This window comes from Pseudomonas onubensis (genome assembly GCF_965653655.1).
Lineage (GTDB): Bacteria > Pseudomonadota > Gammaproteobacteria > Pseudomonadales > Pseudomonadaceae > Aquipseudomonas.
Map to the genome: position 1 here is coordinate 1 of NZ_CBFHAZ010000024.1, position 56,839 is coordinate 56,839.

At 60.3% G+C, this 56,839-nt stretch carries 50 protein-coding genes and 1 tRNA gene (1 of these 51 cut by a window edge); 36 read left to right on the forward strand and 15 right to left on the reverse strand.

The features are described 5' to 3' along the window. Window positions 1–269 precede the first annotated feature (269 nt). Together ACTD9P_RS10720 and ACTD9P_RS10725 are read right to left on the reverse strand one after the other, a co-directional pair. Complete coding sequence (locus ACTD9P_RS10720) at window positions 270–1,076, reverse strand: hypothetical protein (protein WP_438867698.1); 807 nt, start codon at window positions 1,074–1,076, stop codon at window positions 270–272. Window positions 1,077–1,175: 99 nt separating this feature from the next. Next, window positions 1,176–2,138 carry an alpha/beta hydrolase gene (locus tag ACTD9P_RS10725; RefSeq protein ID WP_438867699.1) on the reverse strand — a complete coding sequence of 321 codons (963 nt, stop codon included), beginning with the start codon at window positions 2,136–2,138 and terminating at the stop codon, window positions 1,176–1,178. Between the two features lie 143 nt (window positions 2,139–2,281). On the opposite strand from ACTD9P_RS10725, the gene aroC reads away from it, so the two are divergent. From aroC to ACTD9P_RS10745, 4 genes are all read left to right on the forward strand, one after another. After that, window positions 2,282–3,373 carry a chorismate synthase gene (gene aroC, locus ACTD9P_RS10730; protein WP_438867700.1) on the forward strand — a complete coding sequence of 364 codons (1,092 nt, stop codon included), beginning with the start codon at window positions 2,282–2,284 and terminating at the stop codon, window positions 3,371–3,373. A 163-nt stretch (window positions 3,374–3,536) separates the two neighbouring features. Next, on the forward strand, window positions 3,537–4,700 hold the full coding sequence (locus ACTD9P_RS10735) for an MFS transporter (RefSeq protein WP_438867748.1): 1,164 nt from the start codon (window positions 3,537–3,539) through the stop codon (window positions 4,698–4,700). Continuing rightward, window positions 4,697–5,227: an acireductone dioxygenase gene (locus ACTD9P_RS10740; protein WP_438867701.1), complete on the forward strand. Its 531-nt coding sequence runs from the start codon at window positions 4,697–4,699 to the stop codon at window positions 5,225–5,227. Before ACTD9P_RS10735 ends, ACTD9P_RS10740 begins: the two co-directional genes overlap by 4 nt. Window positions 5,228–5,435: 208 nt before the next feature. Next, the gene (locus tag ACTD9P_RS10745) at window positions 5,436–5,705 is read left to right on the forward strand and encodes a response regulator transcription factor (protein ID WP_438867702.1); all 270 of its coding nucleotides are present in this window, start codon (window positions 5,436–5,438) and stop codon (window positions 5,703–5,705) included. Window positions 5,706–5,767: 62 nt separating this feature from the next. On the opposite strand, the gene ACTD9P_RS10750 is transcribed toward ACTD9P_RS10745, so the two are convergent. Beyond that, window positions 5,768–6,046 carry a DUF3509 domain-containing protein gene (locus ACTD9P_RS10750; protein ID WP_016970113.1) on the reverse strand — a complete coding sequence of 93 codons (279 nt, stop codon included), beginning with the start codon at window positions 6,044–6,046 and terminating at the stop codon, window positions 5,768–5,770. A gap of 393 nt (window positions 6,047–6,439) precedes the next feature. Between ACTD9P_RS10750 and ACTD9P_RS10755 the strand changes: the two genes are divergently transcribed. The 5 genes from ACTD9P_RS10755 (at window position 6,440) to ACTD9P_RS10775 (ending at window position 12,215) form a co-directional block, all read left to right on the forward strand. Continuing rightward, a complete protein-coding gene (locus ACTD9P_RS10755; protein WP_438867703.1) occupies window positions 6,440–8,266 on the forward strand; it encodes a long-chain-acyl-CoA synthetase in 1,827 nt (608 codons plus the stop codon). Between the two features lie 100 nt (window positions 8,267–8,366). Continuing rightward, on the forward strand, window positions 8,367–8,882 hold the full coding sequence (locus tag ACTD9P_RS10760; protein WP_236373881.1) for an ankyrin repeat domain-containing protein: 516 nt from the start codon (window positions 8,367–8,369) through the stop codon (window positions 8,880–8,882). A 41-nt stretch (window positions 8,883–8,923) separates the two neighbouring features. Continuing rightward, on the forward strand, window positions 8,924–9,454 hold the full coding sequence (locus tag ACTD9P_RS10765; RefSeq protein ID WP_438867704.1) for a hypothetical protein: 531 nt from the start codon (window positions 8,924–8,926) through the stop codon (window positions 9,452–9,454). Window positions 9,455–9,521: 67 nt separating this feature from the next. Further along, entirely contained in the window at window positions 9,522–9,713 is a 192-nt protein-coding gene (locus tag ACTD9P_RS10770; RefSeq protein ID WP_003172956.1) for a PLDc N-terminal domain-containing protein, read from the forward strand. A gap of 414 nt (window positions 9,714–10,127) precedes the next feature. Continuing rightward, a complete protein-coding gene (locus ACTD9P_RS10775; RefSeq protein ID WP_056861129.1) occupies window positions 10,128–12,215 on the forward strand; it encodes an LTA synthase family protein in 2,088 nt (695 codons plus the stop codon). Between the two features lie 53 nt (window positions 12,216–12,268). Here ACTD9P_RS10775 and ACTD9P_RS10780 read toward each other — a convergent pair whose 3' ends face one another. Then, complete coding sequence (locus tag ACTD9P_RS10780) at window positions 12,269–12,421, reverse strand: DUF3309 family protein (protein ID WP_015885095.1); 153 nt, start codon at window positions 12,419–12,421, stop codon at window positions 12,269–12,271. Window positions 12,422–12,749: 328 nt separating this feature from the next. Between ACTD9P_RS10780 and ACTD9P_RS10785 the strand changes: the two genes are divergently transcribed. After that, complete coding sequence (locus ACTD9P_RS10785; protein ID WP_065911448.1) at window positions 12,750–13,565, forward strand: SDR family oxidoreductase; 816 nt, start codon at window positions 12,750–12,752, stop codon at window positions 13,563–13,565. 262 nt (window positions 13,566–13,827) lie between these two features. After that, on the forward strand, window positions 13,828–14,025 hold the full coding sequence (csrA, locus tag ACTD9P_RS10790) for a carbon storage regulator CsrA (protein ID WP_138814558.1): 198 nt from the start codon (window positions 13,828–13,830) through the stop codon (window positions 14,023–14,025). A gap of 7 nt (window positions 14,026–14,032) precedes the next feature. Here the strand turns inward: csrA and ACTD9P_RS10795 are convergent, their stop codons facing one another. The 5 genes from ACTD9P_RS10795 to mnmC form a co-directional block, all read right to left on the reverse strand. Then, window positions 14,033–14,260, reverse strand: a complete 228-nt coding sequence (locus ACTD9P_RS10795; RefSeq protein WP_056861132.1) for a YheU family protein — start codon at window positions 14,258–14,260, stop codon at window positions 14,033–14,035. A gap of 90 nt (window positions 14,261–14,350) precedes the next feature. After that, entirely contained in the window at window positions 14,351–15,535 is a 1,185-nt protein-coding gene (locus ACTD9P_RS10800) for an osmoprotectant NAGGN system M42 family peptidase (RefSeq protein ID WP_094953533.1), read from the reverse strand. A 165-nt stretch (window positions 15,536–15,700) separates the two neighbouring features. Then, window positions 15,701–17,446 carry an N-acetylglutaminylglutamine synthetase gene (gene ngg, locus ACTD9P_RS10805; protein ID WP_438867705.1) on the reverse strand — a complete coding sequence of 582 codons (1,746 nt, stop codon included), beginning with the start codon at window positions 17,444–17,446 and terminating at the stop codon, window positions 15,701–15,703. 3 nt (window positions 17,447–17,449) lie between these two features. Beyond that, window positions 17,450–19,222, reverse strand: coding sequence for an N-acetylglutaminylglutamine amidotransferase (locus ACTD9P_RS10810; protein WP_438867706.1), 1,773 nt, complete (start codon window positions 19,220–19,222; stop codon window positions 17,450–17,452). A gap of 164 nt (window positions 19,223–19,386) precedes the next feature. Next, window positions 19,387–21,375 carry a bifunctional tRNA (5-methylaminomethyl-2-thiouridine)(34)-methyltransferase MnmC2/FAD-dependent 5-carboxymethylaminomethyl-2-thiouridine(34) oxidoreductase MnmC1 gene (gene mnmC / locus ACTD9P_RS10815; RefSeq protein WP_438867707.1) on the reverse strand — a complete coding sequence of 663 codons (1,989 nt, stop codon included), beginning with the start codon at window positions 21,373–21,375 and terminating at the stop codon, window positions 19,387–19,389. 156 nt (window positions 21,376–21,531) lie between these two features. On the opposite strand from mnmC, the gene pap reads away from it, so the two are divergent. The 13 genes from pap (at window position 21,532) to ACTD9P_RS10880 (ending at window position 34,750) form a co-directional block, all read left to right on the forward strand. Then, entirely contained in the window at window positions 21,532–23,046 is a 1,515-nt protein-coding gene (pap, locus tag ACTD9P_RS10820) for a polyphosphate:AMP phosphotransferase (protein WP_438867708.1), read from the forward strand. A 283-nt stretch (window positions 23,047–23,329) separates the two neighbouring features. Next, window positions 23,330–24,514: a thiolase family protein gene (locus ACTD9P_RS10825; protein ID WP_438867710.1), complete on the forward strand. Its 1,185-nt coding sequence runs from the start codon at window positions 23,330–23,332 to the stop codon at window positions 24,512–24,514. Window positions 24,515–25,012: 498 nt separating this feature from the next. Further along, window positions 25,013–25,522, forward strand: a complete 510-nt coding sequence (locus ACTD9P_RS10830; RefSeq protein ID WP_438867749.1) for a fimbrial protein — start codon at window positions 25,013–25,015, stop codon at window positions 25,520–25,522. A 50-nt stretch (window positions 25,523–25,572) separates the two neighbouring features. Further along, window positions 25,573–26,133, forward strand: coding sequence for a fimbrial protein (locus tag ACTD9P_RS10835; protein WP_438867711.1), 561 nt, complete (start codon window positions 25,573–25,575; stop codon window positions 26,131–26,133). Window positions 26,134–26,153: 20 nt separating this feature from the next. Then, on the forward strand, window positions 26,154–28,757 hold the full coding sequence (locus tag ACTD9P_RS10840) for an outer membrane usher protein (protein WP_438867712.1): 2,604 nt from the start codon (window positions 26,154–26,156) through the stop codon (window positions 28,755–28,757). Continuing rightward, window positions 28,754–29,521, forward strand: coding sequence for a fimbria/pilus periplasmic chaperone (locus tag ACTD9P_RS10845; protein WP_438867713.1), 768 nt, complete (start codon window positions 28,754–28,756; stop codon window positions 29,519–29,521). Before ACTD9P_RS10840 ends, ACTD9P_RS10845 begins: the two co-directional genes overlap by 4 nt. A gap of 21 nt (window positions 29,522–29,542) precedes the next feature. After that, on the forward strand, window positions 29,543–30,127 hold the full coding sequence (locus ACTD9P_RS10850; protein WP_438867714.1) for a fimbrial protein: 585 nt from the start codon (window positions 29,543–29,545) through the stop codon (window positions 30,125–30,127). A gap of 10 nt (window positions 30,128–30,137) precedes the next feature. Next, a complete protein-coding gene (locus ACTD9P_RS10855; protein ID WP_438867715.1) occupies window positions 30,138–30,620 on the forward strand; it encodes a fimbrial protein in 483 nt (160 codons plus the stop codon). 28 nt (window positions 30,621–30,648) lie between these two features. Then, window positions 30,649–31,128, forward strand: a complete 480-nt coding sequence (locus ACTD9P_RS10860; RefSeq protein WP_438867716.1) for a fimbrial protein — start codon at window positions 30,649–30,651, stop codon at window positions 31,126–31,128. Between the two features lie 11 nt (window positions 31,129–31,139). After that, entirely contained in the window at window positions 31,140–31,676 is a 537-nt protein-coding gene (locus ACTD9P_RS10865; RefSeq protein ID WP_438867717.1) for a fimbrial protein, read from the forward strand. 37 nt (window positions 31,677–31,713) lie between these two features. Then, a complete protein-coding gene (locus tag ACTD9P_RS10870) occupies window positions 31,714–32,673 on the forward strand; it encodes a fimbrial protein (protein WP_438867718.1) in 960 nt (319 codons plus the stop codon). Window positions 32,674–32,756: 83 nt separating this feature from the next. Continuing rightward, on the forward strand, window positions 32,757–33,713 hold the full coding sequence (locus tag ACTD9P_RS10875; RefSeq protein WP_438867720.1) for a fimbrial protein: 957 nt from the start codon (window positions 32,757–32,759) through the stop codon (window positions 33,711–33,713). An 80-nt stretch (window positions 33,714–33,793) separates the two neighbouring features. Next, window positions 33,794–34,750, forward strand: a complete 957-nt coding sequence (locus ACTD9P_RS10880) for a DMT family transporter (RefSeq protein WP_438867721.1) — start codon at window positions 33,794–33,796, stop codon at window positions 34,748–34,750. Window positions 34,751–35,114: 364 nt separating this feature from the next. On the opposite strand, the gene ACTD9P_RS10885 is transcribed toward ACTD9P_RS10880, so the two are convergent. Continuing rightward, a complete protein-coding gene (locus ACTD9P_RS10885) occupies window positions 35,115–36,503 on the reverse strand; it encodes a class II fumarate hydratase (protein ID WP_438867722.1) in 1,389 nt (462 codons plus the stop codon). Window positions 36,504–36,695: 192 nt separating this feature from the next. On the opposite strand from ACTD9P_RS10885, the gene ACTD9P_RS10890 reads away from it, so the two are divergent. From ACTD9P_RS10890 to ACTD9P_RS10920, 7 genes are all read left to right on the forward strand, one after another. Continuing rightward, on the forward strand, window positions 36,696–37,214 hold the full coding sequence (locus tag ACTD9P_RS10890; RefSeq protein WP_003175221.1) for a DUF2059 domain-containing protein: 519 nt from the start codon (window positions 36,696–36,698) through the stop codon (window positions 37,212–37,214). 6 nt (window positions 37,215–37,220) lie between these two features. Next, window positions 37,221–37,514 (forward strand): BolA family protein, encoded by a 294-nt coding sequence (locus tag ACTD9P_RS10895; RefSeq protein ID WP_200431301.1) that lies wholly within the window; start codon window positions 37,221–37,223, stop codon window positions 37,512–37,514. A 275-nt stretch (window positions 37,515–37,789) separates the two neighbouring features. Then, complete coding sequence (gene trhO, locus ACTD9P_RS10900; RefSeq protein ID WP_219268642.1) at window positions 37,790–38,731, forward strand: oxygen-dependent tRNA uridine(34) hydroxylase TrhO; 942 nt, start codon at window positions 37,790–37,792, stop codon at window positions 38,729–38,731. Between the two features lie 36 nt (window positions 38,732–38,767). Beyond that, window positions 38,768–39,373, forward strand: coding sequence for a DsbA family protein (locus tag ACTD9P_RS10905; RefSeq protein ID WP_177034541.1), 606 nt, complete (start codon window positions 38,768–38,770; stop codon window positions 39,371–39,373). Next, window positions 39,363–41,165, forward strand: a complete 1,803-nt coding sequence (locus ACTD9P_RS10910) for an ABC transporter ATP-binding protein (RefSeq protein WP_438867723.1) — start codon at window positions 39,363–39,365, stop codon at window positions 41,163–41,165. The genes ACTD9P_RS10905 and ACTD9P_RS10910 overlap by 11 nt, the downstream gene beginning before the upstream one ends. Window positions 41,166–41,230: 65 nt before the next feature. Further along, window positions 41,231–43,705, forward strand: a complete 2,475-nt coding sequence (locus tag ACTD9P_RS10915; protein ID WP_438867724.1) for an EAL domain-containing protein — start codon at window positions 41,231–41,233, stop codon at window positions 43,703–43,705. A gap of 78 nt (window positions 43,706–43,783) precedes the next feature. After that, window positions 43,784–44,557, forward strand: a complete 774-nt coding sequence (locus tag ACTD9P_RS10920; protein ID WP_438867750.1) for an iron-containing redox enzyme family protein — start codon at window positions 43,784–43,786, stop codon at window positions 44,555–44,557. 21 nt (window positions 44,558–44,578) lie between these two features. Here ACTD9P_RS10920 and ACTD9P_RS10925 read toward each other — a convergent pair whose 3' ends face one another. Both ACTD9P_RS10925 and lldD read right to left on the reverse strand, forming a co-directional pair. Then, window positions 44,579–45,505, reverse strand: coding sequence for a GGDEF domain-containing protein (locus tag ACTD9P_RS10925; protein ID WP_438867726.1), 927 nt, complete (start codon window positions 45,503–45,505; stop codon window positions 44,579–44,581). A 282-nt stretch (window positions 45,506–45,787) separates the two neighbouring features. After that, window positions 45,788–46,930, reverse strand: a complete 1,143-nt coding sequence (lldD, locus tag ACTD9P_RS10930) for an FMN-dependent L-lactate dehydrogenase LldD (protein WP_438867727.1) — start codon at window positions 46,928–46,930, stop codon at window positions 45,788–45,790. Between the two features lie 101 nt (window positions 46,931–47,031). Here lldD and ACTD9P_RS10935 point away from each other — a divergent pair, with 101 nt between their 5' ends. Both ACTD9P_RS10935 and ACTD9P_RS10940 read left to right on the forward strand, forming a co-directional pair. Beyond that, window positions 47,032–47,916: a LysR family transcriptional regulator gene (locus ACTD9P_RS10935; protein ID WP_438867728.1), complete on the forward strand. Its 885-nt coding sequence runs from the start codon at window positions 47,032–47,034 to the stop codon at window positions 47,914–47,916. 86 nt (window positions 47,917–48,002) lie between these two features. Further along, window positions 48,003–48,078: transfer RNA gene (locus ACTD9P_RS10940), tRNA-Asn, on the forward strand. Window positions 48,079–48,267: 189 nt separating this feature from the next. On the opposite strand, the gene ACTD9P_RS10945 is transcribed toward ACTD9P_RS10940, so the two are convergent. Then, window positions 48,268–49,500 carry a hypothetical protein gene (locus ACTD9P_RS10945; RefSeq protein WP_438867729.1) on the reverse strand — a complete coding sequence of 411 codons (1,233 nt, stop codon included), beginning with the start codon at window positions 49,498–49,500 and terminating at the stop codon, window positions 48,268–48,270. A 306-nt stretch (window positions 49,501–49,806) separates the two neighbouring features. Between ACTD9P_RS10945 and ACTD9P_RS10950 the strand changes: the two genes are divergently transcribed. The 3 genes from ACTD9P_RS10950 to ACTD9P_RS10960 all read left to right on the forward strand — a co-directional run bounded on the left by ACTD9P_RS10950 (window position 49,807) and on the right by ACTD9P_RS10960 (window position 54,206). Next, complete coding sequence (locus ACTD9P_RS10950) at window positions 49,807–50,313, forward strand: sigma-70 family RNA polymerase sigma factor (RefSeq protein ID WP_438867730.1); 507 nt, start codon at window positions 49,807–49,809, stop codon at window positions 50,311–50,313. Continuing rightward, window positions 50,310–51,275, forward strand: a complete 966-nt coding sequence (locus ACTD9P_RS10955; protein WP_438867731.1) for a FecR domain-containing protein — start codon at window positions 50,310–50,312, stop codon at window positions 51,273–51,275. The genes ACTD9P_RS10950 and ACTD9P_RS10955 overlap by 4 nt, the downstream gene beginning before the upstream one ends. A 96-nt stretch (window positions 51,276–51,371) precedes the next feature. Then, window positions 51,372–54,206, forward strand: a complete 2,835-nt coding sequence (locus ACTD9P_RS10960) for a TonB-dependent receptor (protein WP_438867732.1) — start codon at window positions 51,372–51,374, stop codon at window positions 54,204–54,206. Between the two features lie 89 nt (window positions 54,207–54,295). On the opposite strand, the gene ACTD9P_RS10965 is transcribed toward ACTD9P_RS10960, so the two are convergent. Further along, window positions 54,296–55,576: a cation:dicarboxylate symporter family transporter gene (locus tag ACTD9P_RS10965; protein ID WP_438867733.1), complete on the reverse strand. Its 1,281-nt coding sequence runs from the start codon at window positions 55,574–55,576 to the stop codon at window positions 54,296–54,298. A gap of 94 nt (window positions 55,577–55,670) precedes the next feature. Beyond that, window positions 55,671–56,839, reverse strand: partial view of a pyridoxal phosphate-dependent aminotransferase gene (locus ACTD9P_RS10970; RefSeq protein WP_438867734.1) — the 3' portion only. The gene runs 40 nt beyond the window's last position; 1,169 of the gene's 1,209 nt are visible here — the last part of the coding sequence; its start codon lies beyond the right edge, outside the window; its stop codon occupies window positions 55,671–55,673.

A 56,839-nucleotide genomic window follows, 5' to 3' on the forward strand; every position in this document is an offset into this window, starting at 1 on the left:
GGCTTGCTCGCGAATGCGGTGTGTCAGAGACAGATAAATTGACTGACCCACCGCATTCGCGAGCAAGCCCGCTCCCACAGTTGACCGCATGCAGTTTTGAATATGAGGTCGGCTGCGGATTTGCATGCACTGAAGAGCTGCTTTTCTGTGGGAGCTGGCTCGCCTGCGATGCAGACACCTCGGTACATCAGGCACACCGAGTTGATGCTATCGCAGCGGTGCGACGATTCGACAAGCCAGCTCCCACAGGTTGGTTGCATTCCAACCTTTCAGCGATGTGTGGCTATCCAGATCAACAACCCCGCCTGAAACACCGTAAACGCAACCAGGCACGTAATGGTAAAGCGCAGCCCGCTGTCTTCGCGCTTGAACTTGGTGACCTTTTCTTCTTCCTTGCGCAGCTTCACTTCCTGCTCGGCCAGGTTGTGCTCGGCCTGTTGCAGCATTTGCGCCGCCTCGAGGATTTCTACGTACTGCACCTTCTCGGCGTTCCAGCTGTCCAGCACTTCGCTGACTTTGCCGGGTTGCACGTTGCCTTTGAGGTGCTGCACATCGGCGTAGGCCACATCAAAACCCTGGATGCGCAGGAAATGATCGCGACGCAGGCGCGTGGCTTCGTTGAGTGCATCCTTGTTGGCAAGGTCCACGCCGTCGACGCGATAATGTGACCACTTCTTTTTCGCCCACGCGGCGCCCTGTGCAACCAGAAAGCGCCCCAGTCCACGGTTGGCCGGTTCGATCTCCAGGCTGTTGCCCGGGCCAAAGTGCACACGGTGCGTCTCGTGGTCTACCCAGATATCCAGGTGGTTCTGCTCGCGGCGCACGCGTTGGCCGGGCAACTGGATCACCATGCGCAACAGGCTGTGTTTTTTGTCATGGCGCTCGGTATAGCCGAACTGCACAAACCGCAGCGGCCGTGCGCCGGTGGCTCGATCAGTCGCCAGCGGCGCCAGGCGCAGCATTTTGAAATGTTCGGCCTGAACGTCCGCCCATGGCAGCGCCGCCGCCTCGACGGCCTCGGGTTTTTCAGCCGGGGTGTCGGCGGTAGAGTCGGGTGTTGCTTCGGTGTCAGTCATGCGGCGCGATCCTGTCCAAGCCCTGCAAGTCGACAGTCTTTTTACTGTCGACTCTGGGCTTATCGGCCGTTTTATTCAGGACTGGAGGCAAATAGTCGCTTAACGGGGTTGAAGTCCGTCGATAAAGCGCACGATACGTTGGCCCAACTCGGCGGCGAGCGGCAGTTTGGGGTCGTTGTACGACGCCAGCTGTTCCTTCACATCCTTGGGCACGATGCGCATCACGTGGTTCATGCCTTGAATCACCGTCAGCTGTGCGTCCGGCTTGGCCGCTTGCAACTGTTGGGCATCCTTCACGCCCACCTGGATATCGTTGGTGCCCTGGATAATCAACGCCGGCATCGTCAGTTTGGCGAAGGCGGCCGATGGGTCGGCGCGAAACAGGCTGATCAGGTACGGCTGCACGCTGGGGCGGAAAATGCCCTCCAACGGGCGTGGTACGTCGGCATCTACCTGGCCGGCCTTGAGGTGGTCGAGGATTTCATTACTGCGCAACAACAGGGCAGGCGGCAAGTGATCGGCCAGTTGCTGGCGGATCACCCGGTCCACCGGCCGCGCGCTGCCAGACAGGGAAATAACCCCGGCCGGATCGAGTTGCGGCGCGGCGAGGGCGGCGACCAGCGCGCCTTCGCTATGGCCCAGCACAATCAACTGGCCCATGCGGCTGTCGGCCTTGAGCAGCTTGCCCCAGGCCACGGCATCGGCCACATAGGCATCCAGGCTGAGGTTGCGTTCGTCGGGGGTGGCGGCCAGGCTCGCGGCCACGCCGCGCTTGTCGTAGCGCACGCTGGCGATGTTATTGCGCGCCAGCACCCAGGCCAGGCGCTTGAGGCTGTCGTTGCGCGCGCCGTCGGCGCTGTTGCCGTTGCGGTCGGTGGGGCCGGAGCCGGCGATGATCAGCACCACGGGCACAGGTTTGTCGGATTTTGGCAGCAGAAGCGAACCAAACAACTCGCCGCTGCCGGTGTCAAGGCTGATCGGCCGTTGCAGCACAACAGGGGAGGCGGCGAAGCCAAGGCTGGAAAACAGGGTAAGGGTCAAAAGCAAAACTCGCAGCATCATTGCGCCATCATCAGGAAGGTGCCGGTTGGACCAACGTCTACCGGTAAGGTTTCGAGGATGAACTAGTCGGTTAGCCTGCGTATACTGGCCGCCTTAAGTTATTACGGTTGAGTTGATTCAACTGATTTCACGGAGCGCCCTGCATGTCCGGCAATACCTTCGGCAAGCTGTTCACTGTCACCACCGCGGGCGAAAGCCATGGCCCGGCGTTGGTCGCCATTGTCGACGGCTGCCCGCCAGGCCTCGAGTTGTCTCTGGAAGACCTGCAGCGTGACCTCGACCGCCGCAAGCCCGGCACCAGCCGCCACACCACCCAGCGCCAGGAGCCCGACGAAGTCGAGATCCTCTCCGGCGTGTTTGAAGGCCGTACCACCGGCTGCGCCATCGGCCTGTTGATCCGCAACACCGACCAGAAGTCCAAGGACTACTCGGCGATCAAGGACCTGTTCCGCCCGGCCCACGCCGACTACACCTACCACCACAAATTCGGCGAGCGCGACTACCGTGGCGGTGGCCGCAGTTCGGCGCGCGAAACCGCCATGCGCGTGGCCGCCGGCGCCATTGCCAAGAAATACCTGGCCACCCAGGGCATCGTGATCCGTGGCTACATGAGCCAGTTGGGCCCGATTGAAATCCCGTTCAAGACCTGGGACAGCGTTGACGACAACGCTTTCTTCAGCCCCGACCCGGACAAGGTGCCGGAACTGGAAGCCTATATGGACCAGTTGCGCCGCGACCAGGATTCGGTCGGTGCCAGGATCACCGTGGTCGCCGAAGGCGTCAAACCGGGCCTGGGCGAGCCGATCTTCGACCGCCTCGACGCCGAACTGGCCCACGCGCTGATGAGCATCAATGCGGTCAAGGGCGTTGAAATCGGCGCCGGTTTTGCCTGTGTCGCCCAGCGTGGTACCGAGCATCGCGATGAAATGACCCCGCAAGGTTTCCTCAGCAACAACGCGGGCGGCATCCTCGGTGGTATTTCCTCCGGCCAGCCGATTGTTGCGCACCTGGCGCTCAAGGCCACGTCGAGCATCACCACGCCGGGCCGTTCGATCGATGTGCACGGCAACCCGGTGGACGTGATCACCAAGGGCCGTCACGACCCGTGTGTGGGCATCCGCGCCACGCCGATTGCCGAGGCGATGATGGCCATCGTGTTGATGGACCACCTGCTGCGCAACCGTGGGCAAAATGCCGATGTGCAGGTGAGTACGCCGGTGTTGGGCCAGCTGTGACGGCTTGTGGCGAGGGAGCTTGCTCCCGCTGGGCTGCGCAGCAGCCCCTAAGCCTACGATCCGGTATCAGCTGGAAAAATGCGGCGCTTCTATTGGGGCCGTTTCGCAGCCCGGCGGCACGGCGCGACGATTCGACAAGCTCGCTCGCCACAAGCCACTTATGCTGACGGGAGCGCTCCCATACTGGCGCCTCTCCAGCTTCTACCTCTTCTACTTCGCCCTGCTCGGGGCGACGGCGCCGTTCCTGGCGCTGTACTTCGACCATCTGGGGTTTTCCAGCGCGCGCATCGGCGAACTGGTGGCCATCCCCATGCTGATGCGCTGCGTGGCGCCCAACCTGTGGGGCTGGCTCGGCGACTACACCGGCCGGCGCCTGGCCATCGTGCGTTTTGGCGCGGTGTGTACCCTGGCGAGTTTCTCGCTGATATTTATCAGCAAGACCTACGCCTGGCTGGCCCTGGTCATGGCGTTGCATGCGTTCTTCTGGCACGCGGTGCTGCCGCAGTTTGAAGTGATCACCCTGGCGCACTTGCAAAAGCAAACGGCGCGCTATAGCCAGATCCGCCTGTGGGGCTCCATCGGTTTTATCCTCACCGTGGTGATAATGGGTCGCCTGTTCGACGGGCTGAGCCTGGACATTTACCCGGTGGTGGTCGTGGTGATCATGGCCGGCATTATTGGCGCCAGCCTGTGGGTGCCGAACGCGCAGCCCGCCGTGCAGGGCAACCGCCTGGCCGGTGACGGTTTCCTCAAACAATTGCGCAGCCCCGGCGTACTGGCGTTTTATGCCTGCGTGGCCCTGATGCAAATGAGCCATGGCCCGTATTACACCTTCTTGACTCTGCACCTTGAACATTTGGGTTATAGCCGTGGCGTGATCGGCATGCTGTGGGCACTGGGCGTGGTCGCGGAGGTGCTGATGTTCCTGGCCATGAGCCGCATCCTCACGCGTTTTTCGGTGCGACGGGTGCTGCTGGCCAGTTTTGTATTGGCGGCTATCCGCTGGCTGCTGTTGGGCTCATTTGCCGAAATTTTCTGGGTATTGCTGCTGGCGCAGGTGCTGCACGCCGCTACGTTTGCCAGCTTTCACGCGGCCGCCATCGCCTTTGTGCAACGCAGCTTCGGCGCCAAACAACAAGGCCAGGGCCAGGCGCTGTATGCGGCGCTGGCCGGCACCGGCGGCGCGTTGGGCGCCCTTTACGCCGGCTACAGCTGGAACCTGTTGGGCCCGACCCTGACCTTCAGCATCGCCAGCGTCGCCGCCCTGGCCGCCGCCATTATCATGGGCCTTCGATTGCAAGAGCCGAATAAAGGAACCGAGCAATGAGTTATGTCGCTGTTTATGCCGTCGCCACTGGGGATACCCCGAACAAGGTCCTGACCCACTTTGACGACATCGTCTCGACGTTGGCCGAACACGGTGTGCGCTTCGCGCGCTGGCAGCCGGCGCCGATTGAGAAGGGCGCCAGCGATGCCGACATGATCGCCGCGTACCAGCCGCAGATTGATGCCCTCGGCTACGCTGCCGTGGACGTGCTCAGGGCGGCGGGCGATCCGGCACAGAACGCTGAACTGCGCGCGCAATACCTCAATGAGCGCCGCTACAGCGAAGACGCCGTGCGTTTCTTCGTGGCGGGCCAGGGCCTGTTCAACCTGCACGTGGGCGACTATGTCTACGCCGTGCGTTGTGAGAAAAATGACCTGCTGGTGATTCCAGCCGGCATGCGGCACTGGTTCGATATAGGCGAAAACCCGCACTTCGTCACCTTGCGTTTGTTCAACACCGCTAAAGGCTCTGAGCCTCAACTCACAGGCGACACTATTGCCGATGATTTTCCCGGTCTGGACGACTAAGCACAGATAGCTAAATGTGCCACCCAGGCAAGTTGGAAGTTGTTGTGGGAATAAGCCTAATTATTTGTAGGGCGTAGCTGTTTCTACTGTGCCCTATGCTTTCAATCCATTCGTTATGTAACTCTCTGCGGACTCGATGTTTATATCACCTGTCAATAGCAGGAATCCGAAAGGTGGTATGGCATTCACTACTAAAGGAGAGAGCACAATGAGTGGCCCAGAGCAGTCGTGTCGCACGCCGGTGGACGCGCCGATGACCGTTAGAAGACGTCTGAGCCTGGGCGGCAAGCCCCTCACCCCCACAGAACTGGAAATTTTGCGCTGGGCCTCGGAAGGCAAGACCGTCTGGGAAATCAGCCAGATTCGGGCGACCTCTGAAGCCACCGTCAAATTTCATCTGCGCAATATCTACGGCAAGCTGGAAGTCACCAACCGCGTACAGGCGATGAATGCGGCCAGCCGACAAGGTTTGTGCTGAAGACACACAAAAAAGGGCCGCGACGCCTGTAAGCGTCGCGGCCCTTTTTGGTTATCGGTTGCTTATGCCGAGTGGTAGGTCGGCAAGGCAAAGCGATTCTGGCTTTGCAGCATCGAAATCTGTGGCAGTTCACTGGCTTGTTCGGCCAGGTCGCGGCGGATAGCGCTGATCACCCAAGTCAGTTGGTCAGCGGTGTGCAGCTGTTGATACGAGATCGAGCGCTTGACCTGTTTGCCTTCGCTGTTGCGCAGGGTCAGCAGGATACCGCCGTCGGGACGTGGCTGAGTGGTGACGTCGTATTGGGAGAATACAGAAGCGAATTTATCTTGGATCAGGCTCATGTCTATCAGCTCCGTTGGCTCAAGTGGGCAAGCATGGAGAGATAGGTGCAGTGATTGTGCCAGTATTGGATATCTTAAAAAGTCTTTATAAATCAATAAGTTAAAATTTTTCTAAATTTTCGGCTTCGTGCAATTTGCATGAATGGCCATCGTGCATCCTGCATTTTGCGTTATCCGCGCCGACCGTTTCAGGCCCGCCTTAAGCATAAGGACTGCCTCGACCGGGCAAAATTCCCTTTCTGTGGTGGCTGGCTCGGGATACAAAACTTTTCAAATCCCGCATGTACAGCCAAAGAATGGCAGGCGTATTTTCCTGCAAGGCATTCGGCATCTGCCTACAGGGCTGCCGCTATCCCTGGATCATACGAAGAATAAGAAAAAGGACGTTCCGCCATGAGCCATCAGCAAGACGACATGATCACGTGGGGCAAGCTCTTACGTAAGGTGCCTACGATTGTTCGAGCCCTGCCACGCGTCGTGCGCGGCATGCGCGCCGCGAATGTCACTGACCCCGCGCAGCCTTGCGGCCTCGGTTGGCACTTTGAACAGGCTGCGTTGCGCAACCCCGACGGCGCGGCGCTGTTGTACGGCGACAGCGTGCTCAGCTACCGCGAAGCCAACCAGCGCGCCAATCGTATGGCTCATTACCTTCAGGCGCAGGGCATCGGCAAGGGTGATGTGGTCGCGCTGTTTATTGAAAATCGCCCGGAACTGCTCCTCAGCGTACTGGCCGTGGCCAAGCTGGGTGGTATCTGCGCCATGCTCAACACTGCGCAAACCCAGGCGGCGCTGGTGCATAGCCTGAACCTGGTGAACCCGGTGGCGATCGTGGTGGGCGGGGAATTGGAATCCGCCTATGCGGCCGTGCGTGATCAAGTGTCGATTGCGGCCGAACGCAACTGGTTTGTGGCTGATCAGTCTTCAAACCTGGTGCCGCAGGGCTACACCGACCTGATGGCCGTCAGCGCCGACAGCCTGCTGGACAACCCTGCCAGCAGCGGGCAGATCTTCTTCAACGACCCGTGTTTTTATATCTACACCTCCGGCACTACCGGTTTGCCCAAGGCCGGCATCATGAAACACGGGCGCTGGACCAAGACGGCGGTGAGTTTCGGCAGCATCGCCCTGGACATGGGGCCGCAAGACGTCCTGTATTGCACCTTGCCGCTGTACCACGCTACCGGCCTGTGCGTGTGCTGGGGCTCGGCGATTGTCGGCGCGTCGGGCTTCGCCATCCGGCGCAAATTCAGCGCCAGCCAGTTCTGGGACGATGCGCGCAAATTCAACGCAACCACTTTGGGGTATGTCGGTGAGTTGTGCCGCTACCTGCTGGACCAGCCGCCCAGCGCACAGGATCGCGATAACCAGGTCACCAAGATGGTCGGCAACGGCCTGCGCCCCGGTGTCTGGGCGCAATTCAAGCAGCGTTATGGCGTCGAGCACATCTGCGAGCTGTATGCGGCCAGCGACGGCAATATCGGTTTTACCAATGTGCTGAATTTCGACAACACCATCGGCTTTTGCCTGCAGCACTGGGCGCTGGTGGAGTACTCACACGAAACCGGCGAGCCGTTGCGTGGCAGCGACGGTTACCTGCGCAAGGTGCAAACCGGCGGGCAGGGCTTGCTGCTGGCCAGGATCGATGAAAAGTCACCGTTCGACGGCTACACCGACCCGGAAAAGAACCGCAAAGTGGTGCTCACGGACGTGTTCGAGAAGGGCGACCGCTACTTCAATACCGGCGACTTGTTGCGCAGCATTGGTTTTGGCCATGCGCAATTTGTCGATCGCCTGGGCGACACCTACCGCTGGAAGGGCGAAAACGTCTCCACCACCGAAGTCGAAAACGTGTTGCTGCAGCACCCGCAGATCGCCGAAGTAGTGGCCTATGGCGTCGAGATCGAAAACACCAATGGCCGCGCAGGCATGGTGGCCATCACCCCAAGCGAATCCTTGGCGGCCCTGGACATGCGCGAGCTGTTGCAGTTTGCCCACGGCCAGTTGCCGCACTATGCGGTGCCGCTGTTTTTGCGCATCAAGGTCAAGATGGAAACCACTGGCACCTTCAAATACCAGAAGGTCAAGCTCAAGGAGGAAGCCTTCGACCCGGACAAGGCCGGTAACGACCCGGTGTACGCGTGGCTGCCGGGCTCCGACAGTTATGTGCCGGTCACCGGGCAATTACTGGCGCAGATCCAGGCCGGGCAATTCCGTTATTGATTCTGCCTATGAATGCTTTTGACAAAAAAGCCATGACAGCAGGGAACTCCCTCGCGACACTGGGCGCCTTATACACATTCCCAGACAAGGAGCGCCCTGCATGTCAGACCAGCCTAAACAAATGACCGACGATGAAGCCGCCGAATTCGCCGAACAGGTTTTCGACGTGGCCCGCAAAGGCGATGCGGCGATGCTGGCTGCGCTGCTGGCCAAAGGCTTGCCGGCCAATTTTCGTAATCACAACGGCGACACTTTACTGATGCTAGCGGCCTACCATGGTCATGCCGAAGCGGTAAAAGTGTTGCTGGAATTCAAGGCCGACCCACTGATTGCCAACGACAAGAACCAGCTGCCAATCGCCGGTGCCGCGTTTAAAGGCAACCTGCCGGTGGTGAAGGCGTTGATCGAAGGCGGCGCGCCAGTGGATGCAACTTCCCCGGACGGGCGCACAGCGCTGATGCTGGCCGCGATGTTCAACCGCGTTGAAATGGTCGACTACTTGCTCGCTCAAGGCGCCAATCCCAAGGCCACCGATGCCCAGGGCGCGACTGCGCTGGCGGCGGCGCATACCATGGGCGCGGCGGATACGGCGGCGCAGTTGCAGAAACTGGTGTAGGCTACGCGCCCTCAAAAACCAGCCCGCCACAGGACCTTCCCATGCAAACCGCCCTCGTCGAACTTATCAGCAAAATCAGCGCCGGCGTCATGGGCGAGGACGAGGTGGCGCGCATCGCCACAGAAGCCGCCCAAGCCTACGCGGACCCGGCGGCGTTTCTGGCCGCGAACCCGGACATTAACTACGACGACACTTTCCCTATCCCACTGGGTGAGTGGGTAGTGGTGGGTAGCCTGCCGGACACGGTGTTGTTCCAGGCCGACACGTATGGCGATCTGTTCGCGCAGATCGTCGCTTCGTTCGGCCCGGGCGTGGCGTTCAACCTCAAGCCCAAGCAATTGGCCAAGACCGAAGACCTCACCGCGCTGAACCGCATCCAGATCCAGATGAGCGCGTTGAGCCCCGAAGACGGTGGTTACGTGCTGCTCAACTTCAGCCAATTGCTCGATGACGAGATCCAGGCCGTGCTCGTGTATGGCAATGACCTGCCGCGCGTGCTTGAACTGTGCGCGCAGGTCGGGATCAAGGCCGAGCCGTCCCTGGAAGCGTTGAAAGTCGCCGTGCACGTCTGAAATAAAACGGAACCCCTGCAAACGCTGACTATCCTACAAGTGCATGCCCTCACTTAGGAGCGACACCATGGGTTCCACTTTCAACGGTCTTATCGGCCTGATCATCCTGGCGCTGGATATCTGGGCGATCATCAACGTGTTCAAAAGTGGCGCCAGCACCGGCGCCAAAGTGCTGTGGATCCTGTTGATCCTTTTGCTGCCGGTATTGGGCTTGATCATCTGGGCAATTGCCGGGCCGCGCGGTAACGTGCGGATCTGATCGTTCACCCACTCCATCTAGAGTGGGCACAGTCAATGTGGGAGCGGGCTTGCTCGCGAATACGGTGTATCAGTTTCAGATGTTTTGACTGACACGCCGCATTCGCGAGCAAGCCCGCTCCCACATTTAGTTTCTGGTGCATTCACAGGTTTTGTGTGTCGAAACTATTCGCTGCACACAATTTTCACATCTTTTCCAAGACAATTCGGCGGTTTTACGGCTCTGCCAAGGCTCTAACTCAAGGGCCATTAACGGCAGGTCCTGGGCGCCCATTCAGTAATTAATAGCGTTGCTGCCGTTGATCGGGCACCATTTGCGCCACCGCGTTAACCGCCTACCCCAGCCAGCCTGGGCGAGGGTCGGACGCCACTGCATTATTTCGAAACTTAAACTTCCAATGGGTCCTAGAACGACATGGCAAACCCGGACGCCCTGAGTCAGCAGCGAGCTTCTAATCGCTTGCTGCAACCGACCGTCAAATCCCATCTGGCATACACGCTGCTTTGCGCGCTGGTCATGATGGTGATGTTCTCCCTGCTGCGCCTGGCGCTGCTGGTCTACAACCGCGAGATGATCCTCGACACGCCGGCCTCGACCTTCCTCGAAGCCTTCGTCAATGGCACGCGCTTCGACATCCGCTTTGTGATGTACGCGCTGGTCCCGCTGCTGCTGGCATTGTTCAGCGTACGGGCCATGGCGGCGCGTGGGTTCTTCCGTTTTTGGCTGACCGTAGTGTCCAGCATTGCCCTGTTCCTGGGCCTGATGGAAATGGACTTCTACCGCGAATTCCACCAACGCCTCAACGGCCTGGTGTTTCAGTATGTGAAGGAAGACCCGAAAACCGTAATGAGCATGCTCTGGTACGGTTTCCCGGTGGTGCGCTACCTGCTGTCCTGGGCCGTGGGCACTTTGATTCTGAGCATCGCCTTCAAGGGCGCAGACCGCGCGACGCGCCCACGTGGCCCGTTCAGCGGCGGCACCGTCGGCACTCGCCAGGTGGCTCCGTGGTACAGCCGCATTGCGGTGTTCGTGGTGTGCCTGCTGATCGCTGTAGTCGCCATCCGTGGCACCCTGCGCCAAGGCCCACCGCTGCGTTGGGGTGACGTCTACACCACCGAATCGAACTTCGCCAACCAGTTAGGCTTGAACGGCACACTGTCGCTGATCGCGGCGGCCAAGTCGCGCTTCTCCGAAGAACGCTCGAACATCTGGAAAGCCACCCTGGACCAGCCGCTGGCCACCCAGACCGTGCGTGACATGCTGGTGTTGCCGCAAGAGAAACTGGTGGATACCGACACCGCCGCCGTGCGCCGTGACTACACGCCACCGGCCGAGAAAACCCTGCCGATCAAGAACGTCGTAGTGATCCTGATGGAAAGCTTCGCCGGTCACTCGGTCGGCGCACTGGGCCGCCCAGGCAACATCACGCCGTACTTCGACAAGCTGTCCAAGGAAGGCCTGCTGTTCGACCGTTTCTTCTCCAACGGCACCCACACCCACCAGGGCATGTTCGCCACCATGGCGTGCTTCCCGAACCTGCCGGGCTTCGAATACCTGATGCAAACCCCGGAAGGCAGCCACAAGCTGTCGGGCCTGCCGCAGTTGCTCAGCGCGCGCAAGTTTGACGACGTGTATGTCTACAACGGCGATTTCGCCTGGGACAACCAGTCGGGCTTCTTCAGCAACCAGGGCATGACCAACTTCATCGGGCGCAACGACTTCGTTAACCCGGTGTTCTCCGACCCGACGTGGGGCGTGTCCGACCAGGACATGTTCAACCGTGGCCTGGAAGAGTTGAAGGCCCGCGAAGGCGGCAAGCCGTTCTACGCACTGTTGCAAACCCTGTCCAACCACACGCCGTATGCGTTGCCGACGCCATTGCCAGTTGAAAAAGTCACCGACCGTGGCAGCCTCAACGAGCATTTGACGGCCATGCGTTACTCCGACTGGGCCTTGGGCCAGTTCTTTGAAAAAGCCCGTAAAGAGCCGTACTTCAAGGAAACCCTGTTCGTGATCGTGGGTGACCACGGTTTTGGTAACGAGCAACAGATCACCGAGATGGACCTGGGCCGCTTCAACGTGCCGATGCTGATGATTGCACCGGGCATGCAGGAGAAGTTCGGCGAGCGTGACCACACGGTGGGCACCCAGATCGACATCGTGCCGACCATCATGGGCCGCCTGGGTGGCGACACCTTGCACCAATGCTGGGGCCGCGACCTGTTGAACCTGCCGGAAGGCGACAAGGGGTTTGGCGTGATCAAGCCGTCGGGCAGCGACCAGACCGTCGCCCTGGTCACTGCTGACCGCATCCTGGTGCTGCCTAAAGAGATGCCACCAAAACTGTGGGAGTACGAGCTGGGCGCTAACCCGACCGGTAAGGTCATTCCTGAATCGCCGGACGAAGCCGCGCTGAAACAGAAACTTGAGTCGTTCTTGCAGACGGCGACCAAGAGCCTGTTGGATAACACTGCGGGTGTGATTGACGGCAAGCCGGACTAATCACCCGGGCATAAAAAAGAGGCCTTCCAGAGGCCTCTTTTTTTGTCCGGATTTTATATCCGGCCGAGCAGCAATAGCACCAGCAGCACCACCAGCACCACACCGAGGATACCCGACGGGCCATAGCCCCAGTTACGTGAGTGCGGGAATACCGGCAGGCCGCCGACCAGCAGCAGGATCAGGATAATGATCAGAATCAGGCTCATGTTTTTTTCCTTGTGGGCCTTCTGAAAAGACCAGTTGTTTAACGACAGGCCCGTGGGTTTATTTACGGACGCCTTAATAACTCCGACTGTGCAGTTGCGCAGAAAATTCCGTAGTTTCTTAAAGCATTTCGCACACTCGCTTATTTCTTTTAATGCGTTCGCAATTACGTGCACTTAGTTGAAAAAGATTGAACTTACGCTATAAGCCGGTCTCGCACCCGGCCTGCGGTTTGCCTGAGGCATTCATCAACTGGATGGTGCGTGGGTGTAGGAAAAAGCTTCGCTACACTGCCGATCACTTCTTCCGTGAACTACAAGGCTACTACCTATGCAAAATCGCATGATGATCACTGGTGCCGGGTCTGGCCTGGGTCGCGAAATCGCGCTGCGCTGGGCGCGCGAGGGTTGGCAGTTGGCCTTGTCGGACGTCAGCGAGCCAGGCTTGCAGGAAACTCTCAAGCGGGTGCGCGAGGCCGGTGGCGATGGTTTTATCCAGCGCTGCGACGTACGTGACTACAGCCAGCTCACCGCCTTTGCCCAGGCTTGCGAAGTGAAGCTGGGCGGCATTGATGTGATCGTCAATAACGCTGGCGTGGCTTCGGGTGGCTTCTTTGCCGAGTTGTCCCTGGAAGATTGGGACTGGCAGATTGCGATCAACTTGATGGGCGTGGTCAAGGGCTGCAAGGCGTTCCTGCCGCTGCTGGAAAAGAGCAAGGGCCGGATTATCAACATCGCCTCCATGGCTGCGCTGATGCAGGGGCCGGCGATGAGCAACTACAACGTGGCCAAGGCCGGTGTGGTGGCGTTGTCGGAAAGTTTGCTGGTGGAACTCAAGCAGCAGGAAGTCGGTGTGCATGTGGTGTGCCCGTCGTTTTTCCAGACCAACCTGCTGGATTCGTTCCGTGGGCCTACACCGGCGATGAAGGCGCAGGTTGGCAAGTTGCTCGAGAGTTCACCGATTTCGGCGGCGGATATTGCCGACTACATTTATCAGCGAGTGGCCGAAGGGGAATTCATGATTTTGCCCCACGAGCAGGGACGCATGGCGTGGGCGTTGAAGCAGAAGAACCCGCAGTTGCTGTATGACGAAATGACGCTGATGGCCGACAAGATGCGCGCCAAGGCCCAGGCAACTAAAGGCTAAGTCAGGGCTGGTGCTGTCACTGTGGCGAGGGAGCTTGCTCCCGTTGGACTGCGCAGCAGTCCCACTCCTTTGAAGCAAAAGGCGGGGGCCGCTTCGCAGCCCAGCGGGAGCAAGCTCCCTCGCCACAGGTTGTTTATGGGTGCTTGTCTGTCAGCAAAATTACCGGCCTGCGTAGGCCTTGCCTGATTTAACCGCAAGCCATTGCTGCGCCAAATCCAATCGCGCATGGTCAAGGTCCTGTCACTCCAAAAGGACAACCGCCATGCTGGTCTTAAGCCGCGCTGTAGGCGAAATCATCTCCATCGGCGATGACATCGCCCTGCACATCCTCGAACTGAACGGTACTCAAGTGAAATTCGGCATCGCTGCCCCGGCGGGTGTGAATGTCCATCGGGCCGAGGTGTATCAGAAGATCCTCGAACGCCAGGCCACAGAAACCCACGCCGTACCCAACCGCTGAGCCCTGCTCAGTCAAACAGATGCTTGGGCACGTCGTGCTTGAGCATCAACTGGCATTGCTCGCTTTCAGGGTCGAACACAATCAGGGCCTGGCCCTTGGTCAAGGCGTGGCGCACGCGCAGCACACGGGTTTCCAGGGGCGTGTCGTCGCCGTTGTCGGTGCCGTCGCGGGTGACGAAGTCTTCGATGAGGCGGGTCAGGGTGTCGACTTCAAGTGCGTCGTAGGGAATCAGCATACAAGCCTCAGAGGTAGGAACCCGGCGATGCTACTGCGCCGGGGCCCCTTGTTACCAGCAGTTACCATCAGTTACCAGTAGTTGCCGGCGTCAGGACTTCTGACCGACCAGGCTGTCCACCGACGGCACGCGGGTGTCGCTCTCCATTTGCGTTTCGTGCTCAATCTGATGACTGAACCGGTCCAGCGAACCCTGGGCCGGTTGTGCGTCGCTGGCGAACACCGGCGGGCTGAGGATATAAGCGCCCAGCAGGCGGCTGAGTGCCGCCAGGCTGTCGATGTGTGTGCGCTCATAGCCATGGGTCGCATCGCAACCGAACGCCAGCAGCGCGGTGCGAATGTCGTGGCCGGCGGTGACTGCCGAGTGGGCGTCGCTGAAGTAATAACGAAACAGGTCGCGGCGCACTGGCAGGTCGTTATCCGAGGCCAGCCGCAGCAGGTGGCGGGACAGGTGATAGTCATACGGCCCGCCGGAATCCTGCATGGCCACACTCACCGCGTGTTCGCTGGAATGCTGGCCGGGCGCAACCGGGGCGATGTCGATACCGACAAATTCACTCACATCCCAGGGCAGGGCGGCGGCCGCGCCACTGCCGGTTTCTTCGGTGATGGTGAACAGCGGGTGGCAGTCGATCAATAAAGGTTCGCCGCTGTCGATAATCGCCTTGAGCGCGGCGAGCAGGGCGGCCACACCGGCCTTATCGTCCAGGTGACGGGCGCTGATATGCCCGCTTTCGGTGAACTCGGGCAGTGGGTCAAATGCCACGTAGTCACCGATACTGATGCCTAAAGAGTCGCAATCGGCACGGGTCGCGCAGTAGGCGTCCAGACGCAGTTCCACGTGGTCCCAGCTCACCGGCATTTCATCCACGGCGGTGTTGAACGCGTGCCCGGAGGCCATCAGCGGCAACACGCTGCCACGGATCACGCCGTTGTCGGTAAACAGGCTGACGCGGCTGCCTTCGGCAAAGCGGCTGGACCAGCAACCCACCGGTGCGAGCGTCAAGCGGCCGTTGTCCTTGATCGCCCGCACGGCGGCACCGATGGTGTCCAAATGTGCGGAAACCGCGCGGTCGGGGCTGTTTTTCTGGCCCTTGAGCGTGGCGCGAATGGTGCCGCGCCGGGTCATTTCAAAGGGGATGCCGAGTTCTTCCAGGCGCTCGGCGACGTAGCGCACGATGGTGTCGGTAAACCCGGTGGGGCTGGGAATGGCGAGCATTTCCAGCAGCACTTTCTGCAGGTAGTTGAGATCCGGTTCGGGGATGGTTCGGGTCATGGAAACTCCTGATGAGTTGAGGGCATCGATGGTTTCGATGAGGTGCTGAGAGGTTCATAGGCTGTGCCGGCCTCTTCGCGAGCAAGCCCGCTCCCACATTTGGAATGCGTTTCAAGTGTGGGAGCGGGCTTGCTCGCGAAAGCGCCGGTCCAGGCAATACATCACTCAAGCAGTCGGCTGACTGTGCGGAAACAACAAATCCACAAACTTCTCAGCCGTCGGTTGCGGTTCGTGATTGGCCAGCCCGGCGCGTTCGTTGGCTTCGATAAACACATACTCGGGCTGGTCGGCGGCGGGCACCATCAGGTCCAGGCCGACCATGGGAATGTCCAATGCACGGGCGGCGCGCACGGCGGCGTCCACCAGTGTCGGGTGCAGAATCGACGTGACATCTTCCAGGCACCCACCGGTATGCAGGTTGGCGGTACGGCGCACCGCCAGGGTTTGGCCGCGCGGCAGGATGCTGCTGTAGTCGTAACCGGCGGCGTGCAGGGTGCGCTGGGTTTCGGCGTCCTGCGGGATTTTGCTTTCGCCGTCGGTAGCAGCCTGACGGCGACGGCTCTGGGCTTCGATCAAGGCGCCGATGGAGTGCTGACCATCACCGGTCACCTCGGCAGGGCGCCGAATCGCAGCGGCAACCACCTCAAAGCCGATCACCAGGATGCGCAGGTCGAGGCCCTCGTGAAAGCTTTCAAGCAGCACACGGCTGTCGAACTGGCGCGCCGCCTCGATGGCTTTTTGCACCTCTTCGATAGTCTGCAGATCCACCGCCACGCCCTGGCCTTGTTCGCCATCGAGTGGCTTGACCACGATGCGCTGGTGCTCGTCGAGAAACTCCAGGTTGTCGTCGGCGCTGCCGGCCAATTGTTGCGACGGCAGTTTCAAACCTGCTGCGCTGAGCACCTTGTGGGTCAGGCTCTTGTCCTGGCACAGGGTCATGCTGATGGCGCTGGTGAGGTCGCTCAACGACTCGCGGCAACGCACGCGGCGCCCGCCATGGCTGAGGGTGAACAGGCCGGCGTCGGCGTCATCCACTTGCACATCAATGCCACGTCGATGGGCTTCTTCGACAATGATGCGCGCATACGGGTTAAAGCCTGCCTGCGGGCCGGGGCCGAGAAACAGCGGCTGGTTGATGCCGTTCTTGCGCTTGATCGCAAAGGTGGTCAGCGCGCGAAAACCGAGCTTGGCGTAGAGGCTCTTGGCCTGACGGTTATCGTGCAGCACCGACAGGTCGAGGTAGCTCAGGCCACGGCTCATGAAGTGCTCCACCAGGTGGCGCACCAGCACCTCGCCAACGCCTGGGCGCGTGCATTGCGGGTCGACCGCCAGGCACCACAGGCTGCAACCGTTTTCCGGGTCGTGGAAGGCCTTTTGATGGTTCAGGCCCATCACGCTGCCGATCACCGCGCCGCTGTCTTCATCCTCGGCCAGCCAATACACCGGGCCGCCTTGGTGGCGTGGGGTCAGGCGTTCGGCGTCGACGGGCAGCATGCCGCGGCCTTGATACAGCTGGTTGACCGCTTGCCAATCGGCTTCGCTCTGCACGCGGCGTATGCGAAAGCCACGAAACACGCGGGTGGCGGGGCGGTAATCGCTGAACCACAGGCGCAGGGTGTCGGACGGGTCGAGGAACAACTGCTGCGGGTCGATCCCGAGTATCTGCTGGGGCGCGGCCACATAAAGTGCGATATCGCGCTCGCCGGCCTGCTCGTTGAGTAACTCCTGGGCCAGACTCGCCGGGTCCGGGAAGGTATGCCCTATCAATAACCGGCCCCAGCCGCAATGCACGGCAATCGGCTCGGCGCCCAGTGGGCTGCCGTCTTCAGCCAGGCGCGCCTGCAGGCGTTCGTAGGTCGGCGCCTGGCCCTTGAGCAAGCGTTGGCTGTAAGCCGCTGCAAGAGGTTTCATCGATCAGATTCCTTGTTCGCTGAGCCACAGGTTCAGCGCCGCCAGTTGCCATAATTTGGAGCCGCGCAGCGGCGTCAGTTGGCCTTGCGGGTCGGTCAGCAGGCGGTCAAGCATGGCCGGGTTGAACAGGCCGCGATCCTGGCTCGGGTCCATCAGCAGGTCGCGCACCCAATTCAAGGTGTCGCCCTGCAAATGCTTGAGCCCCGGCACCGGGAAGTAGCCTTTCTTGCGGTCGATGACCTCACTCGGAATAACTCGGCGTGCGGCCTCTTTCAACACCTGCTTGCCGCCATCGGGCAATTTGAATTTGCCTGGTACACGGGCCGACAGTTCTACCAGGCGGTAGTCCAGGAACGGCGTGCGCGCTTCCAGGCCCCAGGCCATGGTCATGTTGTCGACGCGTTTGACCGGGTCGTCCACCAGCATCACCGTGCTGTCTAGGCGCAGGGCCTTGTCCACGGCGGCATCCGCGCCGGGCATGGCGAAATGTTCGCGCACGAAGTCACCGGCGGCGTCGTTGGCGGTCAGCCATTTTGGTGCGACGGTGGCGGCGTAGTCGTCGTAGCTGCGGTCAAAAAAAGCGTCGCGGTAGGCGGCATACGGGTCGCTGGCGCCGTCCACCTGCGGGTACCAGTGGTAGCCGGCGAACAACTCGTCGGCGCCCTGGCCGCTCTGCACCACTTTGCAATGCTTGGCCACTTCCCGCGACAGCAGGTAGAAGGCGATGCAGTCATGGCTGACCATCGGCTCGCTCATGGCGCGAAACGCTGCCGGCAGTTGCTCGATGATTTCGCTTTCGGCGATGCGCAATTGGTGATGACGGGTGCCGTAGTGCTTGGCGATCAGGTCCGAGTATTGAAACTCGTTGCCAGCCTCGCCGCCGGCATCTTCAAAGCCGATGGAGAAGGTCGACAAGTCCTGCACGCCGACTTCACGCAGCAGGCCCACGAGCATGCTCGAATCGACACCGCCGGAGAGCAGCACGCCGACATCCACGGCGGCACGTTGGCGGATCGCCACGGCTTCGCGAGTGCTATCGAGTACGCGGTCGGTCCAGTCTTCGAGGCTGAGGTTTTTTTCATCCTCATGCGGGCCATAAGACAGGGTCCACCAGGTTTTCTGCTCGGTGGTGCCGTTGGCGTCGATGCGCATCCAGCTTGCTGGCGGCAGTTTTTCGATACCCGCCAGCAAGGTGCGCGGTGCAGGCACCACGGCGTGGAAATTCAAATAATGATTAAGCGCGACCGGATCCAGGATCGGGTTGATATCGCCGCCCTTGAGCAGTGCCGGCAGCGCTGAAGCAAAACGCAGGCGCTGGCCGGTGCGCGACAGGTACAGCGGCTTCACACCCAGACGGTCACGGGCGATAAACAGGCGCTGGGCATCACGCTCCCAGATGGCAAAGGCAAACATGCCATTGAGCTTGGGCAGCAAGGCTTCGCCCCAGGCGTGATAGCCCTTGAGCAGCACTTCGGTGTCACCGCCTGAATAGAAGGCGTAGCCCAGGGCTTCCAGCTCTTGACGCAGTTCGGGGAAATTGTAGATTGCACCGTTGAACGCCAGCGACAGCCCCAGTTGGGCGTCGACCATCGGTTGGGCGGAGCCGTCCGACAGGTCCATGATCTTCAGGCGGCGGTGGCCCAGGGCAATCGGCCCTTGGGCATGAAAGCCCCAGGCGTCAGGGCCTCGCGGGGCAAGGTGATGGGTGATGCGTTCGACGGCTGCCAGGTCGGCAGGTTGATGATCAAAGCGTAACTCGCCAGCTAATCCACACATAAATTCCTTACCGGTTTTTCCGTTGGGGAGGGCAATACTCAATACGCCCGACAGGGCGCGTACCCAGAAACTGACCCAGTGCTATGCGTGGAGTTTTAGACCGATAAGTTATAAGGCAAATAGCCGCGATACTCGCAGCCGCGTCGTTTCTTCCCTCACGGTAATCAGCGTGTCGCTGGTTTTCCTCGAACCAACGCGCGCAGGGCAAACCGGTTCGGGTGGCAGGCTTCGGCCACGCTGGCCGGCACCGGCAGCGGTTCGTCATTCAGCCAGGCGGCCAATAATTCGCCGCACAGCGGCGCGGTAATCAGCCCGCGCGAGCCGTGGCCGCTGTTGATAAACAGGCCCGGCAACCACGGGCAGGGCGTATCCGGGACTTGCCGAGCGTCCTTGCCCAGTACGGCATACGCCTGTTGGAAAGCAGCGCTTTCGGCCAAGGGGCCGACGATTGGCAGGTAGTCAGTGCTGGTGCAACGAAAGGCGGCGCGGCCATGCAAGTCTTCGGCATTCAGTGAGTCAGCACCAAGACGCCGCAACAGGTCTGCGGAAATCTCCCGCAGCATCGAAAGGTTGCCCGTGTGCTCGGCGAGGGTGGGCGTGAGGTCTTCATTATTGAAATCAAAACTGGCACCCAAGGTGTGTTCGCCAAGGCGGGCCGGTGCAACATAACCTTCTGCGCACACCACGGTGGCCAATGCCGCACTCGCCGGGGTTTGCGCCAAGCGCGTGATTTGCCCGCGAATACGCTTGAGCGGCAAGCCCGCGCTGAGCGGGAAGCGCTTTATTTCGGCTGCCCCGGCCAGCACTACCACGCTGGCGCTGGCCAGCACGCGGTCGCCGTCGCGCGCTTGCCACTGCTCGTCAACGCGGTGCAGCTCAAGCGCCTCGTGGTGGGTGAGCACCTTGATCAGCGGATGTGCGGCTTGCCATTCGCACAGCGCTGGTGGATGCACCCAGCCACCCTCCGGGAAAAACAGCCCGCCTTGGGCCAGCTCGATGCCGGCCTGTTGTTGAGCCTGTTCGCGGCCCAGCAAGTGCAACAGACTCGGTGCAAAGGCCTCGGCCAGTTGCGCCTGGCGCTGGGCTTCCTTGGCGTCAAACGCCAGTTGCAGGACGCCGCAGCCGTCCCAGTCAACGCCTCGCTGCAAGTGCTCCAGCAGGCGCCGGGTATGGCCGAAACCGCTGAGTATCAGCTGCGACAGCGCAGTGCCATGCGCCGACAACTTGAGGTACAGCACGCCTTGCGGGTTGCCCGAAGCTTCCTGGGCCAAGGCGGCGTGACGCTCCAGCAGGCTGACGCGCCAGCCTCGGGCGGCGAGGCTGGCGGCGGTGGCGCAACCGGCCAGGCCGCCACCGATGACCATGGCATGGCGCTCGCCGTCGACGGCTGCCGGGCGCGCAAACCAGGGTTTGAGTGTGGCGGGCGGCAGTGTGCCCTCGGGCCAACCGAGAAACTCGCCGCGCAGGATCTCCCACTTGTGGCCAATGCCGGGCGTGCGTTTCATCTTGAAGCCGGCGGCGTTGATCAGACGCCGCACCCAGCCGGTGCTGGTGAAGGTGCTGATGGTCGAACCCGGCGCCGCCAGGCGGGCCAGTTCGGCAAACAGCTCGGCGGTCCACATATCGGGGTTTTTCGCCGGGGCGAACCCGTCGAGAAACCACGCGTCGACTTGCGCATCCAGCTGCGGCAGTTGCTCCAGCGCATCGCCGATCAACAGCGTCAGGGTCACGCGGCCGTTATCCAGCACCAGGCGCTGGAAGCCTTGATGGATCGCGATGTACTGCGCCAACAGTTGCTCGGCAAACGGTTGCAGTTCGGGCCAGAGGGCGAGGGCGCGCTGCAGGTCGGTGTGGCTCAGCGGGTACTTTTCCACGCTGACAAAATGCAGGCGAGCCCCGGCCACTGCGTGTTGTTCGAACAATTGCCAGGCGCACAGGAAATTCAGCCCTGTACCAAACCCGGTCTCACCAATCACCAGCCGCCCATTCGCCGGCAAGGCAGCGAAGCGCTCCTGCAGGCGGTTCTGTTCAAGGAACACATAACGGGTTTCTTCAAGGCCCGACTTGTCGGAAAAATACACGTCGTCGAACACCCGCGAATGCGGGCGGCCTTGGTCATCCCAGTCGAGCTGGGCGTGGGTGATGGGATTCATGGGCAACTCATAAAAGTAACAGCAGGCAAAGGCAAGGCGGCCATTCTAGCCGATCAACCGGCAATGAATTGACCCATGGCAAGCGCGGGTGGAATTTCCTCCCGCGTGTTGTTGCCCAATCCGCTAGTCTTGAGCCATCTTGAAACGGAGCTGCCCATGTTCGAATCCGCCGAAATCGGTCACGCCATCGACAAAGACACCTATGACGCCGAAGTGCCGGCCCTGCGTGAAGCCTTGCTGGAGGTGCAGTACGAGCTGCAACAGCAGAAACGCTTCCCGGTGATCATCCTGATCAACGGCATCGAGGGTGCGGGCAAGGGCGAAACCGTCAAGCTGCTCAATGAATGGATGGACCCGCGCCTGATCGAGGTGCGCACCTTCGACCAGCAGACCGACGAAGAACTGGCGCGCCCACCAGCGTGGCGCTATTGGCGCCAGCTGCCGGCCAAGGGGCGCATGGGCATCTTTTTCGGTAACTGGTACAGTCAGATGCTGCAAAGTCGCGTGCATGGCCAGATCAAGGACGCGCGCCTGGACCAGGCCATCGCCGGTGCCGAGCGCCTGGAAAAGATGCTCTGCGATGAAGGGGCGCTGATCTTCAAGTTCTGGTTTCACCTGTCGAAAAAACAGATGAAGGCACGGCTCAAGGCGCTGGCCGATGACCCGTTGCACAGCTGGCGCATCAGCCCGCTGGACTGGCAGCAGTCCGAGACCTACGACAAGTTTGTGCATTTTGGTGAGCGCATTCTGCGCCGCACCAGCCGCGACTACGCGCCGTGGCATGTAATCGAAGGCGTGGATGCGCATTACCGCAGCCTCACCGTGGGCAAGATCCTGCTCGAAAGCCTGCAAAATGCCCTGAAACTGCCCAAAGGCAAGGCCAGCGGCATGAACCCGGCGCCGTTGATCGCCTCGGTGGACAAGAAGGGCCTGCTCGACAGCCTCGACTTGACCCTGCGCCTGGACAAAGACGACTACGAAGAACAACTGATTACCGAGCAGGCGCGTTTCTCCGGCCTGATGCGCGACAAACGCATGCGCAAGCACGCACTGATCACCGTGTTTGAAGGCAACGATGCGGCAGGCAAGGGCGGGGCAATCCGCCGAGTGGCGGCGGCGCTGGATCCGCGTCAGTACCATATCGTGCCGATTGCCGCGCCGAGTGAAGACGAGCGCGCCCAGCCGTATCTGTGGCGGTTCTGGCAGAAGATTCCGGCACGCGGGATGTTCACCGTGTTCGACCGCTCGTGGTATGGCCGCGTGCTGGTAGAACGCGTCGAAGGCTTCTGCACCCCGGCGGACTGGATGCGCGCCTATGGCGAGATCAACGACTTTGAAGAGCAACTGCGCGATGCGGGCGTGATCGTGGTCAAGTTCTGGCTGGCCATCGACAAAGATACGCAGTTGGAGCGCTTCCAGGCCCGTGAGGAAATCCCCTTCAAGCGCTTCAAGATCACCGAAGACGACTGGCGCAACCGCGACAAGTGGGACGATTACCGGGCCGCCGTCGGCGATATGGTCGACCGCACCAGCACCGAGGTGTCGCCATGGACCCTGGTGGAAGCCAACGACAAGCGCTGGGCGCGGGTCAAGGTGCTGCGCACCATCAACCGCGCGCTGGAAGAGGCGTTCGACAAGACCGACAAGCACGATAAAAAGAAAAAGAAATAAAGGCGGCAGGTTTTGTGGCGAGCGAGCTTGTTGTGGCGAGCGAGCTTGCTCGCGCTGGGGCGCGAAGCGGCCCCTATTACAAACACCGCGTTCCTTCAGTTACACCGCATTCTCAGCTTTTGGGGCCGCTTCGCAGCCCAGCGCGAGCAAGCTCGCTCGCCACCCTAACTATGTTCGTCATCAGTCTCCATGCTTTTGTATATGCCAGGTGAATGATCGTCGCTGTTGGGCAGGCCCGGCTCTATGCTCGGTCCATCTCCCAACAACAAGATCGAGGTAGCCCATGCGTGAAGTAGTGATCGTCGACAGCGTGCGAACCGGCCTGGCCAAGTCCTTTCGTGGCAAGTTCAACCAGACGCGCCCGGATGACATGGCGGCCCATTGCGTCAACGCACTGCTGAGCCGCAATGGTATCGACCCGGCGACGGTCGAGGACTGCATTGTCGGCGCCGGCTCCAACGAAGGCGCCCAGGGCTACAACATCGGGCGTAACGTGGCGGTGCTCTCGCAATTGGGCACGGGCACGGCGGGCATGACCCTCAACCGTTTCTGCTCCTCGGGCTTGCAGGCGATTGCCATTGCAGCCAACCAGATTGCCTCGGGCTGCAGCGATATCATCGTCGCCGGCGGCGTCGAGTCCATCAGCCTGACCATGAAAAGCGTTAACACCGATAACCTGATCAACCCGTTACTCAAGGAGCAGGTGCCGGGTATTTACTTTCCCATGGGCCAGACGGCCGAGATCGTCGCCCGCCGTTATAACGTCAGCCGCGAAGACCAGGACCTGTATGCCCTGCAAAGCCAGCAGCGGACTGCCCAGGCCCAGGCCGACGGGTTGTTCAACGATGAAATCGTGCCGATGGCGGTCAAGTACACAGTCGAAGACAAGCACACCGGCCAGGTACAGGTGCTCGATGCAGTGGTCGACCGCGACGACTGCAACCGCCCGGAGACTACCCTGGCCAGTCTCAATGGCTTAAAGCCGGTATTTGCCGAGGACGGTTCGGTAACGGCGGGCAATTCCTCGCAGTTGTCCGATGGCGCCTCGATGACGCTGGTGATGAGCCTGGAAAAAGCCCTGCAACTGGGGCTCAAGCCCAAGGCGTTTTTCCGTGGCTTTACCGTGGCCGGTTGCGAGCCGGACGAAATGGGCATTGGCCCGGTGTTTTCAGTGCCCAAGTTGCTCAAGGCCAAGGGCTTGCAGGTGGCGGATATTGATCTGTGGGAGCTCAACGAGGCGTTTGCCTCGCAGTGCCTCTACGCCCGTAATCGCCTGGAAATCGACAATGCCAAATACAACGTCAACGGCGGTTCGATCTCGATCGGCCACCCGTTCGGCATGACCGGGTCACGTCAAGTGGGGCACCTGGTGCGTGAGCTGCAGCGGCGGAACCTGCGCTACGGCATCGTCACCATGTGCGTGGGCGGAGGTATGGGCGCCAGCGGTTTGTTTGAGGCCGTGCGCTAGTCGATCGACAATTCAATAGTGAGGGGGCGCTTGCGCCCCCTCTGCGTATCGGTTGTTCAGCAATAATAAGACGCTATTTTTAATTGGGCCATTAGTTGGTATGGCGTCCTGAATACGGTTATTTTTCAGTGCATGTAATCTTGTTCTTACAGATGCAATCTGTTCGGAATTATTCTCATTAATCTGCATGTAGTCCAATTCCTTCAGTGGTTTTCAAAGTTTTGGCAAATTGCCATGTTTTTCCTGCGAGTGCTGGTGGCTTAGGGCTACTTCGTTATGGGAAACGGACGGCTTACTTATTCAAGTGTTGAGTGGAAACTTGCCCGGCGTTGAGCGATACCCGAATTGCAATACAAAAAGTTGGAAAAGCAGTTCGGGAACAATCGACTGAATGGCGCGGGTAACACCGCTCGTTTGATCAGTCCTGCGCCTCCCATAGGTGTGGCAGGGCTCCTTTAATGACATTTGTTAAGTGGGAATTTGTGCATGAAAACCAAAATGAAAACTGCGCTGTTGGTTGTCGGTCTGCTGGCGGGTTCGGTATCCGTTGCCCAGGCGGCGGATGGTACGGTCACGTTCTTGGGGTCGGTCCATTCGGGTGCTTGCTCTATCAAGCCTGATTCTGTCGATCAGACTGTGCGTCTGGGGGCGATTGCCAAGCATCAGCTGCAGTCGGGTGGCAAGTCTGAGGCCCGTCGTGTGTTGATCGAGCTGGAAGGTTGCGACCTGTCCGGTCTCACCGATAACACCGTGACCACGACCTTCACTGGCGCACCCTCGACCGACGTTCCGGGTGCAATCGGCACGGTCGGCGGCGCAGGCGGCATTGGCATCATGATGACCCACGGTGGCGCCCCCATTGAGTTAGGCGTTCCTACCACCCCGCAAGCCATCTCCACCGGTAACAACACACTGGAGTTCGGTGCCTTTGTGCAGGGTGCCGCCACGGACCCGATCATTCCGGGCGACTTCAGCGCAGTCACCAACTTCACCTTGGCTTATCAGTAAGTTTTTCCCCCGCCACCGTGCGTGGCGGGGGACGCTGACGGGAGATCCAGGTGAATACATTCATACGTCTGGCTATCGCCTCTTCATTGACGACCTTCATCAGCCCTGGCGTTTTCGCCCAGGCGTCTTCGCAGGGTGATGGAGTTGTGCTGCTGGGGGGGCAAGTCGTTGATTCAGCCTGCGGGCTGGAACTGAGCAGTATCGACCAAACCATCGAGATGCCGCCGGAGCCGGTTGGCCGCCTGTTGCGCAATACGCGCGGAGAAGATCATCCGTTCCAACTGCGCCTGGTCAATTGCTCATTGACGCGTCCGGACCCATCGCGCCCTGGGGCAACCCTGCCCGATTGGGAGCACATGCGCGTGACATTTGACGGCCCGACCGACAGGGCCGGGCTCTCGTTTGCCGTGTCCGGCGTCTCACAGGGGGTTGCCCTGCACATTGTGGACGCTGCCGGCGAGGAGAGTATTCCGGGCCAGCGGATGGCCCCGACGCCGTTGTCGGAAGGCGATATGACACTCAACTACAGGTTTTATCTGGTCGGCAATGGATTGCCGCTGGTAGTGGGTGCCCACACCGCCGCAGTGCGGTTCAAGTTGGAATACTTTTGAATATTGACGGACAGGCGTTCATGTTGAATACAGCGAAGATCAAAAATACGCTGCGCCCAAGCCTGTTTGGCGGGTTGATGTCACTGGCAGGCACTGCAATGGGTGCCGGGGATATCGAGTTTAATACTGATGTGCTCGATCTGATTGATCGGACTAATATTGACTTGTCTCAGTTTGCGCGCAGCGGGTTTATTCTGCCGGGCACTTACACGATGGTTGTGCAGGTCAATGGCCAGCCTATTCCAGAACAATCAGTAGCGTTCTATCACCCCGATAATGACCCTAAAGGCAGCCAGGCGTGTTTATCGCGCAGTTTGGTGGAGCAGTTGGGCCTCAAAGTGTCCGATACCGACAAACTGACCTGGTGGAAGGGCGGCGAGTGCCTGGACATTCAAAGCCTGCCGGGCATGGAAGTCAGTGGCGATCTGGCCACCGCGACACTGAGCATCAACTTGCCCCAGGCTTACCTGGAATACAACGCCCTCAACTGGGACCCGCCCTCGCGCTGGGACGAAGGGGTGCCGGGGTTGCTTGTCGACTATAGCCTGACGGCGCAGTCCAACTACCAACGTGGCGATGGCAACCGCAACAACCTCAGTGGCAACGGCACCGTCGGCGCCAATGCCGGTGCCTGGCGCTTGCGGGCGGACTGGCAAGGGCGAGTCGAGCGTGGCCGGCAGGAAGCCGCCGGGCCGCAAAAACTGGAGTGGAGCCGCTACTACGCCTATCGCGCGATTCCTGCGTTGAAGGCGCGTTTGGTGGTGGGCGAAAATTACCTGTATTCGGACCTGTTCGACAGCTTCCGTTTTACCGGAGCTGCGCTCAACTCCGATGAAAGCCAGTTGCCCCCCAACCTGCGTGGCTACGCGCCGGAAGTGGTCGGGGTGGCCAAGACCAATGCCAAAGTCATCATCAGCCAACAGGGGCGTGTGCTCTACGAAACCCTGGTGGCGGCCGGCCCCTTTCGCATTCAAGACTTGAACGATGCCGTCACCGGCAAGCTGGATGTACGGGTCGAAGAGCAGGACGGTTCGGTGCACAGCTTTCAGATGGACACCGCAGGCGTTCCCTACCTCACGCGTCCGGGGCAGGTGCGTTACAAGGTGGCGACCGGGCGCCCGTCCAACCTGCAGTACGGCTCCGATGGCAACGTTTTCGGCACCGGGGAATTTTCCTGGGGGGTCAGCAACGGCTGGTCGTTGTTTGGCGGCGCCATCACCGATAACAACTATCGGGCGTTGTCCGTAGGTGCCGGTCGCGACCTGCTGGCGTTCGGCGCCGTCTCGCTGGATGTGACCCAGTCCCACGCCAATGTGTGGGACGAGACACTCTCGGGCAAATCCTATCGGCTGCAATATTCCAAGAACTTTGAAGAGTACGACAGCCAAGTGACCTTCGCCGGTTACCGGTTCTCCGAGAAGAACTTCTTGAGCATGAGCGAGTATCTGGATGCTCGGCATTACGGGTTGAACGGTGAACTTGGCGGGCGCGGCGACTACCGGGAAATGAGCGAGGGCTGGAAGCCGATTGGCGGCAGCAAGGCCCTGTATACGGTGACGGTGAACAAGCAGTTTCGTGACCTGGGCGCCACCGTTTATGCCAGCTACCACAAGCAGACGTATTGGGACCGGCCGGACACTCAGCGCTGGAACCTGTCGTTGTCGCGCTACTTCAATGTGGGCACGGTCAAGAACATGAGCCTGTCGCTGAACATGTATCGCACCCAGGAATATACCTATAACGACAACGGTATGGCGTTGACGGTCAGCCTGCCATTGGGGCGCACCGGCACACTGTCGGCGGACGCTAACAGGGCCGCCGGCAAAAACAGCTTTACAACGCGCTACAGCGATCGCATCGACGAACGCAACAGTTACCAGCTCAGTGCCGGCAACTCATCCGCCAGTGGTTACTTGAGCCATCGCGGCGACCAGGCCGACATTGACCTGAGCGCCAGTACTCAAGAGGGCGGCTACAACAGCCTCGGCGTATCGGCGCGTGGCGGTGGCACGCTCACGCCTTACGGCGCGGCATTGCACCGTACCACCAGTACCGGCGGCACACGCCTGATGATCGACACCGGCGGTGTGCCCGATGTGCCGGTGCGCGGTTACGGCTCGCCGACTCGCAGTAACGCATTCGGCAAGGCGGTCATTTCCGATATCAGCAGCTACCAGCGCACGGCGGCCAGTGTCGATCTGGAGAACTTGCCGAGCACGGTGGAAGCCACTCAATCGGTCACCCAATTGACGCTCACCGAAGGGGCTATCGGTTATCGCTCGCTGGATGTGATTGCCGGTGAAAAAGCCATGGCCGTTCTGCGCCTGCCGGATGGCAGCTTGCCGCCTTTCGGCGCGACGGTGAAGAACCTCAAACAACAGGACACCGGGATTGTGAATGACGGCGGCAACGTCTACTTAAGCGGCATTCAGGCCGGTGAGCAGATGGTCGTCAGTTGGGGCGGGAACGAGCAATGCGTTGTCACGCTCCCCACCCAGTTGCCCGCGGATGGCTTGACCGATGCCCTGCAGTTGCACTGCCAGCGTGTCGCCACTGGCCCATCCTCGCCCGCGCCGGCCGCGCTGACCGGCAAGCCCATCGATACGGAGAATACAAGCTCATGATGCTTAATACGCGCTTCACCCCCCATGCCTTTGTGCTGCTGGCCCTGGGCCTGGGCCTGAGCCAGAGTGCCAACGCTGCGGTAGGCCTGGACCGTACCCGTGTGATTTTCGATGGCGGCAAAGAGGCCACCAGCGTGAGCATCACCAACAACAATACTCAGCTGCCCTACCTGGCCCAGGGCTGGATCGAGGATGAGTCGGGCAAGAAAATCACCTCGCCCTTGATCGTGCTGCCGCCGGTTCAACGTTTGGAGCCTGGCAAACAAAGCCAGGTGAAAGTCCAGGCGTTGCCGGCAGCCAAGTCGTTGCCGCAAGACCGCGAGACGGTCTACTACTTCAACCTGAGGGAGATCCCGCCGCGCAGTGATAAATCCAACACGCTGCAAATTGCTTTGCAGACCCGTATCAAATTGTTCTACCGGCCGGATGCCATCGCGCCGAGTCAGCAAGACCTCTCCAACCCTTGGCAGCAGAAACTGACCCTGACTCGCGAAGGTGACCAATACCGGGTCAATAACCCGACGCCTTACTACGTGACCCTGGTGGATGCGCGTGCCAGCAAAGACGGCAAAACCGTGCCGGGCTTCGCGCCGGTGATGGTCCCGCCCAAGGGCGCATTGACCTTGGGCCCCACCGCCAGTGCGCTGGGCACGAGCCCTTACCTGGCCTATGTGAATGATTACGGTGGTCGTCCGCTCCTGGCCTTCAACTGCACTGGCGACACGTGCAGCGTGAACGTGCAGGCCTCATCGCCTGGTCAGTAATGCCGGCTGCTGGAGAACGTTATGAAGTCGCAACATATCAAGGTCTTGGGCGGCCTGCTTTGGGTCTTGGCGGCCGGGGCACATGCCGCCGAGGATGACGAGGATATCGAAGGCATGAGTGGGTTGCTCAATGTGCTCGGTTCCATGCATGAATCGCCGTGCAGCCTGGAGATGAACTCGCTGCATCAGACGGTGGACCTGGAGGCGGTGTCGACCAGCCAGTTGCAGCGGCCCGGCGACCAGGCGACCGCCAAAGCGTTTCAACTGCGCTTTACCGATTGCCAGCGCACCGCCGGTCGCGTGCGCAGTGAGCGCACGGGCAACCTGGCGTGGAGTGCTTACCAGCCGGTGCTGTCGGTGGCGTTTGACGCGCCGGCCGATGCCGATGACCCACGGCTGGTCAAAGTGCAAGGCGTTACCGGGATGGGCCTGCAGCTGACCGATGCCCTGGGCCGCGATGTGCAGTTGGGCTCAAGGGGCGAACCGTTGTTTCTGCCGGTGGGGCGCAACATCCAGACGTGGAAGGTCCGGCCCACACGTACTTCCGCGCCGTTGACCAGTGGGGCATTCAGGGCCGTGGTGGAATTCAGGCTCAATTATGAGTAAGGACGCAACGATGGCTAAATCAATCGGCTTGATCGCCGCCGGCCTGCTATTGGCGCTCAGCCAAGGCCTGCAGGCGGAAACCAGCCTGACCATTCGCGCGGTCATCATCGCGCCGCCGCCGTGCGTGATTAACAGCGGCAATACACTGGACGTGCCGTTTGGCAATGACCTGCAGACCTCACGCGTGGACGGCGTTAATTACCGTCGCGATGTGCCGTACACCGTCACCTGTGATGCTCCTTACAGCAACGCGTTGACGCTGGCACTCAACGGCACCGGCGCTGCGTTCGACAGCCGCGTGCTCGCCACCCGCAAGGCCGACCTAGGGGTCAAGCTGTTCGTCAATGGTGCTGACTGGCCGCTGAACACTGCGGTGAATTTTACCTACCCCAATTTCCCTGCGGTGCAGGCGGTGCCGGTCAAACGCGCGGGCAGCCAACTGACCGGCGGGGCGTTCGATGCCGTTGCAACCCTGGTGGTCGATTACCAATGACGCCCACCTACACAAAGAGGAACGACCCATGAAGGTTTGGCAACAGCGAGCGTTGCTCGCCCTGTGCGCCATCGGCCTGTGCAGCGGCGCGTCGGCCAACGTGCGGTTCAGCGGCACACTGAATGAACCGCCGCCCTGCACCATAGACACCGGCAACACGATTGAAGTCGATTTCGGCGATGTCGGGGTCAAGCGCGTCGATGGCGTGAAATACCGCAGGGGCGTCGGCTACACCATTAACTGTGGCACCGACACGCTGCCCTGGGAGTTGAAGTTGAGCGTCAACGGCACGCCCACGGCGTTTGACGGCTCGGCGGTGCAGACCAGCGTGCCGGCGCTGGGCATTCGGATCTTTCAGAACAATCTGCCATTTGCGCTCAATACGCCGTTGGAGATCACCCTCTCGTCGCCGCCCACACTGGAAGTGGTGCCTGTGCAGCAACCGGGTGCAATCCTTGCGCCCGCGCGGTTTACGGCGGTGGCCACGTTGTTGGCTGAATACCAGTAGGAGCTGAGTCGATGCGATATCAAATTGTGCACAAGGGCGCGCTGGCAGTGCTGCTTAGCTTCGGGTTGATCCCCAAGGGGCACGCGGCGGACAACCTGAGTTTCAAGGGCAACCTGGTTGAAGAGGCTTGCACCATCCGCCCCGGCGACGAGGCCATTACCCTGGAACTCTGGGACCTGACCAGCAAGTACCTGTATTTGAACACGCGCTCGGTGGGTAAACGTTTCCAGCTGCACCTGGAGGAGTGTGACACCACGATCGGCGACTCGGTGACCATCACCTTCGGCGGCGTGGAAAACGCAGAACTTCCCGGCTTGCTCGCGCTTGATGGCGGCAGTGGGGCGTCAGGCATCGGGGTCGGCATTGAGACGCTGAGCGACAAGCCGTTGCCTTTGAATGCCGTCAGCGACAAACAGGTGCTCAGCGATGGCAACAATGTGATCGAGCTCAAGGCCTATGTACAAGGCGAGCCGAAGGCCCTGCTGGATCAAACCATCGGGCACGGTGCTTACACGGTGACCTCCACTTTTACGTTGGACTACCCATAGGCTGCGCATGGGTAGGGCAGAGCAACGAGAGATCAAAATGAAACGACTAGATGGAGTCTGCGCGCTTCTCGTCTTGATGGGTTTTACCGCGACCGCACAGGCTGTTGACTGCCGGGTCAATGGTGGACCTTGGCAAACGGGCAATCCTAACTTACAGGTACCCGTTACTGTGCGTTTGGCCTCGGATCGTACGAGGATCTTGTTGGAGGGGGCACGACTTGAATGTCGATTTTCTCCAGGATCGCAGAGCCCATCGTGGTTTGCCGATTACTGGGCGACTGGCAATCTATCGGGAAGCGGTTGGACTCCCGGCGCAAAATTCATCGGGGAAAGGACCGGTTTGCGAATAAACGGAGCGTTTTACAACACACCTGTCCCCAATGACGTGCGGGCAGCCACGATGCCTGACGACCTGAGAGGGTATCCCATCGATATCACCCCCTTTATTCTGATGCGCAACGATCCGTCTAATCCGATCAGTGTTCGAATAGGGGATAACCTCGGTCTATTGCGTCTCACCAGTACAAACAATCACGATTCTTCTCGGCCGCAACTCAGTGTCCTGTACAGCGCTGCAAACAACTTCGACGTCTCTCCATCAACCTGCACGATCAACAATAACAACCCTATCGAAATCAACTTCGGCACCGTCCATCAAAGAGCAATCGGCACCGACCCACTGACCTCCACTATTGTCAGCAACCGCAGGCTTACCTATTCCTGCCCGGACGGCGGGATCAACACACCGATCACCATCACCTACAAGGGCACGCGCTCCTCGTTCGACTCACGGCTGTTGATCATGAACAACCCCGATGTCGGCACGGCGATGGTGCGCGGCGGTGTGGCGGTGCCGGTAAACGGCTCATTCCTCACCCGTATCACCAACAGTGTGGGCGGCGACGATGTGACGTTTTCGCTGGTGCGCCGCAATGGTTCGCTGCCGACCCCCGGCAGCATCAGCGGCAGCGGTGTACTGGTGATGGGCGTGCCCTGACACCTGTGCAAGGCTAAGGCCGATAGCCGAAAGCGCACCGCGCCAAACGACCCAACCGTTTAGAAAAACCACAAGAGATCAAGATGAAACGATGCTATGGAGCCGCAGTGCTTTTTGCTCTGGCGGGTATTACGACGACCGCGCACGCCGTGGACTGTCGTGTTAATGGCGGGCCCTGGCAGAATGGCAACCCCAATCTGCAAGTGCCCGTTACTGTAACTCTGGCTGCAGACCGCAGCAGGATCATGTTGGAAGGGGCAAGGCTGGAATGTCGATTTACCTTTAGCGGGGGGCCGGCTTGGCATACGGACTTTTGGGCAACCGGCAGTGCAGCAGGCACCGCCTGGACACCCGGTCCAAAATTTGCTGGCGAAGGCACTGGTCTACGCGTCAACGGGTCTTTTTTGAATACGCCGGTGCCCAGTGGTGTCGGGATAGTCAACATCCCCAACAATGGCGTGTTTTACCCGATCAATGTCACCCCCTATATTCTGCTGCGTAACTATCCGTCCAATCCGTTCGATGTGCGCATCGGCGATAATCTCGGACTTTTACGCCTCACGAGCTCGAACAATTACGACGGCACCCGACCGCAACTCACGGTCACCTACACGGCCGCCAACAACTTCACCGTCTCCCCATCCACCTGCACGATCAACAATAACAACCCGATAGAAATCAACTTCGGCACCGTCCACCAGCGCGCAATCGGCACCGACCCACTGACCTCCACCATCGTCAGCAACCGCAGGCTCACTTACTCCTGCCCGGACGGCGGAATCAACACACCGATCACCATTACCTACAAAGGTACTCGCACCGCGTTCGACTCACGCCTGCTGATCATGAGCAATCCCGACGTGGGCACGGCCATGGTGCGCGCGGGCACTGCGGTGCCGGTAAACGGCTCATTCCTCACCCGTATCACCAACAGTGTGGGCGGCGACGATGTGACGTTTTCGCTGGTGCGCCGCAATGGCTCGCTGCCAACCGCCGGCAGCGTAACCGGCAGCGGTGTGCTGGTGATGGGGGTGCCCTGACACACAAATGATCGATACCCAAAGCACAGTGCATCGCCCTAGAATGCCCGCTCCTCCACCTCTGGTTTTTTGGGGCACACATGCACATTTCTTCGGGCCGCTGGGTCTACGGTTTTCTCCTGACCCTGCTGACCGCGCTGCTCTGGGGCATTCTGCCGATCAAGCTCAAGCAAGTGTTGCAGGTGATGGACCCGGTCACCGTCACCTGGTTTCGCCTGGTGGTGGCCGGCAGTTGCCTGTTTATCTACCTGGCACTGACTCAACGTTTGCCCAGCCGCAAGGTCCTTGGGCCCAAGGGCGGCTGGCTGGTGGCGATGGCTGTGTGTGGGCTGGTGGGCAACTACGTGTTGTACCTGGTGGGCCTGAAAATGCTCAGCCCCGGCACCGCGCAATTGGTGGTGCAGATGGGGCCGATCTTTTTGATGATCGCCAGTGTGTTCGTGTTCAAGGAGCGCTTCAGCCTGGGGCAGGGCATGGGGCTGGTGGTGCTGATCCTGGGCTTTGGTCTGTTCTTCAACCAGCGCCTGGCTGAGCTGCTGACCTCCATGGGCACGTACACGGCGGGCGTGTTGACGATCCTGCTGGCTACCACCATCTGGGTGTTCTACGCCCTGGGCCAAAAGCAATTGCTGACCGTGTGGAATTCGTTGCAGGTGATGATGGTGATCTATCTCTCGTGCGCACTGTTGCTCACGCCGTGGGCGCATCCGCTGGAGGCGTTGCAATTGAGTCCGCTGCAAGGCTGGTTGCTGCTCGCGTGCTGTATGAACACGCTGGTGGCCTATGGTGCATTTGCCGAAGCGCTGGCGCATTGGGAGGCGTCGCGCGTCAGTGCGACCCTGGCGTTGACGCCGTTGGTGACCTTTGTCGCGGTGGCTTTGGCGGCCTGGCTGTGGCCGGACTATGTGCAAGCGGAGCAGATCAATACCCTGGGCTACGTCGGCGCGTTGGTGGTGGTGCTCGGTTCAGCCACGGTAGCACTGGCGCCATCGCTGTTCGCCGGGCTCAAGGCCCGGCGGCTGCGTTTGGCGTCTTAATACCCTTTAAGGACGAACACGCCCAGTGTGGCGAGCAGGCTTGCCCTGCGTTGGGCTGCGCAGCGGCCCCAAAACCCGCCGATGAGGTCTGCCTGGAAGAACGCGTTGCCTGGATCAGGGCTGCTCCGCAGCCCAACGCAGGGCAAGCCTGCTCGCCACAGAACCGCGTTCACCACAGGATTAGATCGTTCCCACGCTCCGCGTGGGCATGCAGCCCCGGACGCTCTGCGTCCCGCAGGCCACGGCTACCTTGAAGGCGACGCAGAGCGTCACTGGATGCATTCCCACGCGGAGCGTGGGAACGATCAAGAGCCTGCTTGCCACAGAACCGCGCTCACCACAGGATGCTTTTTCGCCAGTTCTCCTAGTGCCCGGCTTCCAACATGTTTTCCGGGCGCACCCACTGGTCGAACTCTTCATCAGTCAGGTAGCCCAGGTCCAGCGCCGCCTGGCGTAGCGTCAGGCCTTCGGCGTAGGCCTTCTTGGCGATCTGCGCCGCTTTGTCGTAGCCGATATGCGGGTTGAGCGCCGTGACCAGCATCAAGCCGCGTTCCAGGTGCTCGGCCATTTGCCCGGCATCCGGCTCAAGCCCTGCGATGCAGTGTTCCTGGAAGTTGTTGCAGCCATCGGCCAGCAGGCGGATCGATTCGAGCAGGTTGTGGATGATCACCGGCTTGTACACGTTCAGTTGCAGATGACCCTGGCTGGCGGCAATACCGATGGTCACGTCGTTGCCCAGTACCTGGCAGGCCAGCATCGACAGTGCTTCGCACTGGGTCGGGTTGACCTTGCCGGGCATGATCGAGCTGCCGGGCTCGTTGGCCGGCAGCTTGACCTCGGCCAGGCCTGCGCGTGGGCCAGAACCCAACAGGCGCAGATCGTTGGCGAGCTTCATCAGCGCCACCGCCAGGGTTTTCAGCGCGCCATGCAAGGTCACCAGCGGTTCGTGGCCGGAGAGGGCAGCGAATTTGTTGGGCGCGGTGACGAATGGCAAGCCGGACAAGGCCGCCAGCTCGGAGGCAATCGCCTCGCCAAAGCCATGTGGCGAATTGAGCCCGGTGCCCACGGCGGTGCCGCCCTGGGCCAGTTCGCACACGGCGGGCAGGGCGCTGCGGATGGCGCGCTCGGCGTAATCGATTTGTGCGATAAACGCCGAAACTTCCTGGCCGAAGGTGATCGGCGTGGCGTCCATCATATGGGTGCGGCCGGTCTTGACCAGCTTCATATGGCGGGCGGCCAGCTCGGCCAAGCCGCCGGAAAGCGTGGCGAGCGCCGGCAACAGGCGTTGATGAACCGCCTGCACCGCCGCAATGCTCATGGCCGTGGGAAAGCAGTCGTTGGAGCTTTGCGAGCGGTTCACATGGTCATTGGGGTGCACCGGGCTTTTGCCGCCACGGGCCTTGCCCGACAGCTCGTTGGCGCGGCCGGCGATCACTTCATTGGCGTTCATATTGCTTTGGGTGCCGCTGCCGGTCTGCCATACCACCAGCGGGAACTGGTCGTCGTGCTGGCCATCGAGCACTTCATCGGCGGCCTGTTCGATCAGGCGGGCGATGTCGGCGGGCAGGTCGCCGTTGCGGTCGTTGACCCGTGCTGCGGCTTTCTTGATCAGGGCCAGGGCATGCAGTACCGCCAGGGGCATGCGTTGCTCGCCGATGGCGAAGTTCACCAGCGAGCGTTGGGTCTGGGCGCCCCAGTAAGCGTCATCCGGGACGCTGACTTCTCCCAGGCTGTCGGTTTCAATACGGCTCATCGGGCACACTCCTTCAGGTTCGTTTGCGCAGTTTAGGCTGTGATCGGTCTTGGGGGTTCCCTAAAAGACTTTTCATCGGATTAATCCACCACGAATGCAGGCGCAAAGAGCGCTGGGGTTGAGACATGGCGTTTTTTAGGCGCAGAATGGTCGCCCTTGGGGTCTTACCTCGCCTGCTAGAAAGGAAACTCGATGACTCGTCTTCGTGCCATCTGTACCGCGGTTGCTCTGGTTTGCGCCAGCGGCCAGGTTTTTGCCGATACCGCCAGCCATAACGCCAGTGCCGAAGCCTTCCTTACCCTGGCCCACGCTGACAAGCTGGGTACCCCGGTGTACATGCAAGTGCAGCAAATGTTTGCCCAGCGTTTCGAACAGACCAAGGCGCCTGCCGCCAAGCAGTCCGTACTGGACAGCTACCAGGCCAAGGCCAACGCCGCGCTGGACCAAGCCATCGGCTGGCCGAAGCTGAAGCCGGACATGGTCAAGCTCTACACCACCAATTTCAGCGAATCCGAACTCAAGGATCTGGTAGCCTTCTACCAGTCGCCACTGGGCAAGAAAGTCCTGGAAAAAATGCCGCAACTGACCCAGCAATCGGCCCAGATGACCCAGGCCAAGCTGGAAAGCGCCGTGCCGGTGGTGAACAAGCTGCTCGAAGACATGACCAACGAGCTCGCGCCAAAAGCCGCCGCACCGGCCAAGAAGAAGTAAGCAGGAATGACCATGCAACAGCGTATCGAAACGGCGCTTGCCGCCCTGAGCCCGCAACACTTGAGCGTGCTGGATGAAAGCCATATGCACAGCCGTGGGTTGCAGACCCACTTCAAGGCCGTGCTGGTCAGCCCGCAGTTCGAGGGGCTTAACCGCGTCAAGCGCCACCAGACGGTCTACGCCACCCTGGGTGACCTGATGAGCGAATTTCATGCGTTGGCGCTGCATACCTACACGCCCGAAGAATGGGCGAAAATCGACGCAGCCCCGGCCTCGCCGACCTGCGCCGGCGGGCACTGACACTGTGGCGCATTGGCGTTATGTGGCGAGGGAGCTTGCTCCCGTTGGGCTGCGCAGCAGCCCTGATGCCCATCACTGCGATCTTTGTGAAAGGTCACAATCGCCTTATCGGGGCCGCTCCGCAGCCCAGCGGGAGCAAGCTCCCTCGCCACAGTAAAGAGGCGGCCCATAAACGTCGCCAATTTTGTTAGAATCCGCAACGCGCCGCTTAGCCGGCGCGTTTTTTTTGCATCCGGTTCACCCCTTACGAGGGTAGCCACCTGGAGAGAACACCCATGACTCAACCCATCGTCGTGGCGGCACTGTATAAGTTCGTCACCCTCGAAGACTATGTCGCCCTGCGCGAGCCACTGCTGCAGGCAATGGTCGACAACGGCATCAAAGGCACCTTGCTGATCGCCGAAGAAGGCATCAACGGCACCGTTTCGGGCAGCCGCGAAGGCATTGATGGCCTGATGGCCTGGCTCAAGAACGACCCACGCATGGACGACATCGACCACAAAGAGTCGTACTGCGACGACCAGCCGTTCTACCGCACCAAGGTCAAGCTCAAGAAAGAGATCGTGACCCTGGGCGTCGAAGGCGTCGACCCGAACAAAAAAGTCGGCACCTACGTCGAGCCGCAGGACTGGAACGCACTGATCAATGACCCTGAGGTGCTATTGATCGACACGCGTAATGACTACGAAGTGTCGATCGGCACCTTTGAAGGCGCAATCGACCCGAAAACCACCAGTTTTCGCGAATTTCCCGACTACATCAAAGCCAACTTCGACCCGGCCAAGCACAAGAAGGTCGCCATGTTCTGCACCGGCGGCATTCGCTGTGAAAAGGCTTCCAGCTATATGCTCAGCGAAGGTTTCGATGAGGTCTACCACCTCAAAGGCGGCATCCTGAAGTACCTCGAAGAAGTGCCGCAGGCAGAAACCAAATGGCAGGGCGACTGTTTTGTGTTCGACAATCGCGTGACCGTGCGCCACGACCTGAGCGAAGGCGACTACGATCAATGTCATGCCTGTCGCACGCCGGTCAGCGTAGAAGACCGCGCGTCCGAGCACTATGTGGCTGGCATCAGTTGCCCGCATTGCTGGGATAAGCTGCCGGAGAAGACCCGTCGCAGTGCCATCGACCGGCAAAAGCAGATCGAGCTGGCCAAGGCCCGCAACATGCCGCACCCGATTGGCTTCAACTACAAGCAAACCCCTTCCGAGGCCTGACCCATGCCCGCGCGCCTGCTCTATGTGATGGACCCGATGTGTTCCTGGTGCTGGGGCTTTGCCCCGGTGGCGCAGGCGCTGGTTGAGCAGGCCCAGGCGGCCGGCGTGGACGTGCACCTGGTGGTGGGCGGTTTGCGCACCGGCAGCGGCGCTGCGCTGGAGCCGACCACGCGGCGCTATATCCTTGAGCACTGGCAGGCCGTCACCGACGCCACCGGCCAGCCGTTCAAGCGCGAAGGTGCATTGCCCGACGGTTTTGTCTATGACACCGAGCCTGCATGCCGCGCCATCGTCACCGCGCGCAGCCTGGCGCCGGATTGCGCCTGGACCCTGCTGGGGCTGATCCAGCGTGCGTTTTATGTCGAAGGCCGCGATGTGACCCTCGCCAGCGTGCTGGTGGAACTGGCCGAGCAGGCGGGTATTCCGCGTATCGAGTTTGCCGGTGCATTCGACCGTGCCGAGCAACATGCAGCAACGGCCGCCGACTTTACCTGGGTGCAGGACCTGGGCATTGCCGGTTTCCCGACGTTGCTGGCCGAGCGCAATGGCCAGCTGGCGTTGCTGACCAACGGCTATCAGCCGTTGTCCGAGCTGTCGCCTTTGCTCGCCCGATGGCTGGAGCGAGCCACCTGTGCAGGATGAGTCCAAACGCATCGACCGACTGACCTGGGCGGAAATTCGCCGCCTGGCCCTGCGTCACAAGAAATCCCTGTGGATCGCCAATGGCGTTGCCGTACTGGCGACCCTGTGCAGCGTGCCTATACCTTTGCTGTTGCCGTTGCTGGTGGACGAAGTGCTGCTTGGCCACGGCGATGCCGCGCTCAAGGTGATGAACCACGCGTTGCCACTGGGGTGGCAGAAGGCGGTCGGTTATATTGGCCTGATGCTGTTGGTGACCTTGTGCCTGCGCTGCGGCGCGCTGGTGTTCAACGTGGTGCAGGCGCGGCTGTTTGCGCGGCTGGCCAAGGATATTGTGTACCGCATCCGCGTGCGCCTGATCGAACGGCTCAAACGGATCTCCCTGGGCGAATACGAAAGCCTGGGCAGTGGCACGGTGACCACGCATCTGGTCACCGACCTGGATACGCTGGACAAGTTTGTCGGCGAAACCCTCAGCCGCTTTCTGGTAGCGATGCTCACGCTGGTCGGCACCTCGGCGATTCTGGTGTGGATGCATTGGCAACTGGCGTTGTTGATCCTGCTGTTCAACCCATTAGTGATCTACGCCACGGTGCAGTTGGGCAAGCGCGTCAAACACCTGAAGAAGCTGGAGAACGACAGCACCTCGCGCTTCACCCAGGCGCTGACCGAAACCCTGGACGCCATCCAGGAAGTGCGCGCCGGCAACCGTCAGGGCTTTTTCCTTGGGCGCCTGGGCCAGCGCGCCCAGGAAGTGCGCGACTACGCGATCCACTCGCAATGGAAAACCGACGCCTCCAGCCGCGCCAGCGGCTTGTTGTTCCAGTTCGGCATTGACATCTTTCGCGCAGCGGCGATGCTCACCGTGTTGTTTTCCGACCTGTCCATCGGCCAGATGCTCGCAGTGTTCAGCTACCTGTGGTTCATGATCGGCCCGGTGGAGCAACTGCTCAACCTGCAATATGCCTACTACGCGGCAGGGGGTGCGCTCACGCGTATCAACGAGCTGCTGGCACGCGCCGACGAGCCGCAATATGCCGGCGGCGAAGACCCGTTCACCGGGCGTGAAACCGTCGGCATCGAGGTGCGTGGCCTTAACTTCGGCTATGGCGAAGAGTTGGTGCTCGACCAACTGAACCTGGCCATCGCACCGGGCGAGAAGGTCGCGATTGTCGGCGCCAGCGGCGGCGGCAAAAGCACCTTGGTGCAACTGCTGCTCGGGCTGTATACGCCACAGGCCGGCAGTATTCGTTTTGGCGGTGCCACCCAGCAGGAAATCGGCCTGGCGACCATTCGCGAGAACGTCGCGGTGGTGCTGCAACACCCGGCTCTGTTCAACGACACCGTGCGCGCCAACCTGACCATGGGCCGCGCCCGCAGTGACCAAGCCTGTTGGCAGGCACTGGAAATCGCTCAGTTGGATGCTACCGTCAAGGCACTGCCGTTGGGCCTGGACAGTGTGGTAGGGCGCTCGGGTGTGCGTTTTTCCGGCGGGCAGCGCCAACGCCTGGCCATCGCGCGCATGGTGCTGGCCGAGCCGAAAGTGGTGATTTTGGACGAAGCCACCTCCGCCCTGGACGCCGCTACCGAGTACAACCTGCACCAGGCGCTGGCGCGGTTTCTCAGTGGGCGTACTACACTGATCATCGCCCACAGGCTTTCTGCAGTGAAACAGGCAGACCGGGTACTGGTGTTTGATGGTGGGCATATCGCCGAAGATGGCGACCATCAGCAGTTGATTGCCGATGGAGGGTTGTACGCCAAGCTCTATGGGCATCTGCAACAAGTGCGTTGATTTAGCTGAGCTATCGAGAGCGGATTTTCGCGTGCGTATCAAGCAGTGCATGTGCAAGGGACCTCATGAAGCAAAAGCGTACTCTCGGAGTGACGTTAAGCAGGCCGCGGTTGCTGGGCATTGTCTGGCCTTTTATCGCCGTCGTGCTGTTCCAGGCATTGCTGGGCTGCGTCAGTCTTTACATGCTGTCGGCGGTGCGCGGCTACGTGGCAGGCGAGAGCTTGTGGTCCAAGGGCCAGAAAGACGCCATCTACTACCTGACCCTGTACGCCGATAACCGCGACGAAACGACCTTCCTCAAATACCAGCAAGCCATCGCCGTGCCCCAGGGCGGCCATGAGTTGCGGGTAGCGCTGGACCATCCCGCGCCTGACCTTGCGGCCGCGCGCCTGGGCATCCTCAAGGGCGGCAACCACCCCGATGACGTGTCCAGCCTGATCTGGCTGTACCTCAACTTTCGTCATTTCAGCTACTTGGAAAAAGCCATCGAGTTGTGGACCGTGGGCGATGGTTACCTGGTGCAACTCGATGACCTGGCCCAGGCGATGCACCGGGCCATCCGCAGCAATCAGGTCAGCCCTGGCGACATTGCTGACTGGAAGACGCGCATCATCGCCATCAACGACGGCGTCACGCCAGCCGCTAAAGCGTTCAGCGATGCCTTGGGCGAAGGCTCGCGGATGATCCTGCGCCTGTTGCTGATCACCAACCTGGCCACTGCGCTGGGTTTGATCGTGCTGGCGCTGATGCGTACCCACAAGCTGCTGACCCAGCGCCACGCCTTCGCCACCGCGTTGCAAGCCGAGAAGGAGCGGGCGCAGATCACCCTGGAGTCGATTGGTGACGGGGTGATCACCACGGATGTCGACGGCGCCATTGCCTACATGAACCCGGCCGCCGAGGCGCTGACCCACTGGAAGACCGCCCAGGCCCAGGGATTGCCGCTGGCGGCTCTATTCAACCTGCTGGATGAGAATGCCGAGCCCGATGGCTTCGCCCTGATCGAGCACATCATCAAGGGCGAACTCAGTGGCGGCAGCGAGCATTCCAAGCTGATCCAGCGCGTGGACGGCAGCACGGTGTCAGTCACGCTGGTAGGTGCGCCAATCCGCAGTGCCGGCAAGGTCAGCGGCGCGGTGCTGGTGTTGCACGACATGACCCAGGAGCGCCAGTACATCGCCAACCTGTCGTGGCAGGCGACGCACGATGCCTTGACGGGCCTGGCTAACCGCCGCGAGTTCGAGTTCCGGCTGGAGCAGGTGCTGCAACAGGTAGCGCGCCAGCAGAGCGGGCGGCATGCCTTGATGTTCCTCGATCTCGACCAGTTCAAACTGGTCAACGACACCTGCGGGCATGCGGCGGGCGATGAATTGCTGCGGCATATCTGCGCGTTGTTGCAATCGGACCTGCGCGAAGGCGACACCCTGGCGCGCCTGGGCGGCGATGAGTTCGGCATCCTGTTGGAGAACTGCCCGGCAGCGGTGGCGGAAAAGATCGCCGAAAGCCTGCGCCATACCGTGCAAAGCCTGCACTTTGTGTGGAAGGGCCGGCCGTTCATGACCACCGTGAGCATTGGCCTGGTGCATATCTCGCAATCGCCGACCACCCTGGAAACCTCGCTGCGCGCCGCCGATATGGCCTGCTATATGGCCAAGGAAAAGGGCCGCAACCGGGTGCAGGTCTACCACGCCGATGACTCGGAATTGTCCCTGCGCTTTGGCGAAATGGCCTGGGTGCAGCGCCTGCACATGGCCTTGGAGGAAGATCGTTTTTGCCTCTACTCCCAGGAAATCTCACCACTGGGCCACACCGATGGCGGCAATGGCCATATTGAGATCCTTTTGCGCCTGCACGACGAGGCGGGCCGGATCATCCTGCCGGACAGTTTTATTCCGGCTGCCGAACGTTACGGTCTGATGACTTCGCTGGATCGTTGGGTGGTGGAAAACGTATTTAAGATTATCGCCGGTTGTATGCGAGAGCGTGCGGGCCGTCCTATGGCCATGTGTGCGATTAATCTGTCAGGCATAACTATCGGGGATGATGATTTTCTCGGATTTTTACGTGAGAAATTCGAGGCTTACAGCATTCCGCCGGAAATGATTTGTTTTGAAATAACAGAGACCAGTGCTATTGCCAATTTGGGTAGTGCAATCCGTTTTATTAATGAACTCAAGGCCTTAGGTTGCCATTTTTCACTCGACGACTTTTGTGCCGGAATGTCCTCGTTCGCCTATCTTAAACATTTGCCTGTAGACTTCCTGAAGATCGACGGAAGTTTCGTAAAGGATATGCTGGACGACCCGATTAACCGTGCCATGGTCGAAGTGATCAACCACATCGGCCATGTCATGGGTAAGCGCACAATTGCCGAATTTGTTGAAACACCGCTGATCGAACAGGCTTTACTTGAGATCGGTGTGGATTATGCTCAGGGATACCTGATCGAACGTCCGCAATTGTTTACCTTTGATAGTCTGCAGTGCCGACCCGTGCGGCCGCAGCCACTGTTATTCAAGGCGCCGGGCACATTCCGCTGAAGCATCCGACGGTCTGTACAATCACATTAGAAAAGGAGCCCTACAGTGATCGACACCTTCAATCGAACCGGCCCGCTTATGGAAGCCTCGAGTTACCCAGCCTGGGCGCAACAATTGATCCTGGACTGTAGCGAGAGCAAGCGCCGCGTTGTCGAACACGAACTGTACCAGCGCATGCGTGACAACACGCTCAGCGCCAAGACCATGCGCCACTACCTTATCGGTGGCTGGCCAGTGGTTGAACAGTTTGCCTTGTACATGGCACAGAACCTCACCAAGACCAAGTTTGCCCGTCATCCTGGGGAGGATATGGCGCGCCGGTGGCTGATGCGCAATATTCGCGTGGAACTCAACCACGCCGACTATTGGGTGCACTGGGCGCGTGCCCACGGGGTAAGCCTGGAAGAGTTGCAAGCGCAGAACGTACCACCGGAATTGCACGCACTGAGTCACTGGTGCTGGCACACCAGCTCGGCCGATTCGTTGATCGTGGCGATTGCCGCGACCAACTACGCAATCGAGGGGGCGACTGGTGAGTGGTCCGCCGTGGTGTGCTCGACCGGTGTGTATGCGGCCGCCTTCCCTGAAGAAGACCGCAAGCGCGCCATGAAGTGGTTGAAGATGCACGCGCAATACGACGACGCCCACCCTTGGGAAGCGCTGGAAATCATCTGCACGTTGGCCGGGATGAACCCAGGCAAAGCCTTGCAGGTAGAGCTGCGCCAGGCGGTGTGCAAGAGCTACGACTACATGTACCTGTTTTTGGAAAGTTGCATGCGGTTGGAGAACGAAAAAGCAAAGGCGCCAGCAGCCGTTCGCGAACGTCAGGTTCGCGTCGCCAGCGAGGCGTGATGTAAGCGTGATGGCGGGGTTTTACCCCGCCATTGCCAAGCGGTTGCGACCTTCGCGCTTGGCCACGTACAGGGCGTTGTCGGCCCGCCGCAACAGGCTTTCGGCCGACTCGGCAGCCAACAGGGTCGAGCAGCCAAGGCTCACCGTCAGTTCAATCCGCTTACCGTCCGCCCAATAGTCCTGAGCCTCTGCCGCCCGACGCAGGCGTTCGCCGACCATACCCGCCGCGTCCCGGCCGGTGTTCGACAGCAGGATCAAAAACTCTTCCCCGCCAAACCGAAACACCATGTCCACATTGCGCAACTGGCTCTTGATCGAGTCGGCGACTGCGCGCAATACGATGTCGCCCGCCGCATGGCCGTGGGTGTCGTTGATTTTCTTGAAGTGGTCAATGTCCAGCATCAACAAGGACAACGGGCTCAGGTGCCGCCGGGCCATGTCGATTTCCCGCTGCAGCGTCTGGTCCATCGCAATGCGGTTGCCGGTTTCGGTCAGCGGGTCACGCAGGGCGCTGCGGGTGGCCGCGCGGTAGAGCAGGGCGTTACGCATCGGGTACAGCAAGGTCGACAGCAAGGACTCAAGCTGCGCCAACTCATCGTCCAGCAAGCGCTGGTTACGCCGGAATATCAACTCGCCCAGATGCTCGCCTTCATGGCTCAAGGTGTAGCTCACCGAGTGGTGCCCACGATGGCCGAACTCCAGGCGCAAATCGCTGGCCTCATGGCGATATTGCAGCGCGTCCAACGGCACCAGGCGCTGAACTTCGCGAAAGAACAGCGCGAGGATGCGTTCCGGCTCAAGGCTGGTTTGCAATTGCTGGTTCAGTTGCTGACGAAGTTGCGCAAGTGTGGCGGGGCGACGTGGAAGCAGGGAAGGCTGACCAAACCCCAGGCGTTGCAATTTGGCACTGTCGAAGTCAATTGCGTTGGTCTGGGTCGGTGATTTCATAAGCTGACGGCCTCTAAGCACTTAACTGTCTTACAGGCTGCACGAGAGCGGCAAATGCCAAGCGTCTTACTGTTCCTTCAGTTCCGTAAAACATTGGAGACAGTTTAAACCGCTTTGCCATGGGTTATAACCCCTGGGCCCTGCCACACGTCTTGTCATCGCTTAACCTGCTTGAAAGGGTTTAGAGCGAGATTCATGCCACTTTGTTTAACTTTTAAAAATGCCTTATAAATCAACGACTGTTTTAATAAGACCCAAACAGTCGCTGTGCAGTGACGTCAGTTATTTGGCTGTTTGAACCAAGGTGCTGTGGTCGATCTGGTCAATCGAGGTGACGCCGGTCAAGGTCATGGCCACGCGCATCTCCTTGGCGAAGATATCCAGCAGGTTTTCCACTCCGGACTGGCCGGCGGCAGCCAGCGCGTAGACAGTCGAGCGCCCCAGCAAGCAGCCCTTGGCGCCCAGGGCGAGCATGCGCACCACGTCGAGCCCGGAGCGAATGCCGGAGTCCACCAGCACTGTGAGGTCATCGCCCACGGCTTCGGCAATCGGCGGCAAGGCTTTGGCGGTCGACAACACGCCGTCGAGCTGGCGCCCGCCGTGGTTGGAGACCACGATGCCGTCGGCGCCGAAACTCACCGCGTCCTTGGCGTCCTGGGGGTCGAGGATGCCCTTGATGATCATCGGGCCTTTCCAGAACTCACGGATCCACTCCAGGTCTTTCCAACTGATCGATGGGTCAAAATTATTCGCCAGCCAGCCGATGTAGTCTTCCAGGTGGGTGGGCTTGCCGAGGTACCTGGAGATATTGCCCAGGTCGTGTGGGCGGCCCATCAAGCCCACATCAAAGGCCCATTGCGGCTTGCACACGGCCTGCAGCATCCGGCGCTGCGCCGCGTACGGCCCCGACATGCCCGAATGCGCATCACGGTAACGCGCGCCGGGTGTGGGCATATCGACGGTAAACACCAGCGTGGTAACCCCTGCGGCCTGGGCGCGCTCCAGCGCATTGCGCATAAAGCCGCGGTCCTTGAGCACGTAGAGCTGGAACCAGATCGACTGCGGGCTTTGCGACGCCACCTCTTCAATTGGGCACACCGACACCGTCGACAGGCAGAACGGGATGCCCTTGTTGGCCGCCGCCTTGGCCGCTTGCACCTCACCACGTCGCGCGTACATGCCGGTCAGGCCCACGGGGCTGAGAATCACCGGCATGGCCAGCTCCTGGCCGAACAGCGTGGTCTTGAGGCTCAGGTTGTCGACATTGCGCAGGATGCGCTGGCGCAGGCTGATCTCGGCCAGGTCCGAACTGTTGGCGCGCAGGGTGTGCTCGGCGTAGGCGCCGCCGTCGATGTAATCGAACAGAAAGCGCGGCAGCTTGCGTTTGGCGGCTGCACGGTAGTCGGAGGCGGACGAGATGATCATGAACGGGTTCTCCACAGAGCTGGGTCGCACCACCATAAGCAAAAAGCTGGCATGATAAAAACAACTTTTATTACTAATACCCAGTCGTTATAGGAATACCGATGAACCTGAGAACCGTGCGGGCCTTTGTCGAAGTGGTGCGCCAGGGCGGTTTCTCCCAGGCAGCGGAGGTGGTGGCCCTGACCCAATCCACCGTGAGCAAGGCGGTCAAGACCCTCGAAGACGAGCTCGGCACGCCGCTGCTCAACCGCCTGGGCCATCGCAACGAGCTGACGGCCGCCGGCGAAATCGCCTACCGCCGCGCCCTGGTGTTGCTCGCCGAGCACAACGACCTGGTGGCCGAGATCAACGACCTGCGCGGCCTCAAGCGCGGCGTGCTGCGCATCGGCCTGCCGCCGGTGGGCTGCGGCGTGCTGTTTGCCGCGATGTTTGCGGCATACCGCAGCCGCTACCCGGAGATCGAAATCGAACTCACCGAATACGGCAGCAAAAAACTGCGCGAATGCCTGGAAGCCGGGGAGGTCGACCTCGCCGCGCTGCTGTTGCCGGTAGACGAAGCCTTCGACTACCAGCCGGTGCGCAATGAACCGCTGATGGCAGTACTGCCCATCAGCCACCCACTGGCCAAGCGCAAACGCATCGACTTCACCGACCTGGCCGATTCACCGTTCATTTTGTTCGAAGCCGGCTTCGCCCTGAACGCCAAGATACTCGCCGCCTGTGAACGCAAAGGCGTCACGCCACGAGTGACCGCGCGCAGCGGGCAGATCGATTTTATCGTTGACCTGGTCTCAGCCGGGCTGGGCGTCGCCTTCCTGCCGCGCATGCTCGCACTCAAACATCAACACGCAGGCATCGCCTTGATTGCGTTGGACGAACCCCACACCGACTGGCACATCGCCCTGGCATGGCGGGCCAGCGCGCACCTGCCGCCGGCGGCGCGTGCATGGCTGGAACTGGCCAAGGAAATGGCCAACTCGGGCTAACGGGTTGCGACCGCTATTTGCAGGAATTCATCCCAATGCACCTCGGTGCTTGACTTCTTCTTTTTAATCAGTAACATACGGCGCATTCCGCGATAGCTCAGTTGGTAGAGCAAATGACTGTTAATCATTGGGTCCCTGGTTCGAGTCCAGGTCGTGGAGCCAGATAGAGAAAAAGCCTGCAGAGATGCGGGCTTTTTTTTGCCCTGGATTTGTCTCCTTGGCGCCTAAGCGCGCAGCGTGGTCTAAATGAAGCCGACTCTGATCTTTCGATTCAGAGGCAAGCTCCATGAAATTCACAATTAACCAAGTGCAACAGGATTTCAGGCGCCTTGGTATAGAGGTACATCGCTCTCAGTTGCGGTATTTTGAAATCAGATCAGCAATATTTTCTGTAGTACTTTCACAAAAGGTGATTTTTGTTTTTCCATCACGGTGAACTATATTAGCAAGCGCAGAAGCGTCAGCGGTTTTTGTGAGCCCTTTTGCAATGGCGCCACTATTCAAGCTGATAACTAACCTTATTCTTCTTAGTTCAAGCGGTTCGGCAAAACTTTCTGCGAGCACATCGTGGGGAACGATTCCGGAAAAACGAGGGTCAATCATACCTTGACGGTCATAGTTCGCGAACATGCGTTCGATTAATACGCCGTCGACCTGACTAACAGAAATTTCAAGTGCTCCTTTGAATATGCTTTCAAAGGGGATTTCTATTTTTTCGCTGCAAAATGTCAGAACAGATAAAATTGCTTGCTGGCCTTTGAAGATTGAAGTTTTGGGGTGGCGCGGCTGAATAGGTTCATACAGGTGCAAGCGCGTTATATAGAGTCTGTCATTCTCCATGTATAAATTTAAATCTAATCTGGACGGCATCGCTCGAATGCCATCTTCTTTGACTTTATACCACTCATAAAACCCACCAAACCGGTCATAGATCGGGGTGTTGGGGTTTGTACCATGGTTTTCGCCCGACGCAAAATAAAGCATGGTTGAACAGAGCGATTCCGCTAGTTCCTCCGTTGGCGATATTTTGTCCCAAGTCCATTGCGTCATGTTTGAATGCCGTTCATCCTCTGCAGCTAGCATGCCTGATAGTTTTTTAGTTCCAGAGCCAGCGAAATAGCACGTTCCAAAGTTAGAAGTTTCAAGCATTTTTTCTGAGTTGTGGACAAAGGGTCTGCGTATTCCACTTTCGTCCGTCAAAATGCCGAGCATGTGGAATTTTCCTGCTGTCGCACCCATGTCGGATAACACGCGTTCGATAAGCCCGGCCTCTACGCGGGCGTTTGGATTATAACCATGGGTGCTGTTTATTGCGTCGGAGAGGTGTTTCCAGAACTCAAAGGCAGCGGTGCAGTCTCCTGCAAAAGCAAGTAGACCGCCGTTGTTAGGCAGCATGATTGTTTTTCTACCCATTCGCACAATGTGCCATGGACCTTTCGGTCCCTCCCAGTCAGTTCGTATTAGACCCAGTGAAGGTAACCAGACTTTTTTTTCTTTCCTAGGGTCTTCACCGTCCGCACTTATCAAGCAGTCGGCTATTAAGTGAGGGTCAGTTTCGAGGTTGATAATAGCAATAACAGTCATTCTGGTTCCTTGTTGAAAAGAGGCGATATCTATGGCTTTGCGCGAAATGGTTTTTCAGAGTGTTCGCTGATCATCGCTAACTGTAATTAATGCGCCGATAAATTGGACGAGGTTTTGTCACCTAGGGCTGAGCGTATCTGTGCGCGTTTGCTGCGTCGAGGCTCACAAATGGTTACGCATTTTTGGCTATTCAGATTTCCTGAAAGTGGGCGATAAGTGATGCTCAGTGTTCACGCTCCAGCCCTCTATACAATCCACCCTTTCAACCCATAAGATGAGAAGCATTATCATTAATGCGGATCTGAAATGCAGCACGACAGCACTACCTCGCCCGTCGCCCAGCTGTACGCCAATCACCACAGCTGGCTCCGAGGCTGGTTGCATCGGCGGCTGGGGCATACGGCCGATGCCGAAGACCTCGCACATGACACCTTTATCCGCGTGCTGCGCTCCCAGGATGACGTGCGTGAATTACGCCAGCCCATGGCGTTTCTGGCCACCATCGCCAATGGCTTGCTGATCAACCGTTGGCGTCGCCAAGCCATCGAGCGGGCTTATCTGGAAGCACTGGCGGCGCGGCCGGTGGCCGTGGAGCCTTCGCCGGAAGAGCGGCACCTGATGATCGAAACCCTGTTGCAGCTGGATTCGCTGCTGGTCGGTTTGTCGGCGCGGGTGCGGCAGATTTTCTTCTTGTCGCAGCTCGATGGCCTGACCTATCCGCAAATCGCCAAACAGTTAAGCCTGACGGTGGCCCAGGTGCAGCGCGCCATGGGTAAGGCGTTCAGTGTCTGCTATGCGAGCCGGTTTGAATGAGCAGTGTGGCGGTTGACCCGCAGGTGCGCGACAGTGCCATCGATTGGCTGGTGCGCTTACAGTCCGGCTTGATGAATGCCGGCGACCATCAGGCTTTGCAGCAATGGCGCCAGGCCAACCCCGCGCATGAGTACGCCTGGCAACGGGTCAGCAGCTTGCCGCTGTTGTTGCAACCAGGCGCCAATGTGTTGGCCGACGTCACCGCACGCCGGGCATTGCAGGCGGCCGGGACCGATCCTCAACGCCGTCGTCAGGTGCTCAAGTGCCTGTTGGCGCTGGGGCTGCTCGGCGGCGTTGCCTGGCAAGGTGCGGACTCCACGCGGGTACGCGCAGCGCTGGCGAGTTACCGCACCCGCACTGGCGAACGCCGACACTGGACCCTGGCGGACGGCAGTTCGCTGTGGCTCAACACCGCGAGTGCGGTCAACCTGGACGTGAGCGCAGGCCAACGCAGTGTGCAGTTGGTCGAGGGCGAGCTGGCACTCGATACGCCAGCGGGGTCTGCCTCGTTGCAACTGCAAACCCCGAACGCGCTGCTTTATAGCCAGGGCGCCAACCTGTTGGTGCGCCATGATCGTCAGGGCACCTTGGTGACTGTCTTGCGCGGGCGGGTGCAGGTGAGTGCGCGGCATCAACCGACGCCCGTGCCGTTGCAGGCTGGCTGGCAGATAAACGTTGAAGACTACGCGATAGGGCGCTCAAGCCCGGTTGACTTGTTGCTGGCCCAGGCCTGGATGCACGGCATCCTGCCCGCTGAACGCATGCGCCTGGATCAGTTGCTGGCCGAACTCTCGCGCTATCGCCCAGGCTTGCTGCGTTGCAGTGAGGCGGTGGCGGCGCTGCGCATCACCGGCAGTTTCCAGTTGGACGACACCGATGCCGCCCTGGCCCTGGTGGCCAAAACCTTGCCGGTGCGCATCGAGCGAAGAAGCCGTTATTGGGTGACGGTGGTGCCCGCGTAAAGTTTTTTTTCGCCGACGCGATAGTTTTTTCGATCTGGCTTGGCCTTTAGGTATTACCCACCGGCACAGGTGGTTTTCGATCCCTAGGAGCCTTGCATGATTTCTCCCGTTAGTGTCTTGCGTCGTCATACGTTCAGCTTGTTGTTTCTCGGCCTGCAACCGTTGTGCGGTGAGCTGGTGTTGGCCGCCGGTGAACGCCCGTTCAGCATCAGCGCCGGGCCGCTGGACCAGGTGCTGTCGCGCTTTGGTGCCGAAGCCGGGATCAGCATGGCGGGCAGTTCGCTGCTTACGGCAGGCAGGAAAAGCCAGGGCCTGCAGGGCGAATTCAACACGGAGAACGGCCTGGCCCAGGTGCTCTCGGGCACCGGCCTGGACTATCAGCGCCAGGCCGATGGCGGCTATGTGTTGCGCCTGCGCCAGGAGGCCGTGCAACTGCCGACGCAAAAAGTGACGGGCGAAAATCTTGACGAAGAGGAGGTCTACCGCGCGCCGCGTTCGTCGGTGTATATCTCTGGCGAAGACATGCAACGTTTTGGCGCGGTGTCGGTGGGTGATGTGCTCAAGGGCCAGCCCGGCGTGCAGGTTGGCGACAGCCGCAATGGCGGCGGGCTGGATGTGAACATTCGTGGCATCCAGGGCCAGAGCCGCGTGGCGGTCACGGTGGACGGCTCGCAGCAGGCGCTGGATGTGTATCGCGGCTATGCCGGTACTCAGCAGCGCAGTTACATCGACCCGGATTTGATCAGCGACATCACCATCGACAAAGGCCCCAGCCTGACCTCCAGCGCCATTGGCGGCACGGTAAAAATGCGCACCCTGGGCGTTGGCGACATCCTCAAGGACGGCCAGAACATCGGCCTGCGCCTCAAGGGCGATTTTTGGAACAACGGCGTCGCCCCGGCTTCCCGCGACCCGCACTCCAAAACCCAGGACCTGTATGCCGAGCCGCACCAGAGCCGCGGCGGGCTGATCGGCTCGCAGGCCGAAGCCGGCAGTGCCGCGTTTGCCTACACCCATGAATTTTTCGACGTGGTGGCGGCCTACGCCAAGCGCAACCAGGGCAATTATTTTGCCGGTAAAAAGGGCCAGGACCGCTACCGCACCTACGACCGTTGGGGCGATGAAGAAACCAGCGTCGCCACCACCTACAACGCCGGCGAAGAAGTGCTCAACTCTTCGGCGAAGACTGAGTCGTTCCTGCTCAAGACCACCCTGCGCCCGGCGGACGGGCATACCTTCGACCTCGGCTATCGCCGTTATGACGGGCGCATTGGCGAGATCATGCCGTCGGATATCTTCCGTTTCGGCACCGGCGGCATCTATCAGTACCCGCTGGGCCATACCAGGATCGACACCTACACCGCTCGCTACAACTACCTGCCCTCGGGCAACCCGCTGGTGGACCTGACCGCCGACCTGTGGATGACCGACGCCCAAACCAGCCAGCTCACCTCGGTGGCCGCACCTGCGTCCCAGGCTTATCGCTCCGACCGCGCCTGGAGCCGCCAGGCCAACCAGCGCATCGGCGGCGGGCTGGCCAATACCTCACGCTGGGCGACCGACTACGGCGATCTGAAGCTCGACCTCGGCAGCTCGTTCCAGCTCGAAGAACTGCGCCCGCAAAAAGGCGTGGTCACCACCCAGCACGATATCAACGCCAACCGCATGCTGCGCGAAGGCTCGCGGCAGGAGTACAGCTTCAATGGCAAACTCGAATACAAACCGGTGGACCGCCTGACCTTATGGGGTGGCGGCCGTTATTCCCACTATCGCAGCAAAGACCACATTGCCAGGTCCACCGCACGGCGCGAGGAGCGTGACCTGCGCTACCTGCGCGTCTACAACGGTAACAACTCCGGCAACATGATGTGGTTCCCGGACCAGAACGGCGAATACACCAACGCCACCGATCCGCGCCTGAACAACGGCATCGTGTTCCAGAACACCAACTTCCCTTTCGAGGGCGTGCGCTACAACGACTTTGGCGTGATCGATTCGACGGTTTACCCGTCCCAGGTCGGTGACGTGGTGAGCGGCTATGACTATTCCGGCAAGGCCAGCAACAGCGGCGGGGCATTTTCGCCGGCGCTGGGTATCAATATCGAAGTGCTGCCGGACACCTTCGTGTATGCCTCCTACACCCAGGGGTTTCGCATGCCCTCGTTGTTTGAAACCAGCCAGGGCGTGCTGCAAACCCTGCCCGGCAATGGCTTGAAACCCGAGCGCTCAAGCAACTGGGAGGTCGGCGCCAGCACGTTGCGCAAAGGGCTGTTGGTCGAGGATGACGCGGCGGCGATCAAGCTCGCTTACTTCAACAACACCATCAAGAACTACATCACCCGCTACTACGACCCAAGCCCAGGCTCGTGGGGCCAGATGCGTTTCAGCAACACCGACAGCTACAAGACCAGCGGCCTGGAACTGCAAGCCCGCTACGATGCCGGGCGCGTGTTCGCCGACCTGTCGTCCACGTACTACCTGAAAACCGAAACCTGCGATGCGGCCTTCGCCGCCACACTGCGCACTACCAGCAACAGCTACCAGAAAACCGCCGACACCCCGAACTGCACACCGGGCAGCTTCATGGGTTCCTACACCAACACCCAGAACCCGCCCCGGCTTGCGGGCAACCTGACCACCGGCCTGCGCTTCTTTGACCAAAGCCTCACGCTCGGCACACGTATTACCTACACCAGCGGCCCCACCGTCACCGCCGACAAACCTTGGCAGACCGGCGCCACCACGCCGCAACTGAACTACCGCGAAGTGGCACTGGTGGATCTGTTCCTCAACTATAAGTTGCAGGAGGACGCGAGCCTGAATGTTTCGCTGCAGAACGTCACCGACCGCTACTACCTCGACCCGCTGGCGCAAAGCTTCATGCCCGCGCCAGGGCGTACAGTGCGGGTGGGCGTGCAGGCGAAGTTTTAGGTGCGATGCAACGCCCATCAGTCAAGGACGAACACCTTCACTGTGGCGAGCAGGACAATCCTGATCGCCACAGGATGAACGAAGGGTGCTTACACACGTGTGGGAAGGTCCTTGGCATCCACCTGTAAAGCCGGTTTGGCCTCACGCTGCTCCCACTTGGCAATCACCAACGGCGCCAACGCATTGCCCAACACATTCAGCGCGGTGGTCGGCATCTCCATCAAGCGATAAACCCCCGCGATAATCGCCACGCCTTCCAACGGCAGCCCCGCGCTGCCCAAGGTGGCGGAGAGAATCACAAACATAAACCCCGGCACACCCGCAGCCCCTTTGGAGGTCACCACCATGGTCACCACCAGCAAGGCCTGGTCGGACAGGCTCAGGTCGATGCCATACAACTGCGCCACAAACAATGTGCCGATGCCGAGGAACAGCGAGGCGCCGTCGAGGTTGAACGAGTAACCCACCGGCACCACAAAGCTCACCAGCGACGGCGGCACGCCATAGGTTTCGAGCTTCTTCATCAACTGCGGCATCACCGCCGCCGAGCTGGCGGTGGAGAACGCCAGCACCAGTTCATCCTTGATATGCCGCATCAAGGCAAACAGGTTGATCCCGCACAACCGCGCGATCAGGTTGAGCACCACCAGCACGAAAAACACGATGGACACATAGCTGACCATGATCAGCTTCGCCAACGGCAGCAGCGCGCCGAAACCGAAGTTGGCCACGGTGACGGCGATCATGCCGAACACGCCGATGGGCGCGTAGGCCATGATCATCGAGGTCAGTTTGAACATGCCATCCGAAACCCCGCGCATCAGCGCAATCACCGGGTCTTTGCGTTCGGCGGGCAAGCGCGACACCGCAAGGCCGAACATCACGGCAAAAAACAGCACCGACAACAGGCTGCCCTGGGCCATGGCGTTGATCACGTTGTCGGGGATGATGCCGACAATGATCTGCCCCAGGCTGTGGCCGCCGCCACCGCTGGTAGGCAGGGTGATGGTTGCTGCATGCAGGCTGGCCAATTCAGTGCCGGCGCCGGGTTTGAGCAGGTTGCCCAACACCAGCCCGACGATGATCGCCAGGGTGGTGATGCAGAAAAAATAGCTCAGGGCTTTGACCCCGATACGGCCCAGGGCCTTGCCGTCGCCGTGCCCGGCAATGCCCACCACCATGCAAGAGAACACGATAGGCACGACGATCATCTTCATCAGCTTGATAAAAATGTCACCTGCCGGTTGCAGAATATTGTCCACCAGCCACGGCCGGGATTCGGGAAAGCGGTGCAACAGGGCACCAATGGCGATACCGGCGAGCAAGCCGATCATGATTTGCCAGACCAGCGCGATGCGGGGCGTGTGCATGGGAATGCCTCATTTGCGATCAATGATTTTTAAGTTGTTGTTCTAGGCAGTCAAAACAGCGGCCATCCATTGGCCGCCGGGTGCAGCGTTGGGTTCAGCGCAGGTCGTGGCACGCGTCCTGGAGGCGACGGCAACCTTCTTCGATAACGTCTGGCGCGCTTGCGAAGGACAGGCGTACATACGGCGACATGCCGTACGCCGCGCCGCTGACCGTGGCCAGGCCGTAATCGCGCAGCAAGTACTCCACCAATTGAGTGTCGCTCTCCAGGGTTTCCCCGTGTGGCGTGAGCTTGCCCATCAGCCCGCTGACATTGGCGAACACATAGAACGCGCCGTCCGGCGGGGTTACGCTTACGCCTGGAATGCCCGCCAAGCGGTCCAACATCAGTGCGCGGCGGCGCACGTATTCCTCGCGCATGGCAGTGATGGGTGCCTGCTCACCGGCAAAGGCCGCCACCGCAGCGGCCTGGCTCAAGGAGCTGGGGCAGGTGGTGGTTTGCGACAGCAACTTGCCGATGGCCGCGATCAACCACGCCGGCCCTGCGCCAAACCCCAAGCGCCAGCCGGTCATCGCGTAGCCTTTGGACGCGCCGTTGATGATCAGGGTGCGCGGCTTCAGGTCCGGCGCCAGGCGCGTCAGCGGCACGTGGCGGGCATCGCCATACACAAAGTGCTCGTAGATCTCATCGGCCATCACCAGCACATGCGGATGCGCGCGCAACACCTCGGCCAACGCCAGCAGTTCGGCTTCGCTGTACACCGCGCCGCTGGGGTTGTTGGGGCTGTTGAGAATCACCCATTTGGTGCGCGGGGTGATCGCCAGTTCCAGCGCCTCGGGCGACAATTTGAAACCCTGGTTTTCATCGCCGGGAATGATCACCGGTGTGGCGTCATTGAGCCGTGCCATGTCCGGGTAGGACACCCAATACGGCGTGTGCACGATGACCTCATCGCCACGGTTCAGCGTGGCGGCCAGCGCGTGATAAATGATGTGCTTGCCACCGCAGCCGGCGACCACTTCGTCCAGGCCATAGGCCAGGTCGTTGTCGCGTGCAAGTTTCAGGCAAATGGCCTGGCGCAGCGCAAGGGTGCCGGTGGTGGCGGTGTAATGGGTGTCGCCGCTCTCCATCGCCAGGCGGGCGGCGTGGAGAATATGCGCCGGGGTGTCGAAGTCCGGCTCGCCCACGGTGAAGTTGACGATATCGCGGCCCTGGGCACGCAGTTCGGTCACCAATGCATTGGCGGCCACACTCGGCGACGGCG

What these genes read in the sequence shown, in the direction of transcription:
- aroC (WP_438867700.1), top strand. Translation starts at nt 2,282, where the DNA reads ATGTCCGGCAATACCTTCGGCAAGCTGTTCACTGTCACCACCGCGGGC.
- ACTD9P_RS10935 (WP_438867728.1), top strand. Translation starts at nt 47,032, where the DNA reads ATGAACCTGAGAACCGTGCGGGCCTTTGTCGAAGTGGTGCGCCAGGGC.
- ACTD9P_RS10895 (WP_200431301.1), top strand. Translation starts at nt 37,221, where the DNA reads ATGACCATGCAACAGCGTATCGAAACGGCGCTTGCCGCCCTGAGCCCG.
- ACTD9P_RS10925 (WP_438867726.1), bottom strand. Translation starts at nt 45,505, where the DNA reads ATGAAATCACCGACCCAGACCAACGCAATTGACTTCGACAGTGCCAAA.
- ACTD9P_RS10860 (WP_438867716.1), top strand. Translation starts at nt 30,649, where the DNA reads ATGAAGGTTTGGCAACAGCGAGCGTTGCTCGCCCTGTGCGCCATCGGC.
- ACTD9P_RS10725 (WP_438867699.1), bottom strand. Translation starts at nt 2,138, where the DNA reads ATGATGCTGCGAGTTTTGCTTTTGACCCTTACCCTGTTTTCCAGCCTT.
- ACTD9P_RS10920 (WP_438867750.1), top strand. Translation starts at nt 43,784, where the DNA reads ATGGAAGCCTCGAGTTACCCAGCCTGGGCGCAACAATTGATCCTGGAC.
- ACTD9P_RS10875 (WP_438867720.1), top strand. Translation starts at nt 32,757, where the DNA reads ATGAAACGATGCTATGGAGCCGCAGTGCTTTTTGCTCTGGCGGGTATT.
- ACTD9P_RS10965 (WP_438867733.1), bottom strand. Translation starts at nt 55,576, where the DNA reads ATGCACACGCCCCGCATCGCGCTGGTCTGGCAAATCATGATCGGCTTG.
- ACTD9P_RS10840 (WP_438867712.1), top strand. Translation starts at nt 26,154, where the DNA reads ATGTTGAATACAGCGAAGATCAAAAATACGCTGCGCCCAAGCCTGTTT.
- ACTD9P_RS10800 (WP_094953533.1), bottom strand. Translation starts at nt 15,535, where the DNA reads ATGACCCGAACCATCCCCGAACCGGATCTCAACTACCTGCAGAAAGTG.
- ACTD9P_RS10755 (WP_438867703.1), top strand. Translation starts at nt 6,440, where the DNA reads ATGAGCCATCAGCAAGACGACATGATCACGTGGGGCAAGCTCTTACGT.
- ACTD9P_RS10810 (WP_438867706.1), bottom strand. Translation starts at nt 19,222, where the DNA reads ATGTGTGGATTAGCTGGCGAGTTACGCTTTGATCATCAACCTGCCGAC.
- ACTD9P_RS10865 (WP_438867717.1), top strand. Translation starts at nt 31,140, where the DNA reads ATGCGATATCAAATTGTGCACAAGGGCGCGCTGGCAGTGCTGCTTAGC.
- trhO (WP_219268642.1), top strand. Translation starts at nt 37,790, where the DNA reads ATGACTCAACCCATCGTCGTGGCGGCACTGTATAAGTTCGTCACCCTC.
- ACTD9P_RS10885 (WP_438867722.1), bottom strand. Translation starts at nt 36,503, where the DNA reads ATGAGCCGTATTGAAACCGACAGCCTGGGAGAAGTCAGCGTCCCGGAT.
- ACTD9P_RS10780 (WP_015885095.1), bottom strand. Translation starts at nt 12,421, where the DNA reads ATGAGCCTGATTCTGATCATTATCCTGATCCTGCTGCTGGTCGGCGGC.
- ACTD9P_RS10855 (WP_438867715.1), top strand. Translation starts at nt 30,138, where the DNA reads ATGGCTAAATCAATCGGCTTGATCGCCGCCGGCCTGCTATTGGCGCTC.
- ACTD9P_RS10740 (WP_438867701.1), top strand. Translation starts at nt 4,697, where the DNA reads ATGAGTTATGTCGCTGTTTATGCCGTCGCCACTGGGGATACCCCGAAC.
- ACTD9P_RS10870 (WP_438867718.1), top strand. Translation starts at nt 31,714, where the DNA reads ATGAAACGACTAGATGGAGTCTGCGCGCTTCTCGTCTTGATGGGTTTT.
- ACTD9P_RS10795 (WP_056861132.1), bottom strand. Translation starts at nt 14,260, where the DNA reads ATGCTGATTCCCTACGACGCACTTGAAGTCGACACCCTGACCCGCCTC.
- ACTD9P_RS10765 (WP_438867704.1), top strand. Translation starts at nt 8,924, where the DNA reads ATGCAAACCGCCCTCGTCGAACTTATCAGCAAAATCAGCGCCGGCGTC.
- ACTD9P_RS10745 (WP_438867702.1), top strand. Translation starts at nt 5,436, where the DNA reads ATGAGTGGCCCAGAGCAGTCGTGTCGCACGCCGGTGGACGCGCCGATG.
- ACTD9P_RS10845 (WP_438867713.1), top strand. Translation starts at nt 28,754, where the DNA reads ATGATGCTTAATACGCGCTTCACCCCCCATGCCTTTGTGCTGCTGGCC.
- lldD (WP_438867727.1), bottom strand. Translation starts at nt 46,930, where the DNA reads ATGATCATCTCGTCCGCCTCCGACTACCGTGCAGCCGCCAAACGCAAG.
- ACTD9P_RS10760 (WP_236373881.1), top strand. Translation starts at nt 8,367, where the DNA reads ATGTCAGACCAGCCTAAACAAATGACCGACGATGAAGCCGCCGAATTC.
- mnmC (WP_438867707.1), bottom strand. Translation starts at nt 21,375, where the DNA reads ATGAATCCCATCACCCACGCCCAGCTCGACTGGGATGACCAAGGCCGC.
- ACTD9P_RS10960 (WP_438867732.1), top strand. Translation starts at nt 51,372, where the DNA reads ATGATTTCTCCCGTTAGTGTCTTGCGTCGTCATACGTTCAGCTTGTTG.
- ngg (WP_438867705.1), bottom strand. Translation starts at nt 17,446, where the DNA reads ATGAAACCTCTTGCAGCGGCTTACAGCCAACGCTTGCTCAAGGGCCAG.
- ACTD9P_RS10950 (WP_438867730.1), top strand. Translation starts at nt 49,807, where the DNA reads ATGCAGCACGACAGCACTACCTCGCCCGTCGCCCAGCTGTACGCCAAT.
- ACTD9P_RS10915 (WP_438867724.1), top strand. Translation starts at nt 41,231, where the DNA reads ATGAAGCAAAAGCGTACTCTCGGAGTGACGTTAAGCAGGCCGCGGTTG.
- ACTD9P_RS10750 (WP_016970113.1), bottom strand. Translation starts at nt 6,046, where the DNA reads ATGAGCCTGATCCAAGATAAATTCGCTTCTGTATTCTCCCAATACGAC.
- pap (WP_438867708.1), top strand. Translation starts at nt 21,532, where the DNA reads ATGTTCGAATCCGCCGAAATCGGTCACGCCATCGACAAAGACACCTAT.
- ACTD9P_RS10955 (WP_438867731.1), top strand. Translation starts at nt 50,310, where the DNA reads ATGAGCAGTGTGGCGGTTGACCCGCAGGTGCGCGACAGTGCCATCGAT.
- ACTD9P_RS10880 (WP_438867721.1), top strand. Translation starts at nt 33,794, where the DNA reads ATGCACATTTCTTCGGGCCGCTGGGTCTACGGTTTTCTCCTGACCCTG.
- csrA (WP_138814558.1), top strand. Translation starts at nt 13,828, where the DNA reads ATGCTGGTCTTAAGCCGCGCTGTAGGCGAAATCATCTCCATCGGCGAT.
- ACTD9P_RS10830 (WP_438867749.1), top strand. Translation starts at nt 25,013, where the DNA reads ATGAAAACTGCGCTGTTGGTTGTCGGTCTGCTGGCGGGTTCGGTATCC.
- ACTD9P_RS10825 (WP_438867710.1), top strand. Translation starts at nt 23,330, where the DNA reads ATGCGTGAAGTAGTGATCGTCGACAGCGTGCGAACCGGCCTGGCCAAG.
- ACTD9P_RS10850 (WP_438867714.1), top strand. Translation starts at nt 29,543, where the DNA reads ATGAAGTCGCAACATATCAAGGTCTTGGGCGGCCTGCTTTGGGTCTTG.
- ACTD9P_RS10785 (WP_065911448.1), top strand. Translation starts at nt 12,750, where the DNA reads ATGCAAAATCGCATGATGATCACTGGTGCCGGGTCTGGCCTGGGTCGC.
- ACTD9P_RS10720 (WP_438867698.1), bottom strand. Translation starts at nt 1,076, where the DNA reads ATGACTGACACCGAAGCAACACCCGACTCTACCGCCGACACCCCGGCT.
- ACTD9P_RS10770 (WP_003172956.1), top strand. Translation starts at nt 9,522, where the DNA reads ATGGGTTCCACTTTCAACGGTCTTATCGGCCTGATCATCCTGGCGCTG.
- ACTD9P_RS10905 (WP_177034541.1), top strand. Translation starts at nt 38,768, where the DNA reads ATGTGTTCCTGGTGCTGGGGCTTTGCCCCGGTGGCGCAGGCGCTGGTT.
- ACTD9P_RS10945 (WP_438867729.1), bottom strand. Translation starts at nt 49,500, where the DNA reads ATGACTGTTATTGCTATTATCAACCTCGAAACTGACCCTCACTTAATA.
- ACTD9P_RS10890 (WP_003175221.1), top strand. Translation starts at nt 36,696, where the DNA reads ATGACTCGTCTTCGTGCCATCTGTACCGCGGTTGCTCTGGTTTGCGCC.
- ACTD9P_RS10775 (WP_056861129.1), top strand. Translation starts at nt 10,128, where the DNA reads ATGGCAAACCCGGACGCCCTGAGTCAGCAGCGAGCTTCTAATCGCTTG.